Annotated in this window: 47 protein-coding genes and 2 pseudogenes (1 of these 49 running past the window's edge); 10 read left to right on the forward strand and 39 right to left on the reverse strand. The window is 28.3% G+C overall.

Annotated features, from left to right (window positions below; genetic code table 11):
- From BUA48_RS09595 to BUA48_RS09645, 11 genes and pseudogenes are all read right to left on the reverse strand, one after another.
- Positions 1 to 431: dTDP-glucose 4,6-dehydratase (locus tag BUA48_RS09595; RefSeq protein ID WP_143147701.1), on the reverse strand; the 431-nt coding region annotated here is incomplete at its 3' end.
- 66 nt (positions 432 to 497) lie between these two features.
- Positions 498 to 1,754 (reverse strand): O-antigen polymerase, encoded by a 1,257-nt coding sequence (locus tag BUA48_RS09600; RefSeq protein ID WP_072831851.1) that lies wholly within the window; start codon positions 1,752 to 1,754, stop codon positions 498 to 500.
- On the reverse strand, positions 1,751 to 2,779 hold the full coding sequence (locus BUA48_RS09605; RefSeq protein ID WP_072831852.1) for a glycosyltransferase family 2 protein: 1,029 nt from the start codon (positions 2,777 to 2,779) through the stop codon (positions 1,751 to 1,753). Before BUA48_RS09605 ends, BUA48_RS09600 begins: the two co-directional genes overlap by 4 nt.
- 38 nt (positions 2,780 to 2,817) lie before the next feature.
- Entirely contained in the window at positions 2,818 to 3,717 is a 900-nt protein-coding gene (locus tag BUA48_RS09610; RefSeq protein ID WP_072831853.1) for a glycosyltransferase family A protein, read from the reverse strand.
- Positions 3,718 to 4,169: 452 nt separating this feature from the next.
- Positions 4,170 to 5,144, reverse strand: a complete 975-nt coding sequence (locus BUA48_RS09615) for an SDR family oxidoreductase (RefSeq protein WP_072831854.1) — start codon at positions 5,142 to 5,144, stop codon at positions 4,170 to 4,172.
- A gap of 4 nt (positions 5,145 to 5,148) precedes the next feature.
- Positions 5,149 to 6,468: a nucleotide sugar dehydrogenase gene (locus BUA48_RS09620; RefSeq protein ID WP_072832011.1), complete on the reverse strand. Its 1,320-nt coding sequence runs from the start codon at positions 6,466 to 6,468 to the stop codon at positions 5,149 to 5,151.
- A 48-nt stretch (positions 6,469 to 6,516) separates the two neighbouring features.
- Positions 6,517 to 7,518 carry a glycosyltransferase family 2 protein gene (locus BUA48_RS09625; RefSeq protein ID WP_072831855.1) on the reverse strand — a complete coding sequence of 334 codons (1,002 nt, stop codon included), beginning with the start codon at positions 7,516 to 7,518 and terminating at the stop codon, positions 6,517 to 6,519.
- Between the two features lie 20 nt (positions 7,519 to 7,538).
- A complete protein-coding gene (locus tag BUA48_RS09630; protein ID WP_072831856.1) occupies positions 7,539 to 8,786 on the reverse strand; it encodes a TolB family protein in 1,248 nt (415 codons plus the stop codon).
- A gap of 24 nt (positions 8,787 to 8,810) precedes the next feature.
- Positions 8,811 to 9,500, reverse strand: a complete 690-nt coding sequence (locus BUA48_RS09635) for a sugar transferase (RefSeq protein ID WP_072831857.1) — start codon at positions 9,498 to 9,500, stop codon at positions 8,811 to 8,813.
- A 2-nt stretch (positions 9,501 to 9,502) separates the two neighbouring features.
- Positions 9,503 to 10,702 carry a DegT/DnrJ/EryC1/StrS family aminotransferase gene (locus tag BUA48_RS09640; RefSeq protein WP_072831858.1) on the reverse strand — a complete coding sequence of 400 codons (1,200 nt, stop codon included), beginning with the start codon at positions 10,700 to 10,702 and terminating at the stop codon, positions 9,503 to 9,505.
- A gap of 29 nt (positions 10,703 to 10,731) precedes the next feature.
- Positions 10,732 to 12,614: pseudogene (locus tag BUA48_RS09645) on the reverse strand (polysaccharide biosynthesis protein).
- 550 nt (positions 12,615 to 13,164) lie between these two features.
- Here BUA48_RS09645 and BUA48_RS09650 point away from each other — a divergent pair.
- The 4 genes from BUA48_RS09650 (at position 13,165) to BUA48_RS09665 (ending at position 17,548) form a co-directional block, all read left to right on the forward strand.
- Positions 13,165 to 13,833 carry a YveK family protein gene (locus BUA48_RS09650; protein WP_072831859.1) on the forward strand — a complete coding sequence of 223 codons (669 nt, stop codon included), beginning with the start codon at positions 13,165 to 13,167 and terminating at the stop codon, positions 13,831 to 13,833.
- A 14-nt stretch (positions 13,834 to 13,847) separates the two neighbouring features.
- Positions 13,848 to 14,552, forward strand: a complete 705-nt coding sequence (locus tag BUA48_RS09655; RefSeq protein WP_072831860.1) for a CpsD/CapB family tyrosine-protein kinase — start codon at positions 13,848 to 13,850, stop codon at positions 14,550 to 14,552.
- A gap of 444 nt (positions 14,553 to 14,996) precedes the next feature.
- Positions 14,997 to 15,710 carry a CpsD/CapB family tyrosine-protein kinase gene (locus BUA48_RS09660; RefSeq protein ID WP_072831861.1) on the forward strand — a complete coding sequence of 238 codons (714 nt, stop codon included), beginning with the start codon at positions 14,997 to 14,999 and terminating at the stop codon, positions 15,708 to 15,710.
- A gap of 479 nt (positions 15,711 to 16,189) precedes the next feature.
- Complete coding sequence (locus BUA48_RS09665; protein ID WP_423231110.1) at positions 16,190 to 17,548, forward strand: YjiH family protein; 1,359 nt, start codon at positions 16,190 to 16,192, stop codon at positions 17,546 to 17,548.
- Between the two features lie 244 nt (positions 17,549 to 17,792).
- Here the strand turns inward: BUA48_RS09665 and feoB are convergent, their stop codons facing one another.
- The 7 genes from feoB to BUA48_RS09700 all read right to left on the reverse strand — a co-directional run bounded on the left by feoB (position 17,793) and on the right by BUA48_RS09700 (position 24,870).
- Positions 17,793 to 19,802, reverse strand: a complete 2,010-nt coding sequence (gene feoB / locus BUA48_RS09670; protein ID WP_072831863.1) for a ferrous iron transport protein B — start codon at positions 19,800 to 19,802, stop codon at positions 17,793 to 17,795.
- A 59-nt stretch (positions 19,803 to 19,861) separates the two neighbouring features.
- The gene (locus BUA48_RS09675) at positions 19,862 to 20,083 is read right to left on the reverse strand and encodes a FeoA family protein (RefSeq protein WP_242944331.1); all 222 of its coding nucleotides are present in this window, start codon (positions 20,081 to 20,083) and stop codon (positions 19,862 to 19,864) included.
- Positions 20,084 to 20,227: 144 nt separating this feature from the next.
- Complete coding sequence (locus BUA48_RS09680) at positions 20,228 to 20,446, reverse strand: FeoA family protein (RefSeq protein WP_072831864.1); 219 nt, start codon at positions 20,444 to 20,446, stop codon at positions 20,228 to 20,230.
- Positions 20,447 to 20,756: 310 nt separating this feature from the next.
- Positions 20,757 to 21,020 carry a FeoC-like transcriptional regulator gene (locus BUA48_RS09685; protein ID WP_072831865.1) on the reverse strand — a complete coding sequence of 88 codons (264 nt, stop codon included), beginning with the start codon at positions 21,018 to 21,020 and terminating at the stop codon, positions 20,757 to 20,759.
- Between the two features lie 403 nt (positions 21,021 to 21,423).
- Positions 21,424 to 22,290, reverse strand: a complete 867-nt coding sequence (locus tag BUA48_RS09690) for a tRNA 2-thiocytidine biosynthesis TtcA family protein (protein WP_072831866.1) — start codon at positions 22,288 to 22,290, stop codon at positions 21,424 to 21,426.
- A 350-nt stretch (positions 22,291 to 22,640) separates the two neighbouring features.
- Positions 22,641 to 23,618 carry a GDSL-type esterase/lipase family protein gene (locus BUA48_RS09695; RefSeq protein ID WP_072831867.1) on the reverse strand — a complete coding sequence of 326 codons (978 nt, stop codon included), beginning with the start codon at positions 23,616 to 23,618 and terminating at the stop codon, positions 22,641 to 22,643.
- A 385-nt stretch (positions 23,619 to 24,003) separates the two neighbouring features.
- Positions 24,004 to 24,870 (reverse strand): M15 family metallopeptidase, encoded by an 867-nt coding sequence (locus tag BUA48_RS09700; protein ID WP_084666227.1) that lies wholly within the window; start codon positions 24,868 to 24,870, stop codon positions 24,004 to 24,006.
- 966 nt (positions 24,871 to 25,836) lie between these two features.
- Between BUA48_RS09700 and BUA48_RS09705 the strand changes: the two genes are divergently transcribed.
- Entirely contained in the window at positions 25,837 to 27,987 is a 2,151-nt protein-coding gene (locus BUA48_RS09705; RefSeq protein WP_072831868.1) for a YhgE/Pip domain-containing protein, read from the forward strand.
- 510 nt (positions 27,988 to 28,497) lie between these two features.
- On the opposite strand, the gene BUA48_RS09710 is transcribed toward BUA48_RS09705, so the two are convergent.
- Entirely contained in the window at positions 28,498 to 30,813 is a 2,316-nt protein-coding gene (locus BUA48_RS09710; RefSeq protein ID WP_084666229.1) for a bifunctional diguanylate cyclase/phosphodiesterase, read from the reverse strand.
- 1,192 nt (positions 30,814 to 32,005) lie between these two features.
- On the opposite strand from BUA48_RS09710, the gene BUA48_RS09715 reads away from it, so the two are divergent.
- Positions 32,006 to 32,533 (forward strand): YcxB family protein, encoded by a 528-nt coding sequence (locus tag BUA48_RS09715; protein WP_072831869.1) that lies wholly within the window; start codon positions 32,006 to 32,008, stop codon positions 32,531 to 32,533.
- Positions 32,534 to 32,684: 151 nt separating this feature from the next.
- Here BUA48_RS09715 and BUA48_RS09720 read toward each other — a convergent pair whose 3' ends face one another.
- From BUA48_RS09720 to BUA48_RS09735, 4 genes are all read right to left on the reverse strand, one after another.
- The gene (locus BUA48_RS09720; RefSeq protein WP_072831870.1) at positions 32,685 to 33,542 is read right to left on the reverse strand and encodes a DegV family protein; all 858 of its coding nucleotides are present in this window, start codon (positions 33,540 to 33,542) and stop codon (positions 32,685 to 32,687) included.
- Between the two features lie 204 nt (positions 33,543 to 33,746).
- Positions 33,747 to 34,718, reverse strand: a complete 972-nt coding sequence (locus BUA48_RS09725; RefSeq protein WP_072831871.1) for an aromatic acid exporter family protein — start codon at positions 34,716 to 34,718, stop codon at positions 33,747 to 33,749.
- Positions 34,719 to 35,012: 294 nt separating this feature from the next.
- Positions 35,013 to 36,002: a polysaccharide deacetylase family protein gene (locus tag BUA48_RS09730; protein WP_072831872.1), complete on the reverse strand. Its 990-nt coding sequence runs from the start codon at positions 36,000 to 36,002 to the stop codon at positions 35,013 to 35,015.
- Positions 36,003 to 37,204: 1,202 nt separating this feature from the next.
- Positions 37,205 to 38,167 (reverse strand): calcium/sodium antiporter, encoded by a 963-nt coding sequence (locus tag BUA48_RS09735; protein ID WP_072831873.1) that lies wholly within the window; start codon positions 38,165 to 38,167, stop codon positions 37,205 to 37,207.
- A 349-nt stretch (positions 38,168 to 38,516) separates the two neighbouring features.
- Here BUA48_RS09735 and BUA48_RS09740 point away from each other — a divergent pair, with 349 nt between their 5' ends.
- Entirely contained in the window at positions 38,517 to 39,494 is a 978-nt protein-coding gene (locus BUA48_RS09740; protein WP_072831874.1) for a polysaccharide deacetylase family protein, read from the forward strand.
- A 302-nt stretch (positions 39,495 to 39,796) separates the two neighbouring features.
- Here BUA48_RS09740 and BUA48_RS09745 read toward each other — a convergent pair whose 3' ends face one another.
- Entirely contained in the window at positions 39,797 to 41,623 is a 1,827-nt protein-coding gene (locus BUA48_RS09745; protein WP_072831875.1) for an ABC transporter ATP-binding protein, read from the reverse strand.
- Between the two features lie 16 nt (positions 41,624 to 41,639).
- Positions 41,640 to 43,373 (reverse strand): ABC transporter ATP-binding protein, encoded by a 1,734-nt coding sequence (locus tag BUA48_RS09750; protein ID WP_072831876.1) that lies wholly within the window; start codon positions 43,371 to 43,373, stop codon positions 41,640 to 41,642.
- A gap of 510 nt (positions 43,374 to 43,883) precedes the next feature.
- Here BUA48_RS09750 and BUA48_RS15590 point away from each other — a divergent pair.
- Positions 43,884 to 44,045 carry a hypothetical protein gene (locus BUA48_RS15590; RefSeq protein ID WP_178138970.1) on the forward strand — a complete coding sequence of 54 codons (162 nt, stop codon included), beginning with the start codon at positions 43,884 to 43,886 and terminating at the stop codon, positions 44,043 to 44,045.
- A gap of 185 nt (positions 44,046 to 44,230) precedes the next feature.
- Here the strand turns inward: BUA48_RS15590 and BUA48_RS09755 are convergent, their stop codons facing one another.
- Entirely contained in the window at positions 44,231 to 44,518 is a 288-nt protein-coding gene (locus tag BUA48_RS09755; RefSeq protein WP_072831877.1) for a hypothetical protein, read from the reverse strand.
- Between the two features lie 340 nt (positions 44,519 to 44,858).
- On the opposite strand from BUA48_RS09755, the gene BUA48_RS15915 reads away from it, so the two are divergent.
- Both BUA48_RS15915 and BUA48_RS16050 read left to right on the forward strand, forming a co-directional pair.
- Positions 44,859 to 44,987: a hypothetical protein gene (locus tag BUA48_RS15915; RefSeq protein WP_278336837.1), complete on the forward strand. Its 129-nt coding sequence runs from the start codon at positions 44,859 to 44,861 to the stop codon at positions 44,985 to 44,987.
- A gap of 480 nt (positions 44,988 to 45,467) precedes the next feature.
- A complete protein-coding gene (locus tag BUA48_RS16050; protein WP_479723200.1) occupies positions 45,468 to 45,620 on the forward strand; it encodes a transposase in 153 nt (50 codons plus the stop codon).
- A 21-nt stretch (positions 45,621 to 45,641) separates the two neighbouring features.
- On the opposite strand, the pseudogene tnpA reads toward BUA48_RS16050, so the two are convergent.
- The 13 genes and pseudogenes from tnpA to BUA48_RS09810 all read right to left on the reverse strand — a co-directional run.
- A pseudogene (gene tnpA, locus BUA48_RS09760) lies at positions 45,642 to 46,040 on the reverse strand (IS200/IS605 family transposase); the annotation flags it as partial.
- A 226-nt stretch (positions 46,041 to 46,266) separates the two neighbouring features.
- A complete protein-coding gene (locus tag BUA48_RS15595) occupies positions 46,267 to 46,422 on the reverse strand; it encodes a hypothetical protein (RefSeq protein ID WP_178138971.1) in 156 nt (51 codons plus the stop codon).
- A 15-nt stretch (positions 46,423 to 46,437) separates the two neighbouring features.
- Positions 46,438 to 48,063 (reverse strand): ABC transporter ATP-binding protein, encoded by a 1,626-nt coding sequence (locus BUA48_RS09765; RefSeq protein ID WP_072831878.1) that lies wholly within the window; start codon positions 48,061 to 48,063, stop codon positions 46,438 to 46,440.
- Positions 48,064 to 48,078: 15 nt separating this feature from the next.
- On the reverse strand, positions 48,079 to 49,299 hold the full coding sequence (locus BUA48_RS09770) for a hypothetical protein (protein WP_072831879.1): 1,221 nt from the start codon (positions 49,297 to 49,299) through the stop codon (positions 48,079 to 48,081).
- 17 nt (positions 49,300 to 49,316) lie between these two features.
- Positions 49,317 to 50,690, reverse strand: coding sequence for a radical SAM protein (locus BUA48_RS09775; protein WP_084666231.1), 1,374 nt, complete (start codon positions 50,688 to 50,690; stop codon positions 49,317 to 49,319).
- A gap of 1,916 nt (positions 50,691 to 52,606) precedes the next feature.
- On the reverse strand, positions 52,607 to 52,777 hold the full coding sequence (locus BUA48_RS15600; protein ID WP_178138972.1) for a hypothetical protein: 171 nt from the start codon (positions 52,775 to 52,777) through the stop codon (positions 52,607 to 52,609).
- A 487-nt stretch (positions 52,778 to 53,264) separates the two neighbouring features.
- Entirely contained in the window at positions 53,265 to 53,510 is a 246-nt protein-coding gene (locus tag BUA48_RS15805; RefSeq protein WP_341465247.1) for a transposase, read from the reverse strand.
- On the reverse strand, positions 53,401 to 53,949 hold the full coding sequence (locus tag BUA48_RS15810; protein WP_072831881.1) for a hypothetical protein: 549 nt from the start codon (positions 53,947 to 53,949) through the stop codon (positions 53,401 to 53,403). The genes BUA48_RS15805 and BUA48_RS15810 overlap by 110 nt, the downstream gene beginning before the upstream one ends.
- Before the next feature lie 1,713 nt (positions 53,950 to 55,662).
- A complete protein-coding gene (locus BUA48_RS15920) occupies positions 55,663 to 55,794 on the reverse strand; it encodes a hypothetical protein (RefSeq protein WP_278336838.1) in 132 nt (43 codons plus the stop codon).
- Positions 55,785 to 56,093, reverse strand: coding sequence for a hypothetical protein (locus tag BUA48_RS09795; RefSeq protein WP_072831882.1), 309 nt, complete (start codon positions 56,091 to 56,093; stop codon positions 55,785 to 55,787). The genes BUA48_RS15920 and BUA48_RS09795 overlap by 10 nt, the downstream gene beginning before the upstream one ends.
- Positions 56,080 to 56,880, reverse strand: coding sequence for an ImmA/IrrE family metallo-endopeptidase (locus BUA48_RS09800; protein ID WP_072831883.1), 801 nt, complete (start codon positions 56,878 to 56,880; stop codon positions 56,080 to 56,082). Before BUA48_RS09800 ends, BUA48_RS09795 begins: the two co-directional genes overlap by 14 nt.
- Positions 56,881 to 56,895: 15 nt before the next feature.
- Positions 56,896 to 57,294, reverse strand: coding sequence for a hypothetical protein (locus tag BUA48_RS09805; protein WP_072831884.1), 399 nt, complete (start codon positions 57,292 to 57,294; stop codon positions 56,896 to 56,898).
- A gap of 310 nt (positions 57,295 to 57,604) precedes the next feature.
- Positions 57,605 to 57,671 carry the 3' end of a M20 family metallopeptidase gene (locus BUA48_RS09810; RefSeq protein ID WP_072831885.1) on the reverse strand. Its footprint extends 1,334 nt past the window's final position, so only the last 67 of its 1,401 coding nucleotides appear in the window; its start codon lies beyond the right edge, outside the window — the gene reads right to left on this strand; it ends in the stop codon at positions 57,605 to 57,607.

Here is a 57,671-nt window from a genome sequence, read left to right on the forward strand (position 1 = left end):
GTCTCACCTAATGAACCATATACTTCATCTGTTGAAACATGTAAAAACTTAACGCCCTCTTTCCAAGTACCATTAGCTTCCCATGCAGCTTTTGCACAATTTAACATGTTAACTGTACCTAACACATTTGTTTTAGCAAAGACTTCTGGATCCTTTATGCTTCTGTCAACATGAGACTCTGCTGCAAAGTTTACTACATAATCTATATCATATTTCTCAAATAAATCTGTAACTAATCCTGAATCACATATATCTCCTTGAACAAATATATGATTTTCATTATTCTCTACTGACTTTAAATTTTCTAAGTTTCCTGCATATGTTAAAGCATCTAGATTTATAATCTTTATGTCTTCATACTTATTTAACATATATAATACAAAGTTAGAACCGATAAATCCTGCTCCACCCGTAACTAAATAAGTTTTCATAAACTATTCTCCTTTATATTTAAGTTACCTATATATAATGATTTTGAAAATATTATTATATATTTTCTACTTTCTTTGATAAACTATAAACTTTCCAAAGAAAATAGAAAAAAATAATATTATCCACATATTAATACTTCTCATATACCAAATAAAAAATGACATTATTGTACAAAATGTTACTATGGTAACAATTACATATGATAAAATATCTTTTTTATCCATTAATTTTGTAAATATATTTCCTGAAACTATTCCTAGAAAATAACTAACAGCACAAGCTCCAGGAATAGAAAAATCAATTATTAATTCCATTATATAAGTACCTACATTACTTGAAATTGGTATATGATAAAATGGTAGTGTCCACATTAGCTCTACATTAAACCCCAACTTAGAAAATTGCTTGTATATAGGCAAAAAAGTGTTGGCTCCAAAGCTATAAAATGGATTATTTAAATATTCATTTAAAACTCCTATTGGTGAAGTAGCGTATGTATAAAGTTTATAAATACTATGATTAGTACTTGTTAATTTATTCATAAGCGGAGATACATAAGGTGATATAGATGTTATATTAGCTCTTTCTTTATTTATAATACTAAATAATAAAATAAATACTATTATAAATATTATAATGTATATTTTATTCTTATTATTTAACTTAAGCTGCTTAGTATATTCTCTCTCCCCTATAAACATAGGAATTGTTAAAAATAAAAAACCCATTATTATATTATTTCTTCCACCAAAGCTTAGCGAGTTTAAAATAGCAAGAATAATAGGTAGGAATAAAAACTTTCTTACTCCATATTTTCTGATATATACTCCAGTGTACATAAGTGCAATAAAAATGAATGGTCCAAAATATGATATGTATATATTTTCTCCCGTACCATTTACTCTATTATTGTATATATCACCTATAGATGAAAATAATCCATTTATACCATATACTTTTATTAGAGATACTATATTAGGTATAATAGATATTGCAGATATTAAGCTACTTATCATAATAACTTTAAAAATCTTATTTTTAATTATATTCTCATCTAGTAGAGTATTATTTTTTTTATGAACCTTAATATTATATATTAATACGCCCATAAAATTTCCAATAGAAAATAAACCCTGCATTAAAAATATAATACTCCAGGTTTTTATAGATAACTTATAGTAATATATAAATTTAAGTTCATATAGTATGCTAATTATAGACCATACTATACAATATATTGATACAGGATTAATATTTTTTTTAAAGATTTTTCTACTAAAAACAAATAATAAAATATTAAAAAAAATATAGATATATATCATTGTTGTCTCCTTATTTTTTTATAACTTCTTAATAGATAATCTAGAAGTCTATACTTTCCTTGTAACATTAGTAATGTAGTTATATTATATTTTGTACTACATTCTATCCTCAATATTTCTTTAGTATTTATATCAATATTAAATTGATTAAGTCTTTTTACTTCTTCTAAGTAATTAACTCTCTCTCTAAAACTCATCGTATTTCTATTATCAAATATAATATTAACTATAAATGAAATATATTCTACCAAGTACTTATACCATATAGATTTATCAATACCTAAACTATCAACAATACTTTTTTCAGCGTCCACTATTAATATGCTTGATTCAGCCTTATTTATATTAAACTTCACAACCGTACTATGACTTACTCTTCTGTAATGTATATAATATGCTTTACTATTACATACCAATTTATTTACATTCTTAAATAACTCATAATTAAACTTATTATCTTCACCACCAAATTTAATTCTTTCATCAAATATAATATTATTTTTTTGTATTAATGATTTTTTTACAATCATATTCCATACAAAAGTAAATACTCCACGTCTTCTTAAAGCATCATAATTACTAATCAAATAACCTTTATCATATACACCATCACTCAAATGATATTTATATACTTCTTCAGTAGTAAAAGTATCATCTATTTTTAAATATCTTACAGAAAATTTTACAACATCTGCATTTTCTTCTTTAATTAATTTAATATTATCTTCTAGCAATGTTGGTAAAAACCTATCATCATTATCTGCAAAAACAATATATTCTCCAATAGAGTTACTTAATCCTGTATTTCTTGCTCCGCTAATACCCATATTTTTCTGATGTATTACCTTCACTCTTTTATCTTTATTCATATATTGATTGCAAATTTGTGCACTGTTATCAGTTGAACCGTCATCAACTAGAATTAACTCAAAATTTAAATATGTCTGAGCTAATATACTTTCTATTGCATCTTCAAGATACTTTTCCGAATTATATACTGGCATGATAATGCTTACGTCAACCATGTTCTTCTCCCATTTTAAACTTTATTTAATATTAATTGCTACTTAGAAGTAATCGAATTTCTGTTTCGCTCTTTAAACCTACGTAACACACTTAAATATGCATTTATGTTAATACCTATTTTCATAATATACTTAATCACTATTTTATAGTTTCTTTCTCTAATAGCTACAAGAATAATCTCAAAATAGTGAGCTGAATATATTTGTCTTTGCACCTTTTTATCATAGATTTCAAAGTGCCTCTGAGTTTTTTTAAAAAACTCCTCTTTTATACTAATAATATTTTGAGTTGTAGGCCTATTTTCTTCTAACTCAGTATTTATTCTAACCATATATTCTGGTAAAAGCTTAATATTATACTTTAAAAGGAAATCTAGGAATAATTGAATATCTTGATGTCTAATTAAAGACTCATCAAAATATCCACTTTCATCAATACAGCTTTTTTTAAGTAGAACCGTTGGTGTACATATTGCCACCGATCTTTCTAGAACCTTTTTATGCAAGTCATTTGTCTCATAAACCGAACATTTTCTTATTGGAACTCCATTTTTATAGTATTTATATAAGGTGGAAACTCCTGAACAATTTATATCATTTAGGAAAACATCCATCTGCCTTTCTAACTTTGTATATTCCCATTCATCATCATCATCTAAAAATGCTATGAATTCTCCATTTGATGACTTTATACCAACATTTCTTGCTGCTGCTCCATTAATATGTTTTAATTGTTTTATATATCTTAGTCTTTTATCAAAAATATCCTTTAATCTTTTTTCTACTAGCATACTTTCTTCACTATTCGGATCATTATCATCAATTACAAGAATCTCAATATTTTTGTAAGTCTGATTTATAACGCTGTTAATAGCTCTTATTAAAGTATCACTTCTTTTATATGTAGGAATTATACAAGAAATCATTCCTTTTACCATAACTAACCTCCAATTAAATTATCGACTTCTATTAAACTGCTTAAATCTTATACCCATATATTAATAATCATAAGATTACTTAGTTCATACTATAAAACAAAGCTAATAAGGGTATACCCATGAAATTATTTAGTTAAATATTCTAATTTACATTAATATATTTTTTGTCTTTCACAAATTTATGATGTCTTTTATTAGACTGTAAACTTATTTTAAATTTATGTAACTTTTCTATATAAACTATTTTTATATAAAATTAATTATTACGATTTATTCAAGTAATATATTTTTACCTCTAAATCATAATTGCTTTAGTTCTAAACTAAAGCAATTATGATTTAGAAATATTTAAATATAAATATTTCTAAAAACTTATATCTTTTATTTAGTAAAACATTCCTAAAGCTTCAATCTTATTTAAAGTTACTTTACTTATTAGATTACTTTATACATTATAAGTTATTTTTGTACCATTCTATAGTTTCTTTGAATCCATTCTCAAAGTTCCAAGTCGGATTATATCCTAATAAGTTTTTAGTTTCATCTATATCAGCAAGACTATGCTTAATATCACCCTTTCGAGCATTTGAATACTTCGGTTTAAAACTCACATTGAGCTCCTTACACATAGACTCCAACACTTGATTTATAGTAAATTTTTCACCGTATGCAACATTATATGCCCTACCAAAACTTTTCTCATCAGATAGACAAGCCTTTAAGTTAGCTTCTATAACATTTTCTATATAAGTAAAATCTCTACTTTGAGTTCCATCTCCATATATTATGGCATCTCTATTTTCAATTAATGCTTTTACGAACTTAGGAATAACAGCTGCATAATTCCCATTAGGATTTTGATACCTTCCAAATACATTAAAGTATCGTAATCCTATAGTTGGTAAATTGTAGATTTTATAAAACAAATCTGCATAATATTCATTTATTTTTTTAGTCATAGCATATGGTGATAAAACAGATCCCTCTTGTCCTACTTTTTTAGGCAAAGTTTCATTATCTCCATACACAGATGAGGACGATGCATAGACAAATCTCTTAACATTATTTTCTCTTGCAGCTTCTAGCATATTTAATGTACCGTCTACATTTACTTTATTATATTTAATTGGCATCTCCATAGATCTTGGTACCGAACCCCAAGCTGCTTGATGTAAAATATAATCTACTCCTCTACAAGCCTCTCTACAGACTTCAATGTCTTCAATTGTTCCATTAATAAACTCAAAATCATATTTTTCTTTTAATCTATCTATATTACTAACTAGTCCATTTGAAAAATCATCTAAACCAATAACCTTATATCCCATTTCACATAATGTCTCTACTAAGTTACTCCCTATAAATCCAGCAGCTCCTGTAACTAGAAATTTACTATTATCATCAAACTTAATATTACTATACCCCACTGTTCTATAACCTCCAATAATTATAACCTAGTTTAATTATAATATCCTTATTTAATATCGATTTAACATCAACTATAATTTTTTTACCATTCTCTTCATTTCTGAATAACTTGTCTATTTCCTTTATGGACATCTCTTTAAATTCTTTATGGGAAACTGCTAATATAACAACATCCATATCACTAATTTCATTTATGTCACATATATCTACTTCATACTCCCTAATAGCTTCTTCCTTATCAGCCACTGGATCTACTATAATAGGATTTATACCGTATTCCTTAAGTTCATCTACTATATCAATTATTTTAGTATTACGTGTATCAGGACAATTCTCTTTGAAAGTAAATCCTAAAATACATACTCTCGAACTGTTTACTACCTTTTGAGACTTAATTATGCTCTTTACAGTATTTTCAGCAATATATTTTCCCATATTATCATTAATTCTTCTTCCTGAAAGAATTATTTGAGAATGATATCCTAATTGTTCCGCCTTATATGTAAGATAGTACGGATCTACTCCAATACAATGTCCGCCTACCAATCCCGGTTCAAACCCCAAAAAGTTCCACTTAGTTTTTGCTGCATCTAATACTGCTTTAGTATCTATATCCATTTTGTTAAATATTATAGATAGTTCATTCATAAATGCAATATTTATATCTCTTTGTGAATTTTCAATAACCTTAGCTGCTTCAGCTACTTTAATACTATCTGCTTTATACACTCCTGCATCTACTACCAATTCGTAAACCTTTGCTATTATATCCAGTGTTTCTGTATCCATACCAGATACAACTTTTACTATCGTCTCCAATCTATGAACTTTATCTCCAGGATTAATACGTTCTGGTGAATATCCAACCTTAAAGTCTCTACCACATTTAAGTCCTGACTCTTTTTCTAATATAGGTACACAAACCTCTTCCGTTACTCCAGGAAAAACAGTTGATTCGTACACTACTATTGATCCTTTAGTAAGATTTCTACCTAGTGTTTTGCTTGCAGCTTTAACTGGATACAAGTCTGGAGACTTATCTTCGTTTATAGGTGTAGGAACTGCTACTATGTGAAACTTAGCTTCTTTTAACTTTTCCTCACTACAAGTAAACTCAACACTACAATTTTTAATTTCATTATTACCAACTTCCTTAGTTGGATCAATACCCTTAATGTACATATCTACCTTTTCTTTGTTTACATCAAATCCTATAACTTTTGCTTTTTTAGAAAAGGCCACCGCTATAGGCATTCCAACATATCCCAAACCAATTAAAGATATTTTTTCTTTTCTTTTCACTATTTCTTCATATAAATTCATATTCTTCACTCCATCTCTACTCATAAACTTTAATATATTTATCATTTATTATTTTTTTCTTATAAGTTCAAATAAACCTCTTATAGACCCCAAACCATATGATATATGTAGGCTAATAAACATAATTGGCATTAATACTATATCCAGTAATCTATTGGTTTTATAAATTGAAAATATTATTCCTAATATAAAATGCAGAATTATTATAAAAATTAATATATACCTCATAATTTTAATTTTAATTCCTAACATTAATAATAGAATAATATTTAATACAAACATAAGCGGTATTATATGTCTTAAATTCAAAGTTTTAAATCCATTTCTTAAAACTTTCATATTCCATTTTCCATTTTGCCATGCTTGATTTAAAAATCCCTTAACTGAATCTCTAGATATGTACGTTGACTTAATACTAGGATTTAAATAAAACTTATATCCAGCCTCTTTAATTCTCCTATGCATATCATTATCTTGATTTCTCTTTAAGTTCTCATCAAAATATCCAACTTTATCAAATATAGATTTTCTATATAATCCAAAAGCAACCGTATCCACATATTCAGCCTTCTGAGAATATCTAAATTTTGAATTACCTACTCCAAACGGCGAAGACAACACCATAGCAATTCTTTTCCCCATTCCAGTATAACACTCAGTATTTAAGCTACCACCTACACATGCAACATCATTCATATTTAGCATTGTATCAACACTGTTTTTTATAAAATCTTTGTCCGCGTATCCATGTGCATCTATTCTAACAACATATTCTCCCTTTGCAGATTTTATAGCCATATTCCACCCAGATGCTAAACTTCTTTTAGGATTTTTATAATATCTTATTTCTACACCGCTATTATTTTTTTCTATCAATTTTTCTATTATATAATTACTATTATCATCCGACTCACCATCAATTAAAATAATTTCATATTTATCCTTAAAATAACTTTGTTCTATAAACGATTTAAAGCACCTTTCTATGTACTTCTCTTCATTTCTAAAAACAATTATAGCTGTTACAAATGGATATTTACTATACTCCATTGTTCTCTCCCCTTCTTTATTTAATCAAATACCTTTAATACATACACTTGTCTTAATTTATTTATTGCTCCATCAAAACAAATATATCTTCCATCAGGACTAAATCTAGGATGTAAGTCACATCTATTTTCATTGTTATACCTTAATGAAGAATAAACTTCAGCTATCTCTTTAACATTCTCACCGTCCGCACTACATAAATATAAGTTCTGCTTACATTTAAAGTTAGGATATGTATCAGTAATAACATATTTATTATCAGGTGAATACGATGGATGACCATCTCGATTCAATATACCTTCCGCAAAGATCTCTCTTTTTTGAGTTTGATCAGTTAATAAATAATACTTATTCCCATGAGAATGAGTATGAGCCCAAGCCAGTATTTCTCTATTATTCTTCCAATTACAATGAGAAATCATATCTTCATCCATTAAATTATATACATTTTCACCATCAATATCCACTGTCAATAGTCTAGTATATTTCTTTCCATTTTTAATCCACCTATGTAAAACCATAAATCTTTTACCTTCTGGATTGATCATTATATGGTTAACTTTATGTATTGCACCATTCATTTCTTCCCTTGATTCAAAATCCATAAGTTGTTTATACGTAAGTAGTCCTTTAACCTCTCCTGTATTAATATTCATTCTCCAAATACATGTTGAATTTGGACACTTTTCATCCACAGTATCTTTATTTGTATTAGAGTATCCATATCCAGGTCTAAGATTATGTAACCTAGAAAAATCTAAACTTAATGCATATTCGCCATTTTTATCTACAGAATATACAGCAATAGGTAACACTTTTTCTGTTCCAGTTTCTATATCCAATATAACACTACAAAATTCTCCATTCCTGAAATCATTATATATAATTTTTTTATTCATTTCAGGTCCAAGCCATTGAAGCATACATCCCTGTTGTACATTCCATGCATATGTGCTTCCTATAATAGTCTCTTCATTTTTTTCTAAATCCTTCAAAATTATTAAAGCTTGCTTACTTGGCGCAACTTCTCTATTGGCATTCTCAGTTCTAAGATAAATCATTTTTGTACATTCCTTATTCCATGGTGACTTATCATAATAACCAAATAAATGTTCATACCTAGAATCGCTTATGCATATTATATTACTATTTTCTGTTTTCTTATCGCTTAAACTCCACCCTATAACCTGATATATACCTTTAGCAAATTTCCTTATTTCAGGAAACCTTCTTAAACTTTCATTAATTTTGTTAATTATATTCCCCATTCTTTAAATCCTCTTTTTTTATATTTACCTAATAAAAACCTCTATTGCTGTTTTTAACATAATCTTATAATCTTCTATAAATGTAAAATTTTCTATATAGTTAATATTGTAATACATCTTTTTACTTAAAACATTTTCAATGTAAACTTTATCTATATTTTCATTAAATTTACCAAGAATTTCATCTTCATCTTTAAACATTATACTAGCTTTAGATGTAATTCCAGCTACCATAAGTAACGTCGCTAACATCTCAGGCTTATACTCTTTTACATATTTAGGTACTTCTGGTCTCGTTCCAACGAAACTCATATCACCTTGTAATACATTAATCAACTGTGGAATTTCATCAAGCCTAGTTTTTCTAATTAGGCGTCCTATCTTAGTTATTCTAGGATCATCCCCTACAGTTACTTGTGTTCCTATTTTTTCAGCATTTACTACCATAGTTCTAAATTTAAATATCCTAAATCTTCTACCATACTGAGTTACTCTAGTTTGTCTAAAAAATACAGGACCTTCAGAAGTTAATTTTATTACAATTGCCAATACAAGTATTAATGGTGATAAAATCACTATTAATACTATAGCTAGAACAATATCAAAAAGTCGCTTTAAAAATAATTGACCTTTTTTCTTTTCTAAAATATCATAGTATTTTTTGACTTCTTCATTTTTCATAAAATTTGGAAGTTCACTCCACTTTTTTAGCACTCTTATTTCCCCCTAATAACTTCTTTTAGGGTTGCACATATATACTTAACTTCCTCATTACTTAGCAATGTATGTAATGGAAGTGTAATTTCATTTTTGTACATATTAAATGCATTAGGATAATCTTTTATATCTAATCCCATTGATTTATAAGCACTCATCATTGGAAGTGGCTTATAATGTACATTAGTTGCAACTCCAGCCTCTGCCATTTTGATTATAACCTTATTTCTATCTTCCTCATTCTTACCTAACAACCTAACAAGATAAAGATGTCCACTAGATGCTGAATTTTCAGTATAGTGTTTTAATATGTGAAGATTTTCTTCTTTAAGTAGTTCATCATATAACTCTATAATTTCTCTACGCCTTTTTAAAATCTCACTATATCTACTAAACTGACCTAATCCTATAGCTGCCATTATATCTGTCATATTACATTTATAAGCTGGTAACTTAATATCATATTCCCAACTTCCTATTTGAGTTTTAGCTAAGGCATCTTTAGATTGTCCATGAAGTGAAAGTAACATATACTGCTTGTAAATTTCTTCATTATCTACTCCGCTTATATCCCTCCATGTTGCAGCTCCCCCCTCTGCTGTTGTTAGGTTCTTAACTGCATGGAAAGAAAAGCTTGTAAAGTCTGCTATTTCACCAGCCATTTTCCCATTTCTATTAGCTCCTATGGCATGAGCCGAATCTGCAATAACTATAATTCTATTAAATGCTTCTTGTATTTTATTATTAGCCTTAAATAATTCTCTTTTACTTTTAACTATTTCAAAAATCTTATCATAATCACATATAACACCCGCTAAGTCTACTGCAATAATAGCTTTTGTTCTAGGTGTTATTGCTTCTGACAACTTTTCATAATCCATTTCATAAGAATCAGCAGCTGTATCTACTAAAACTGGAGTAGCTCCTACATGACATATTACGCTACATGAAGCTGTATATGTGTATGCACTTGTTATTACTTCATCTCCTGGTCCTACTCCTAATACTCTAAGTGTCATCTCCATAGCAGCAGTTGCTGAATTTAAACATACAGCCCTTGATGTATTACAATATTGTGCTATTTTCTTTTCAAATTCCTTTGTTTTAGGACCTGTTGTTATCCACCCTGATTTTAAAACCTCTACTACATTATCAATTTCAACCTGCGTAATATCTGGTGGTGAAAAATTTATCTTCATATAATCTCCTCCATAGCTTTAATGTCTTTTTATTCCTTTGTAGCTGCTACCATATCATGTGCTGCTCTTTTATAGGTAGGTACTACTTCTTGCAATACGTCTCTTATATCTATCATATTTTTGCTATCTATAGCCACCTTTAGATTATCGAATTTCATTTTTAACTTTTCTAAATCATAGTGCATTGGTTTTGCTATAAATATCTTTTCGTTTGCTGTATTAGTTAAGCCCTCTTCGCTCATTAAAAGCTCTTCATAAAGCTTTTCTCCTGGTCTTAAGCCTGTTACCTTTATTTCTATATCCTCATGGGGTTCTAATCCGGATAACTTGATTAAGTTAATTGCTAAATCATATATACGAACTGGTTTTCCCATATCTAGTACGAAGATTTCTCCTCCCTTTGCATATGCTCCTGCTTGAAGTACTAATTGAGCTGCCTCTGGTATAGTCATAAAGTATCTTATTATATTTTTGTTTGTTACTGTAACTGGTCCACCCTTTGCTATTTGTCTTTTAAATAGTGGTATTACGGAACCATTGCTTCCTAATACGTTTCCGAAACGTACTGCAACAAATTCTGTTTTACTTTTTTCTGCCATAGCTTGTACTATCATTTCACACATTCTCTTAGTTGCACCCATTACATTTGTTGGGTTAACTGCTTTATCTGTAGAAATAAGCACAAATTTTTCTGCTTCATATCTATCTGCACATTCTGCTACCTTAAGTGTCCCAAAGGTATTATTTTTAATTGCTTCTCCTGGACTATCTTCCATTAAAGGTACGTGCTTATGAGCAGCTGCATGGAATACTAATTGTGGTCTAAATTCATCAAAGATTACATCTAATCTTTTTTCATCTCTAACTGAAGCTATAGCAACCTTTAGATTTTTGAATTTATCCTTTAGCTCATTTTGTAGATCATATGCATTATTTTCGTATATATCTAGTATTAATAATTCCGATGGTTTAAACTTAACTATTTGTCTACAAAGTTCTGAGCCTATGGAGCCTCCTCCACCTGTTACAAGTACTCTTTTACCTTCTATGTAAGCTTTAATTTCCTTATCATTTAATTTAATAGGATCTCTTCCTAGCAAATCCTCAATTTCAACATCTCTCATTTTCCCTATGGAAACCTTTTCGTCTATTATCTCCGAAATAGATGGTAGTATCTTAACCTTACATTTTGTATCACTACACTTTTCTACAATTTCACATCTTGTATCATTATTTAAGGAAGGTATTGCTACTATTATTTGCTCTATTTTATATCTATCCACAATCATTGGGATATCATTTCTATTCCCTAATACCTTACTCCCACCTATAATCATATTTCTCTTGGATTTGTCATCGTCTATAAAGCCTATGACTTTATACTTCTTGTTGCTTTGGTTTTTTATCTCTAGTGCAACTGTTTTGCCAGCATATCCTGCACCGTATATAAGGACTCTTTTAACCTTATTGTTTCTTGCTTCAATGTCTATTAATAACCGTCTATAAATTCTAAAGGATACTCTGAAACCAATTACGGCAATCATAACAAAGATTCCGCATAATAAATTGGTTTTCATCGATATGCTATAACTTAACGTTGATAGGATTAATAAAATTATTCCATTACTTAATATACATGCAGTTACTGCTCTTATAAATTCATCTATGCTAGCCTGTTAAATTCATCTATGCTAGCCTGTGTCCATAGGCTTCTATATAATCCAAAGCTCCAAAACATTATTGCATAAATCAATAATACTACGAACATTACTGAATTAGATGTAACGAGACTTCTGACTACTTCCCTATCTGAGCTCATAAAAAACACTCCCATAAAATAGCATAATTCTATGAGAATTAAATCTATACTCAGAAGTAAAGCACCATTTAAGAATCGTCGCTTATTTCCCATTCGATTCACCCCTTCAAAATGTCATTTACTTTATTTTTTTATTTATTTTTCATTTTTATTAGCTTTAAATTGAATTTTTTGTAATATTATTAAATTCTTTTTTGTGAATTTTAAGATTTTCAACAATATTCAAACTCATTTCCCACCCGTTTATTTTATCACTTCAATTTACATTTTACAACATTAAATATTATACTTTACCTTATTCTGCAATGCCTATATATATAATCAATAGTTTTATATTAATCCATTATTTTTCATAATTATACATATATTTTTCTTTATTTTACGTTTTTTTGTATGTTTTTTCAATAATTTTTTCCTTAATTTCTCGTTAATTTTTCTATTTTATTTCATTACCTTTAGTTTTCCTTACATTTAAATGAATATTTTAAAATTATATGTATTTTTATCCATTTACTTCTTTTTGCGATTATTCTGTTAATTGCTTTAAATTTCTCAACATTGCGACTTATTAGGTTTGACTTTTAGGGGGATTTTACCTTATAATTAGTTTTGTTTTAGTATTATTAAAAAAGGGGGGCAACTGATGGAACTAAGAGAATATTTACTAATATTGAAAAAACGTTTAATACTTATTACTTCATTACCCGTTGTTTTAGCAATAATTGCACTTATTGTAAGTGTGTTTTTCATAAATCCAGTTTACAAATCTGAGATTTCTGTATTATTAGGAAGCGAACCGGGTTCTACCTCTTCAAAGGGACAATCTGAATATAATGATGTTTTAATGTATCAAAAAATGACTAAGACTTATAGTGAATTAAGCAAAAGCAAAAGTGTGGCAGAGGATGTAATTTCAAATCTTAACTTGAGCAAATCACCTGAGCAAATTACTTCAATGATATCTGTTACGCCAAAGGCAGACACTGAGTTTTTAACAATAGCTGTTCAAGCAAATTCACCTAATGAAGCTACTGATATTGCAAACCAAACTGCAAAATCCTTAAAAAAGGTTTCTACTGAACTTAGAGGCAAGGATAACTTAATACTTGTAGATGAAGCTTCTAATCCTAAAAAGCCAATTAGTCCTAATATAGGTCTTAATGTAGTTCTAGCTGCCTTTGTTGGATTAATGATTGCTGTTGGTATAGCATTTTTACTTGAGTACATGGATACTACTATTAAATCTGAGGATGAACTTGAGAAATTACTTGAAACTTCTGTTATAGGTTCTATTCCTTATTTTGAAGACTAGGGGGAAGGCATATAATGGAAAAATTAGTTATGAGAGATGATCCATCTTCTTTAAGTGCAGAAGCTTTTAGAACCTTAAAAATAAACTTGGACTTTTTCAATGTAGATAATAACCTAAAGACCTTAGCTATAACATCTTCTAATCCTGGTGAGGGTAAGAGTACTGCAATTGCTAACTTAGCTATTGCCTTTGCTCAATCTGGCAAGCGTGTTATACTAATTGACTGTGATTTAAGAAGACCTTCAGTACATAAGAAATTTAAGATTTCTAATACTCACGGTATTACTGATATGATTGTTGATACGGAACTAAAACATGATTATATTCATAGTTCTAAGATTGACAACTTATTTATTTTACCATGTGGTACAAAACCACCTAATCCTGCTGAGCTACTTGCTTCTGAGAAAATGGACATGCTACTTGAAAAATTAAAGGGAATGTGTGATATAGTTCTTTTAGATATTCCACCAATTTTATCTGTAGCAGATTCTAGAATTATCTGTGGTAAAGTAGATGGGGTTATCTTACTTTGTGCTTATGGACAATCAGAAAAGGAGCTTATCCTTAAATCTAAACAAGAACTTGATAAGGTTAATGCAAAATTAATTGGAACTATTCTTGCTAAGGTTCCTGAATCACAAAGTCATTATAGTTATTATTACGATGATAACTTAAATGCTTCTAATCGTAAAAAGAATAAAAGACATAGTAGATAAATTATAAAAATAGGACTATCTCACTAATAATTTCTATGCATAATATTGTATTGCAAATTACTTGCACTGCTATATGAGCATAAGAATTATACTTAGTGACATAGTCCTTTTATTATTGCTAAATTTTCTTTATGGGTTAGATATTCTTTATGACTTAAGGATTTCTTTTATAATTCAAAGAGCTTTTTTAGTTAACTCACCTATGACAACTCCATTTTTCGCATTTCTATTGCATTTTTTATTTTAATTCTAATTTTATTTGTTATTTTATTAAATCTTATGTATTTTCTTTAACCTCATGTATTTTATGTTAATTCTTCTTAATACTCTTTGTCTTTCATTTAATTTTATTGTAAAATTAACTTATAATGCGGATTACATAATATCATTCTGAAGTGTATCATGACATAACACCTTTGTGTGATTTTAAGGGGGAAATATAAAATGAATAATTTAATTATAAAGGATAAGCCTCAATCTTTAAGTGCTGAAGCTTTTAGAACATTAAAAACCAATATTGACTTTTTTAACTTTGATAATAAGCTTAAAACCTTAGCTATTACCTCAGCTACTCCAGGTGAAGGAAAAAGTACCTCAATTGCTAACTTAGCTATTGCCTTTGCTCAAGCTGGTAAACGAGTTGTATTGGTTGACTGTGACTTTAGAAGACCTACTGTACACAAAACTTTTAACCTTTCTAATTCTAAAGGAATCACAGATATGCTTATTGCAAAATCACTAGACTTAGACTTTACAACCTTCAGTGGCACTGAGAATCTATATATTCTTCCTTGTGGTGTAAAACCTCCTAATCCAGCTGAGTTACTTTCTTCAAGAAAAATGGAATTACTTATAGAATCTTTAAAAGCCAAGTTTGATTTAGTGCTTTTAGACATACCACCTGTACTTCCTGTTGCTGACTCTAGGATTATTTGTGGTAAGGTAGATGGAGTTATTTTACTTTGCACCTATGGTAAAACTCAAAAGGAAGACATCTTAAGGTGTAAACATGAGTTAACTAAGATTAATGCTAAATTGATTGGTTCAGTGCTTAATAAAATCCCTGAAAGGGAACATAAATACGGTTATTATTACAATAATGAATCTGCTTCTAAAGGACTTCGCTTCAGAAAAAAACTTAAAAGAAAAAAGCATTAAACTTATATGGTTTCTTTATGGATAATTTCAAGTAAAGAATCAAATCTTATTCCTATATATATTCATTATTAAGTCTTAACTTATATAGAACTTTCTTTATATAACCTTATAAAGAGGTTTGAAACTTTTCTAATGCAGTTTATATTTAAATATCCTAAAGACAATTTTGAAAAGCTATTATACAAGTATATATATTTGTGTAGTAGCTATTTTTTCTTTCTTCTTTTAATTCTTTTGGTTAATTATTCATTAATTTATGGATAATCATAGGTTTTTTATAGTTTATTCAAATATTTATGCTTTATTTATGCATAAATATATTGATTTTTTCTTAAATCCGTGTAAAATATAAATGTAATCATAATTATTAAATTTAAATCATATTTATTCATATAGTATTCTTTATTGTGTGATATTTATTTGAAATTCCTATATATAATTTTAGTTTAGGGATTCTTTTGTTAAAGGAGGACATGCTTATGTTAACAGATGTGAAAAGCAAATTATCACCTGTTTCTATTTTAAAGTTTCTTGTTCCATCTATTCTAGGTGTTTTTATTTTTATGACTCCTGTTATGAGTAAGAATGGAATTACTATTCCAGTTGCTATTATGTCTAATGCTGTGCAAAGTATCTTTGCTGATATTTTACCTGCTGTTACTGTTGCACTTATTTGTATTTCAGCAATTGGTTCTATTATTACTAAATTGGTTAAACCTAAATTTATCACTGAGCATAAATTTTTAAATAATTTATTTAATGTTACTCCACTTTGGTTTGTTGTAAGACTTGTGGGTGCTGCTATTGGAGTTATGGTTTTATTTAAGGTTGGTCCTGAGTTTATTTGGTCTGAGAATACTGGTGGCATGGTTCTATTTGGATTACTTCCTATATTGTTTTCAGTTTTCTTATTTGCAGGATTGTTTTTACCACTGCTTTTAAACTTTGGACTTTTAGAGTTCTTTGGTACTTTATTAACTAAGGTTATGAGACCTATTTTTAAATTACCTGGCCGTTCTTCTGTTGACTGTATCGCATCTTGGCTTGGTGATGGTACTATTGGTGTTTTACTTACTAGTAAACAGTACGAAGATGGTTTCTACTCTCAAAGAGAAGCTTGTGTTATTGGGACAACTTTCTCCTTTGTATCAATTACTTTTAGTTTAGTAGTTATATCAACTGTTGGCTTAGGTCATATGTTTGTTCCTTTTTATATTACGACTTTAATAGCTGGTATTGTTGCTGCTATTATTGTTCCAAGAATTAGACCTTTAAGCAAGAAGCCTGATAGTTACTATGGTGGTAAGAAAAATCATGTGTCTGAGACTATTCCTGATGGTCACTCTAGCTTTAGCTGGGGATTAAATCAAGCTGTTATTAGAGCTGAGAAATCAAGTGATTTTAAATCTACTGCCTTTGAATCTATTCAGAATGTAATGGATATGTGGTTAGGGGTTATGCCTGTTGTAATGGCTGTTGGTGGTATTGCTTTAATGATTGCGGAGTATACTCCTATATTTAAAATATTAGGTCTTCCATTTATACCACTTTTAAATCTACTACAAATTCCCGAAGCCGTGGCTGCTTCTCAGACTTTAGTAGTTGGTTTTGCTGATATGTTATTACCTTCTGTTATTGCTGCTAATATAACTAGTGAAATGACTAGATTTATAATTGCTGCTGTATCAGTTACTCAGTTAATTTACTTATCTGAAGTTGGTGGATTATTATTAGGTTCTAAGATTCCAGTATCTCTTAAGGATATGATTATTATATTCTTAGAAAGAACTATTATAACTCTACCGGTAATCACCTTGATTGCTAATATAATATTTTAACTAATTAGCTAACAATCATTTTTATTTTTCCCGAGATAAATGTGATTTACAATATATCCTATAAGACTGAAAAGTCTAAGCAAAGAAGCTGTGCATTATATATGCACAGCTTTTTTATATGAAGTTAAATCTCTTTTTTATTGTAAAAGTAGGATTATTATTAAAGGCCTCATTACAGTTTTAAATTAAAAAGACATTTTAAAGTAGGGCTTTTAAATTGTTTGGGCGTTTATGGCGTTTATGGTTACTTGAAGCCTAATAATAATCCTACTTGATACACTATTATTGATAGCACTAAGGCTATTACAAAGGTATATACGGCTGAGAAGATTGTCCACTTCCATGAGTTTGTTTCTCTTTTAATTGCTCCTAATGCCGCTAAGCATGGAGTGTATAGTAATGACATTACCATGAATGAAACTGCTGCAAGTGGTGTAAATGCTCCTTGAATTGCAGTTATTAATGGTGCTCCTTCTTCAACTCCAGCATATATTAATCCCATTGTTGCTACTACGGATTCCTTTGCTATTATTCCTGTTATTAAAGCTATTCCTGCTTGCCATGTTCCAAAACCAGCTAGTACAAATAGCGGTGCTATTGTTCCTCCGATTATTCCTATTAAAGAACTTTCACTGTATTGTTCTGCTCCTAATGGGAATGTTCCTAAAGCCCAAAGTACTATCATCATTGGGAAGATAATAACTCCAGCTTTCTTAAAGAATGCACTAGCTTTTTCCCACATTAACATGCATACGTTTTTAATTGATGGAAGTTTGTAGCTTGGAAGCTCCATTACAAAGTAAGAAGGTTCTCCTTTGAATAAAGTTTTACTAAATATCTTACCTGCTATTAAAGCTACCACTATACCAGTTACGTATAAACTAAATAGTACAAGTCCTTGATGACTTTCAAAGAATGCATCAATAAATACTGCATATATAGGTAATCTTGCTCCACAGGATACAAATGGATTTATTAGTATTGCTATCATTCTATCCTTTTTATTTTCAAGAGTCCTTGTTGACATTATGCCTGGCACGTTACATCCTGCCCCTATAATCATAGAAACAAAAGTCTTACCGTGTAGCCCTAATGCTCTCATAAGCTTATCCATAACATAAGCTGCTCTTGCCATGTATCCACTGTCTTCTAAAAGACCTATTAAGAAATACATAACCATAATTAATGGTAAGAAGGATAATACTGCTCCGACTCCACCGAAGATACCGTCATTGATAAAGCTAACTAAAAGATCTGGAGCATTCATAGCTGTTAGTTTATCTGCAACTAGCACTCCAACACCAGCAATAGCATCTCCAAACCATTCTTGGATTCCCGCTCCAATTGTAAAGGTAAGTTGGTATAATGCAAACATCACCGCTGCGAATATAGGAATACCAAGGAATTTATTAGTTACTACCTTGTCTAGCTTGTCTGAAAAACTTTCTTCTCTATTAGCCTTCTTAACCATAGCCTTTTCAACTATATTAGAAATAAAGGTATATCTTTTATCTACTATTGATATTTCTGAATCAAAACCAGTCTTGTCCACTATTGTTTGTAAACTTCTCTCTAGCTTTGTATCAATTTCTTTAATGCCTAGATTTTTAACTTCTTCTTTTATATAATTATCATTTTCTAAAAGTTTAACTGCTGTCCATTCACATGGATAAGCAAGTTCCTTTGAGTGTCCCTTTAGACTTCTGCTTATATTATCAATTTCTGTGTTAAGCTCATCTCCATAATCCAAAACCTTTACTTCATGCTTAACTCTTACAGATAAAGCTACTTGTACTAAGTCCTCTATACCAATTTTCTTTGTAGCAACCGTTGAAACTACTGGTACATTTAATTCCTTTGATAGCTTGTTTATATCTATTTTTATTCCCTTGCTTTCTGCTTCATCCATCATGTTCAAGGCAATAACAACATTAGCTCCCATTTCTATAAGCTGCATTGTTAAATATAAATTTCTCTCTAAATTCGTAGCATCCACCACATTAATTACCACATCAGGTTTTTCTTTTATAATATAATCTCTCGCTACTATTTCATCCTCGGAATAAGCACCTAAGCTATAAGTTCCTGGTAAGTCTATAACTATATGTTCTTCCTTACCTACCTTTAAGATACCTTCCTTTTTTTCAACAGTTACCCCAGGCCAGTTCCCAACGTGTTGCCTAGCCTTTGTTAATATATTAAACATGCTAGTCTTACCACAGTTAGGATTACCAGCAAGCGCTATTCTTTTCATTATTACCCCTCCAACTTAAATTAATAATCATTATCAATATATGATTAAAAAAATTTACTCTATGCTACTACGATAATTTTTCTTGCTACTCCCATATCTAGTGCTAGTCTACTTTCTCCTATGCCTATGATTACAGAGCTACCATCATTTTTTACTACCTCAATTTTATTACCTGAAGCTAATCCCATTTCTCTTAGCTTCTTTCCTGTATTATCTCTAATTAAGATATTATCTATTGTTACAACTTCGCCTTCCTTAGCAAAATTAATTGGAATCAACATAATAGCTTCACCCCCTAAAAAGTGCTATATTCATCTCTACTCTAAAAAACACCGTGACTTTTATTTTACTCAAAGTCACTTAAACCTTATTAATCTACATAAGCTCATTTATAGGCAAATCTCTATTAATTTAATATGAAACTCTTAAATTAATATTCCCTGTGCTTCTTTTTTTCTTAGAGTAAGCTTGTACCCTCTTACCATAATCTCAATTGGATCTCCCATTGGCGCTTTTCCTATTATCTCAACCGTAACCCCTGGAGTTATTCCCATATCAAGTAATCTTCTTCTAACCGCACTATCCTTGTCCAAGTTTTTAACTACAACCTTATTTCCTACTTCTAACTTCTCTAATGAATTCATAACTACTGAATCCTCCCTTCACCCCTATTTCTACATATACTTAGCAGAAAACCTCTTTATAATAGCCTCATGTTCAAATCTTATTACTCTTATATTATTAATATCTATTTTTTAACTACTTTTAATTTGTATTTTATAGCTTAATACAATCGCAACTGTATTACTCCTTTATACACTATTAAATATTACTTATAGTTTTTCTAAGTATACTTATTTTCTTAAAACCTCTTAAAAATATATTAAAAACTTATAAAATAATGTTTTTATTAAAATACCTTAAAAACTAAAAATAATATCTTTCATAGCTTTCTTAGGACTTCTTCAAAGATTCTTTACCTTTTCCTGTTATTTCCCAGTTAATAGTTCCATTCAATACTTTTCCTGAACACCCACAGCCACAGCTCTTGCACATTTCTGATGTGCAGCTTCCCTGAACCTTTTGTATATATCCCATGGAAACTAATTTAAGCTTATATTCCTCTGCCAAGTACTCACTTATATTAAATTTCTTTGCTAGATTCTTACTTGAAAAATCTCCTGTTGCATCTATATAAATTAGTAATTCCTTAAGCATTTCCTCACCTCTTTTTGAGCCTTTTTAAAAACTCTACACTGATAATATAACTCAATTGATAATAGATGTCAATATGTTTTTGTAATAACTTTCCTTAAAAGCTTTCTTATTTTCTATAAATCCCATAGCATAAAGGATGCATAAAACTATCTTTAAAAAAAGTACTCCTTAAAAACATTACGGCTCCACATAAAAAAACTGTTATGCTAAGAATCCAAAGTATCTTTCATATTCTTCAAAGTGAAAAACTGAAAGATAGACTAGTATTTTTTCTTAGCATAACAGCCTTATTATAAATATATGTATCTTTTTAAATATCTTTTAAGTCTCGTTGTATAGAAGTTTGCTTTTCTTAAAAAACTGCTTATGTGGGTTATTCTCAGCCTAAATCTATTACTGTTTATTATTCTTCGTCGTAAAAATCTAAATATGAATATTTCTTGTCTCCCTTTTGCCATCCTAATATAGCATCCATACTTACATTTTGCGCTGCTTGGAATATTGACTTATCTACATCCTTAAAATTCTTTTTAAGTTCTGCTATCATATCCTTTATCTCATAACGTTTGTTTCCGATTTTTTCAGCTGCTACCATACATGCACAATTTAACGGCCATATTCCGCTACTTTCTGTAAACCTCTTAATATCATTTTCCTCAATGTAATAAAGTGGTCTTATAAGCTCTAAGCCTGTAAAGTTAGTTGACTTGAACTTAGGAAGCATTGTTTTAAAGTTTCCTGCATAAAGTACGTTCAACATAGTAGTCTCAATTACATCATTAAAGTGATGTCCTAGAGCTAACTTGTTGCAGCCTAGTTCTTCAGCCTTAGCATATAGTGCACCTCTTCTCATTCTTGCACACATATAACAAGGATATTCTCTAGCTATTTTATCTACTACTTCAAATATATCTGCATTAAATATATTAACCGGAATATTTAAATGCTTACAGTTATCCTCTAAAAGTTCTCTTACATTAGGATGATATCCTGGGTCCATTGCTATAAATTCCAATTCAAAGTTTACTTGTCCGTGACGTTTAAGCTCTTGAAATAGCTTTGCCATAAGTAAGCTATCCTTACCTCCTGATATAGCTACTGCTACCTTATCTCCCTCTTGAACAAGCTCATAATCCTTTATAGCTTTGATAAACTTAGACCAAATCTTTTTTCTATATTTCTTTATTATACTTCTTTCTATTTCCTCAAGAGTTTTTCTCTCCTCTGTAGGAATAAGAACCTTACATCCTTCTCCTGCTATACCACTCACTTTATTCACCTATCCTTATGTTAATTGTAGAAAGCTTTACTCTTAAGCTTCTCATCTTATTTTAAAATAATACTATATTTTATACTTACACACCTTAATAAAGCTTTAATACAATCACTAACCAAAGACACTAATTTAAAAGATTTTATTAGTTTGTTATAATAACAAGCCCTTAGTTTCTAAGACTTTAATCCTTTGCCTACTAATGCAACCTTATATAAGATTTTATCCTTTTGTCTAATAAAGATACTTTATATCTCTACAAATAGTGATTTATTGGTGTATTAGTAACTAAACTAATTAATTTCAATATTAGTATTATACCAAATAATAAAGGACTTAAACAGTGCCTACGCTACTGCAGCTCTTAATAACTCTAGCCATTTTATATAAAACTTAGGCTGTACGTGTATTCCATCATAGGCATATAAATCTTCAGTGCTGTTCTCAAATATAGTGTTAATGTCTATATAATATGCTCCTTGCTGAGAAGCCATAGTTTTAAGCTTCTTGTTAACCTCATCAATATTAGCTCTACTTAATAAAGGTTTATCCTTTGCAGTCTCTTCCTTAACATGTAATGCTGATTGTACATATATCTGTGTTGAAGGTGAAATAGCTCTTATATTTTTAATAGCTGTACTATAATCTTCAATAAACTTTTCTATTGATCCACCCATTAAAAGGTCATTAGCTCCAAATAATATAAACACCCTCTGTGGTGATGTTTTTAAAGCTTCCCCTTCTCTTCCCTTAAGCTTCTTCAAGGTAAAACCCATTTCAGCTAATACTCTGTTCTTAGGCATGTACTGATAATAGCCAATGCCCTCTGTTATTGAATCTCCAATAAAAGCTGAGGTATTCTCAAATTCCGTTTCGTCCATCATCTTAAGGTTTTGAGGTACTTCCTTTGCCTTATTTTCATTACTAGTACTTACAGTTCCATTATTAGGAGCATCTCCTTGCTTACTATCATTACCTACTTCACCTTGAGACTTATCCTTATCCGCTGCATTTGTATCTTCTTCAGACCTATTTTCCTTACTCTTATCTTCTTGCTGCTCATTATCCTTCGCCTTCATCTCTTCTTGCTTTTGAGATAAAAGATTTTTGTTATCTTCCTCTGGATTATTTTTATCTATAATCATTACAATAGAGGTTACACCAATAGCCATTACTAAAGCCAGTGAAACACCCATTCTATATATTTTTCTCTTTACTCTTTTTATCTTTAAAGTTCTTATATGCTCTTTATCTAAGGTTTTGAAATTCATCATATCGACCTTTTTCGCTTCTCTTCTAAGTATATTCTTTAATCCCCTAAGCACGTCTCTTCTCTCCCATCAATTACTCGCTTTACCTGTACCATACATTAAATACTCTATATAATTCATAATACATCATAACCATAAAAAAGTTTGCATAATAATCGAATTGTATATAATTTGTTACTTAATAACTTCTACATTTTTACTCATTAAGTGACATAAAGGTACCACTTGTAAAAAAGCCCCTTTAAGCCTTTCTTAAAAGTTAAAAATACACTTATTATCTTTTCTTTCTCTCTTAGTTACTCCCTAGTAATTTTTATATTTTTCTTTTATACACTATGGAACTTCTTCTCTTAAACCTAATTTTTTACTTCCTATCTCTTACCTAATTATTTCTATATATTTTCTCCATATTTAATAACTCTTACTTCTTTTCTACTATTTAATTTCCATGTTCTGTTGTTGCAACTCCTAGATATTCTTCTAAGCACTGATTATTATTATACATATCTTCTGATGCTTCCTTGCCTACATATCTAATATGCCAAGGCTCATACTGGTACCCCGTTATATTTTCTTTATCCTTTGGATATCTAACAACGAATCCATACTTATAGCAATTATGTGCTATCCATTCACCCTCTTTGCTATGAGCAAATTCCTCTATTAATCCATCCTTTATTCCAGCCTTATTAGTTATATCTAAAGCAAGTCCTGTTTGATGTTCGCTTGTTCCTGGCTTTGCAACGTATTTATTAGTATGCTCATATCCATAAGTCTGAAGATTAGACTTATATATACCTGTCTGAGCTTCATAGGATCTATATCCTGATGCACCATAGAAAGTTAAACCTTCCTTTCTAGCTTGTGTTATCATTACTTCTAAAGCATCTGCTGCTTCTGCTCTAAGTTGATTCTCATGACTTGTATATAAATTTACAAACTGAATGCATTTTACCACCTTTAAATCCTCTGGTACATAATTGCTTGGAAGTACGTTCTCCTTATTTGCAAGGAGCATCTCTTCTCTACGTTTTCTCATTAATTCCTCTTGCTCTTGTTGTTTCTGTAATTCTTCTTTAGATTTTTCATCCTTAGAATTATTATTTCCATAATCAACATTATTACTTTCACTATTATAATACTGATTATTATTTTCACCATTTTTGTCTATAATATTATCCCCGTCTCTATTTTTAAGTCCTATCGAAACCACAGTAATTGACCCTATCAATAATGCCGATAATGCTATTATCTGTACTCTTCTTTTCTTTCTTAATATTATTCTCTTCTTCACCTTATTAGCCATTGCTTCCCCCTAATGTTTTACCCTAAACTTAACATAAAATTACTGCTTATAAATTTATAGTTTTTGTATTATGTACCGAAATCACATTTATTTTTACAGCCTTAAAGAAGGTTAATATAGGCTATAATATTACAATTTGATTTTTCCATGTAAATTCATTCTTAACATATCAAAGTATCTCTATAAATTTTATCTTATAAATATTATTTTTTAATATAATTATTCTTTTGTGTAATTACTATGTTTCTATATATGATTAATCGCTTCATCATATTGTTATTCTACATAATTCTCTATGTTTCTTTCTATTATATATTTATTATACAACAAAAAAAACATTAAATCTCATAAGGCAAAAAGAATATTTGTTACATTTTTGTTTATTTTAACCCAATAAATGTTAGTATCAACTAAGAATATCTTCCCTTGCTTTTACATACCATATGTTTATCTATATATTAAATTAAGTAAGTCTTACTTATAATCCTAATTTTGATTCTAAAAGGAAAAGTTTTAACGCAAATTTAATAATTTTTCCTTAATATTATAAGGAAAAATTATTAAATAGATATTTGTTTGAAATTTATTACATAGGCTTAACAATTTTTAATAAATTTTCAACACAAAATCTTTAATATAGTTTTAATATAAAATTTAGTATAAAGTTTATATTAACTTTCAATTAATTTTTGGTATAACCAGTACAAATTATTTGATATTTTTTACTATATGTTATAGTATATTTATCTAGATAATATATTTAAGATTATGCCATGTGGTAATTACAACCATAACATCACGAAGTTACCAATTTAAGAGTCTATTATTTATTTTTAAAGTTACATGCACTTGCACAGGTTATGGGATATTATATTCATTGGACTTTAGACTCTAGACTTCAGGCTTTAATCTTTATATTTGGTATTTATATCTATTTTTAAATTTTATTTGAAAAAGGGTGAAGTTATGAAAAACATTTTTAAAATTTACAAACGGGATATAGTCAATATTAGTAAAAACTATATGGCTATAATAATTGCACTTGGTTTGTGTATCCTTCCTTCATTATATGCTTGGTTTAATATCAAGGCATCTTGGGACCCCTATTCAAATACAAAGGGAGTTTCTGTTGCTATAGTTAACCTAGATAAGGGTACCAACTTTAATGGTGAGGATTTACACTTAGGTGATGATATTGTTGATGAGTTAAAGAAGAATGACGCCATAGGGTGGAAATTCGTAGATGAAGCTCAGGGAGAATATGGACTAATACACAATGAATACTATGCTAGAATTGTTATTCCTGAGGATTTTTCTAAGAATATAACTTCATTTATATCAAATGAACCTGTTAAACCGCAGCTTTTATACACGGTTAATGAAAAACGTAATGCCGTTGCACCTAAGATAACTAAAAGTGGTGCTTCTGCTTTAAAGGAAACTGTAAGCGAGAACTTTATAAAGATGGTTAATGGAGTAATCTTCTCTACCTTCGATGAGATAGGAGTTGAACTTCAAAATCAAAGACCTAATTTAGATAAGCTTGCAACTGCTATAATTAAACTTGATGACAACATGGACAAAATAACTTCTACCGTTAATGAATTCTATGATGGTTCTATAACCTTAAATGAAGTTATAACTAAGTTTAATTCAGATGTTCCTTTAGTTGAGGATAGTCTTAACAGTGCAAATGATGTGCTTAATACTGCTGATAAATTCGTAGATAATGTGAATACCTCAGTAAATCAATTAGCACCAATGGTTAAGGATTCTCTTCAATTTGCTAGTAATATTGCTCATGAAGTACAAGACACCTTAAACAATAACTTTAATAATCTTCCTAATGGCGAAAGAGTTGTTGAGGTATTAACTAATGTTAAGTCTTATTTATCAGTGCTTCAAGGAAAAGTAGACTCTACAGCAAATTTACTTGATAAATTTAGCAAGCTAAATCCTGATCTTAAGCCTATTGCTGAGGATCTTAAAAAGTTAAGTGCTTCTATTAGCTCCTTAAATTCTTATGTGGATACAGCTATTAATAATGTTAATACTAACGGAACTATTTCCCAGGAAGTTCTTAATAACTTAAGAACTAAAGCTAATGAAGTAACTAAATTTATTGATGATAAGCTTGTTACCTTCGATACAGTTATTAAACCAGAATTTGATGCTGCTGTTGCTAAGGTGACATCTATATCTAATAATGCTAAAACTGTTATAGGCGATGCTCAGAAGTCTATGCCTGACATCAAAAAGCTTTTAAACCTTGGTATTAAGGGTTCTGATATAGCTGAAGAAACCTTAGGTACATTAAAGGCTAAGCTTCCAGAAATAAGACCTACATTACACAAGGTGGCTGATAAAACTAGAGAGTTACAAAGTACTGGTAAGTTAGATCAATTAATAGATTTATTAATAAATGATCCAGATGTAATTAAATCATTTATATCTACACCTGTTGAACTTACTGAAAGCAAGGTATATCCAGTTCCTAATTATGGTTCTGCAATGTCTCCTTTCTTTACATCTTTAAGTTTATGGGTTGGTGTATTAATTCTTAGTTCTATACTTACTGTTGAAGCAGCTCCTTTTAATGATGGAACAGTTACTAAACCTTATGAAGAATTCTTAGGTAAATACTTGCTTTTCTTCACTTTAGCTGTTATCCAAAGTTTAATAGTTACAATTGGAGATAAATATTTACTGGGATGTTATATAAGTAACTTTAGCTCCTTTGTAATAAGTGGTGTTATAATCTCTATAAGCTTCAGTATGATTGTGTATACTCTTGTTTCTCTTTTCGGAAATGTTGGTAAAGCAATCGGAGTCATAATCCTAGTATTACAAATATCAGCTTCAGGTGGTACCTTCCCAATAGAAGTTACACCACCATTCTTCCAAGCAATAAATCCATTCTTACCATTTACCTACGCAGTAGGTGCTATGAGAGAATGTGTTGCAGGAATATTTAGAGAGAATTTATTTTATGATTTAGGAATACTAGCTGCTTTATTCTTTGGGTTCTTATTTGTAGGATTGCTTCTTAAAAAGCCATTCCACAAAATAACTCATAAGTTAAATAAAAAGTTCCACGAAAGCGGAATCAGTGAGTAATACTTAAACTGCAAAATATAAAGTATTTAATTTAAACTGTAAGTTATGAAATATTAAATATTAGATTCAGACTATAAACAGTTAAACATTAAGTATTTAACTCAAGATATACTCTATTAAATATTAAATGTTTAGTTAAAGCTATAAGCTATTAAATATAAAAAGGCTATAAATTAGGAGTAAAGAATAGGATATGTAGATTTGTAACACCAAATCCACATATCCTATATAAACACTTAATTTTATAGCCTTTTTACTATATATTACTTATAGGTTCTTCTATCTTACTTATTACTTCTATGTTAGAGCATCTTTCATATTCTCTATTGATTCTTACTTATACACTTTTATTTTCTCTATCTTACTTATTACTTATTACTTATTACTTATTACTTATTACTTATTACTTATCTATTAGTACTATCTACTATATGCCATAATTTATTCTTACTCATACTCTTTTTATCTTTTTTTGATTATTTATTAGTATTCTTTTGCCTTTTACTTATCTTATTTAAAGTTAAGCTTTTCAAATTCTTCTGTTGGCATAGGTCTTGCAAAGTAATACCCTTGAGCCATATGACAATTTATATCCTTTAAGAAATCAACTTGACCCTCTGTTTCAACACCCTCTGCAACTACCTTCATATTTAGCTGTTTAGCCATTTCTACTATGCTAGTTACAACTATTTTATCCCTTTCCGTTGCATAAGATTTATTAAAGAAATCTCTATCTAACTTTAAGATATCCATTGTTACATCCTTTAATAGATTCAATGAAGAGTATCCCGAACCAAAGTCATCCATAGAAATAACAAAACCTATTTTCTTTAATTTATCTATAATATCATTGAAGATAGCTATGTTATCAAAAACGGCACTCTCCGTTATTTCTAATTCTATTAACCTAGCTGGCACATCATATTTCTTTATAATTTCTTCAAAGTTATCAATAAAATTAATATTATGAAGATGCAACCTAGACATATTTATAGATACCATAATAGGCTCTATGCCTCTATCTATCCATGACTTAATTATCTTACATACCTCTTCTAAAACATATTTATCCAGCTCTATTATGAAGCCATTTTTCTCGAAAATAGGTATGAAATCATTCGGTGGAACTAATCCTTTCTCAGGCGTAATCCATCTTATAAGAGCCTCTACACCTACAACCTTTCCACTTTGAAGATCATATTGTGGTTGGAAGTACGGTATAAACTCTTTATTCTTTAATGCTAAATGCATGGTGTTTTCTATTTCTCTTTCATTTAGGATTCTTTTCCTTATTTCATCATTAAAGAAACAATAGTAGCCATTACCATTATCCTTTAAGGTTTTAGCTGCAACATTAGCTCTATCAATCATTCGGTTAATTTCCATGGTAGTATCAACTATTTTATATATACCATAGTTAAGAGTAACCTTGTAACCATAAACAACTAAATCTTCAAAATTATCTACATCTCTATTTAATAACTCAATGAAATCCAGTATGTCCTGTTCTTCCTTATATTTCATTAAAACAAGGAATACATCTCCATTGACTCTACCAAAGATTTCATCACAGTCTAATTTACTATCTATAACATTTGATATATGAACTAGTACTTTATTTCCCTCATCATAACCAAAAACATCATTTATATATTTAAACTTATCAATATCTAATTGTATAATTGCGTATTTATCATCTTTATTTTTTCTTAGAAGCTTTAGTGTTTCTATTTTAAACTTATTAAGATTTCCAAAACCCGTAACCTTATCTTTAAAAGCTAAATATTCTATGGTCTTCTTATTCTTGTTTCTAAGTCTAATTATATATCCAAAGAATATTCCACCTATAATCATTATAAATGAACATAATGCAATGGTTAATTTTATAACTGAACTAGCTTTACTAAAAGCTACATTAGCTGGTACAACTGATATACTATACCACCCTTTCATATTATTTAAGGGTACATATCCCATAAACTTTTCATTTCCATCAATAGATTTTACTCTCTTAACCCCAGACTTTCCATAAAAGAAGTCCTCCCTAAGTACATTTAAAGTTTCACTTTCATGATACTGAATTACATCAAATATATTTTTATTAGTTTCGCTAACTATCTCTTCACTTCTATTATTCAGTATAATTTCGCCATCATTTCTTAAAACGTACACATATCCCTTTCCCTCAAAAAATGGTACATCTAGCTTTTTTTCCAAAGTATCAAGATGACTAGTTGCAGTAAGCACAGCCTTTACTTCCCCACTTATATATATAGGTACCGCATAAACAATAATCTTCTTATTATCTATTGTTGAATACATAACATCTGATATGCTACTTTTCCCTGCACTTGCATCCTTAAACATATTTTTATAACCTTCATAATCAATAACCATTCCATCACTCATATACGCCCTGTTATTCGGCAAAACAATGGACATTCTAGCAAAGGCATGTTTATCAGCTTCATTTTTCATAATGTTTAAAAGCTTATCACTATCTAATTTCTCCTCTTCAGCAATAGTGTTAGAAATAGCCTCCAAAACTTTAACATTACTATTTATTTCACTATCTAAAATGACAGCATTTTGATTAGAAACCTCTAAAAGATGAGATTGTGTTTCCTCATTTAACATATCCTTTATCATTGTGGTGTAAACAACACATGCTATTATCATCAGTACACTTACTGCCACTGCTAAAATAACGGAATATTTATTAAAATCTTTACTACTCACTGAATCTCGTTCCTTTTTATCAGCATCCCGCTCTTTAATTTCTTTTAAACTCAAGTTGCTTACCATTTTGCTTATTCTCTTTCCCATTTATAAGCTCCCCCTATGGTTTTGTAAACTTATCTCTGTTAGTTATATAACCTTATACTTTTATACTGTAATAACTGCTCAATTTTCACCTTTAATACATGTTTTAATAACCTTATTTTACAAAAGTAAGACCACCAAATTTAGCTTTCTCAGTTTACACTTCTAAAGTCAAATTTCAGTTTAAATTATAAATTAACCCCTAATATTAAAACCTATATACATAAGTAAACTTAACAGTTGTAATAATCCTAAATAAGCGATGCTTAAAACAAGCAACAGGAACTACTCTTAACTTGTTCCTCTACTGTCTTTGTGATTTTTTATACAACTTCAACGATAATTTTTTCACAACTTTCTGAATTGATTTTTTTTATTCACTTGATATATTACCACATTGCATAATGCGTGACAATATCCCCCTTTTATTTACAACTCTTTTTGTTTTCAGTCATATTTTTGTTTTTTTTTGTATTTTTGAATATTTTTTGATTAAATTAAATTAAATTTAAAAATTAATTTTCTTCAAAATTGTTTTAATATGTTTAATGACATGTTTTACTCTAAATTCTCTTTGCTTATCTTGTATTTTTTAATTTTATTAATATCTCTTTAAATAACTGTTTAATTTTAAAAATATTTTTTATTTAAAAATATTTTTTCTACTACTTTAGTCGTATATACTACTACTTAAGTGTATAATTTTTACCTACTCTATTTCTTGCATATGCAATTCATATGCAATTTATACCTTCATTTATATTTATTCACCTTTTGTTTTATGAAAAATCTATCTGCATTAATATAACCTCTTATTTAATATTCTACCTTACTATTAATCTTTGTATTACTCCTAAAAAGATTTATATCCCAATATAATAAAGAACCTTCATTCTTTTTAGATATAAGATTCATTATATATTAAATTCAATTATTAATATAAATATAGAATATTAATTAGGACTTATATATCTTAATTTTTCTTATGTATAAAAGCGAATTAATGTACTTTTGGTTAAGTTTTGTTAAGCTTTATGCTTAGTTTCTCATATTTTCCTTTTATTTTTCATAAGTATTATTATAGTGCTTTTATTTTTTATGTTTCGTATTCTATAAAATACCTGATATATATTAAAACTACTTTGTAATTCATTTATTCAATTACTTGTTATCTACCTTAAAGGGAGGCCGTAGGATGAAGGATACCACTATTTTAACGATGAACGTTAAGCTATGTAAAGATGATTTTGAAGCTTTTCTAAAATATACCTCTAGGAAATCAAAATTCATATGGCTTGGTGCTTTTACCATTTTTATTACTCTTATATGTATCAAACTCTTTAAACATAATAAGAATGATTCTTTAATCTTCTTAAGCATTATTTCTATGTTTATTGTGCTTGTACTTTGGTTTTTTCTTTTATTATTAATGGAAAAGAAAATGATACGTAAGCAATTAGCTACCTTTGATGGCAATTTAGCTCTTCAAGAAAATCAATCATATACCATAAACAATAAGGGTATAAATATAAAAACAGCTAATTCAACTCTTCATTTAAATTGGGAGTTTATATCCTATATTAAAGAGTATGGAGAAGGTTTTGTAATACACCTTCACAGAGATAGATTTTTTATTATTCCTAAAAAAAGCTTTAAAAACTTTAAGGACCTTGAAAACTTTAAAAGACTTTATAAAACTAAATGTAAAAAACAAAAAATTTAATTTAGGTAAATACTCATAAATTGCGCACAAGCAGCAATATGCTTTTAATATAAATCCCCCTAAGCTACAATGATTCAAAGGTAATTATTATAGGTAATCTCACAATAATCTCTTTAACTGTAACCTTAGGGGGAACCTTTAGCAGCGCTTATTATCTTAATGGTTCTTCTGTGTAATAAACTATTCCTATAGCTCCTGGTCCAACGTGTAAACCTATTACCGGGCCTATATCTACTATTTCAGGAGTTACATTTAATTTCTCTTTTATCTTATTTGCAAGTTCTGTAGCTTCATCATGACAATTTATATGATGTACAATTACTTCTCCTAATCCGTGCTTTTCTATATCTTGATACATCTTATCAAGCATTGCTGCTACAGCTTTGCTCTTAGTTCTAATTTTTGTTATTACAGTTGTTACACCATTTTCAACTGTTAGTATTGGAATTATTCTTAAGAAGCTTCCTATTAAGGCACTAGCCCCTCCAATTCTTCCACCCTTTTTAAGGTATTCTAAATTATCTGGTATGAATAAAAATCTACTTCTAGCTATGATTTTTTCTGCTTCTACTTTAACCTCTTCTAAGGACTTACCTTCCTTAGCTACTCTTGCTGCTACGATTGCTGCAAAACCTAGTTGCATACTGTTACTTCTTGAATCTAAGATCTCTATTTGTGCATCTGGAGTTTCCTCTAATATCATATTTTTTACTAAGTGAGCTGTAGAATATGTTCCGCTCATTTCAGAAGATATTAATACACATAAAATGCTATCTCCATTTTTTATAATGCTATTCATCTCATTGAACACTTCATCAACTGAAGGCTGTGAAGATACTGGTATTCCATACTCATTCATCTTCTTATAAAAATCTTCATTATTTATCTCTGACTCTTTAAAACTCTCATTTGGAAAGGTCACACTTAAGCATAATCTTCTTATATCCAATTCTTCTCTTACTTTATCTTTTATATAACTTGTACTATCTGTTAAAATCTTTACAGCCATACTGCTACCTCTCATTCCTTATTTTTCTTACTTTAAAACCTTACTTAAAAACACTCTTGAAATTTTACATATGAACTCTTTGCCATCTGTGAATTAATTTTCACTTGTAAAGGATGGCTAACTTCACATATTAAAGTCTAAAATTTCCATACCTAAAATTATGTATTATTATAATCATATCAAAGTCTAAAATATTTTTAAACTTTAATTATAATATTTATTGTTAGCTTTTTGTGAAAAATCATATTTCACCCTTAAAAAACTCTCTAAATCATTAAGATATTGAAAAAGTATTGCCCTATTTTCAAATTCCTCTCTTGTCTTTGGTAACTCCATAACCTTAAATTGTTCTCTTATTATCTTAAGTTCATCAATTAATCCTTCAGCAGTATTCTCTGTAAATAAATTATCAGATACCTTTTTTGAAAAGTTAGCTAATATATTTCCATGTTCATAAATCATAAATAAACCTATTATGTAGGTTCTCATTCTCTTTATAATTTGGAACTGTGTTCGTCTCATCTCCATATAAGCAACATAGTAAATACCATTTTCGCAAAACTTATTCTCAATATTCTCATAGGATAACTTAGTTGCTTCACTTATTTTAGCTTTTAATTCTCCAAAGTGCTTGGAGTGTAAATACTTTTCATCATGACTCTCTATAAAACTAGCCATGTTATTAAGTATTATCTTCATATCCTCTTCTATAATGGATATGCTTTCTTTAAGCTCCTTTTCCTTGCTTGGTATATAGATGTTCATTAACAAGGCTATTCCTACACCTATAACCACAAGTAAGCATTCATTTATAAATAATGGCCATGTAACTTCACCCTTAACAAGTAAATGCGTAACTAATACTGCCCCAGATGCTATACCTGCATCTACCTTCATCTCTACTGATAGTGGGATAAAAATTATAAGAAATAATCCAAAAACTAAGGAATTAAAACCTAATATATTAAATAGTAAAGTAGCTAATAAAAGAGCTACCACTGCACTTGTTACTCTTTGATAAGAGATATCCATGGACTTCTTTCTAGTACTTTGAAGAGTAAGTAATACTATTATTCCTGAAGCTGCTGAATACTCTAAGCCAAGTAACTGAGAAATCCAAATTGCTATAAAAGCACCTATACCCGTTTTTATTGTTCTAGAACCTATTAGACCCATAAGGCTCCCCCCTAAGTTTTTATAAATAATTCTATATACCTTTCAATATTAAAACTTCACTATGAATAGCTTAGTTAAATTCAATTATTTTACTATGCTATTGTAAAGCTAAGTGAGGTTTATTTAATACACTATATAGTTTTAAATTTAATCTTTCAATGATTTTTAAACAATCCTTATATTTTCAATTTTTTTATCGCTGTGGAAAATATGCTTTTTAGATACTTTCCACAGCTATATTTATATTATATCCACATTGTTGATAGTTTTAACATCTTCCTGTGAAAAACTTTTTTATACTATGACTTTGAACTGAAAACCCTGGTCCTTAAAATAATCTATTATCTCTGGTAACGCCTTTACTGTCTCCTCTTTTCCATAGGTATCATGCATAAGAACTATTACCTTACTTTTATCCTCAGCTGTCTTTTTAACCTCTTGAACTAGCTGGTTTCTGCTTTTGTTTGTTCCATCAGCATCACCACTTAAAGCATTCCACTCTATGCTATAAATACTGTTGTTTTTAAGATACCCTTTGAATTCATCTAAGCCATAGTATTTAGCTCTTTCTTTTGAGGCGAATCCCCCTGGCATTCTCATTATTCTGCAATTAAAATCATCACCTAAAACTTTTTTAAAAGTCTCATCATTTTTCTTTAACTGCTTCTTACAGTACTCTCCATTTAGATTTTTACCAGTGTTTATTTTGACTATGTCATGTATGTAAAAGTGATTTCCTATAGCGTGGCCTTCCTCATGAACCCTTTGCACTAAATCCTCAGTGGATTGACTAAGTTCTATCATCTCTCCACATTGAAAGAAAGTAGCCTTTACATCCTTCTCCTTAAGTATATCTAAAACCTTTGGAGTTATGGTTCTAGATGGCCCATCATCAAAGGTTAAGAATACTTGCTTTTCACCATCTGCTTCCTCTTCACCAGATAACCACTTCTCAACTATTTCTGCATCCACTGCATAGGATTCGTCTATAATCCCTAAAGCCTCTCTAAAACTAGTCTTCTTATTTTCACCTAAATTATCTTTACCTTGATCTCCTGAACTATTTTCACATTGATTTCCCTCATGATTTCCACACTGATCTCCTTCACTCTTTTCCTTATCCTCCAGTTTTTCATCTACCGAATCTAAACAGACTACTGAATATTCACTTCTGTTTGCAAAGGTATTTATGTAATCAGCATCCCCATTAATCATGGCATTGCCTGAAAGAGTTGTCATTAAAATTAATCCTTGGCTTATTAAAAACCTTAAACCTATATGCATTTCCTCATCTCCTAAAACTTATTATTCTCGTCCCACTTAGTTTGAGTGAAAACTCTTAATTAATACACTCTATATTAAGTTATATGCATGAAATTTTATCCAAGGGCTATATTTTTCGAAAAAAAAATAAAAGATTTGTATTTTATCACTTATCTTTGGGTGCCACTATATTAACTATTATTTAAAATCCTGGTTACCAAGTTACCTTTTTGGAAAAATGTATATTGATATATATTTTTTTATTGGACATGTGAGGTATATATTTTTTTTTGTAACCATATTTTTCGTAACTTTTTTTCGTAACCTTAGTAACTACCTCATTTGTATACTATATTTACGGTTACCTTATATAATATATTATATATAATTTATATTAATATATTATATATATATTAGGGCCTTAGTCCTTTAAATAAGCCATTTATCAAAGAAATCTTGCCGGTTACCAAAAGGTTACCAAAATCATGGAAAAGTTACCTTTTTGAACTGATTTTTAATGGAATATACTGTTTTTAAGTACTAAGTACTTTAGTTTTAGCACAAGTTCCTTTGAATTTTGAACTTAAAACAATAAAAAACTGATTTTCAAGGGCTAAATCACCTCAATTTCACCCTATAATTTAAAGGTGTTTTTAATGTCTTTTTACTTATTATCCTTACTTATGTAGTAAAAAACTACTTTATATTTTTTTAAAACACCTTAACTCTTATCCCTATTTTTTTGTGAAAACAACAAAAATAGTAACCACAAAACTAATTGTAGTTACTATTTTTCTTTAATATTATAAATATATTTTCAGTATCAAGACTATGTTTTTAAGTATTATCTCTATAATTTTACTATGTTACTTCAGTCTTATTTCAATATTATCACAATCTTATTGCTACATTGTGTCTATCTTATTGCTATATTATCACTATGTTGTTTCAGCATTATATCTATAACATTACAATTTATTTCTGTTTTATATCTATATTACTTCAGTATCCTGTCTGTATTACTCAGCATTAACACTATGTTATTTCAACATTAAACCGATAATACTGCATCCTACCTCAACATTGTATCAATATTATCACAATCTTATTTCTACATTGTGTCTATCTTATTGCTATATTACCACTATGTTGCTTCAACCTTATATCAATAAAGTTTCTATACTACTTCATAACCAAAGTAACTATCTCAATATTCTATCTAACTAGTTTCTCATTATTATGTAAACTGTATAAGCTATGTATAAAGCCACAAATAATATACCTTCCTTTTTGCTTAGAACCTTTTCTTGTGACTTTCTATTGAAGAATATAATTCCAATCATAAGTAAAGTGATTCCTATAAGGAATATAAAATCCATTGCTAAACTTGGTGATACTGCAATAGGATTGATTCCTGAAGATACCCCTAGGATAAGTAAAATATTAAAGGTATTTGATCCTAAAACATTTCCTAGTGCTATATCATTTTCCTTCTTCAATACAGCTACAACTGATGTTACTAATTCAGGAAGTGATGTTCCTATAGCAACTATTGTTAATCCTACAAGCTTCTCACTCATGCCTAAGGATAATGCTATTTCCTTTGCTGAATCTACTACTATTTGACCCCCAAATACTATACCTGCTACACCTACTATAGATATAATCACCTTTGGTAATACCTTTATATTAGCAGCCTCCTCGTCCACACATACCTCTGGATTATTTCTAGCACTTATGACTATATAAGCCATATAAGAAATACATAAAATTAAAAGTATAATTCCATCTCCTCTAGAGATAATGTCTTCACCAGCTCCTAATAATCCATCAAAAGCCATAACAAATAATATCAAGGTAATTATAAGATTTACTGCAAAATCCTTAACCACAGGTGCCTTTTTAATTATTAATGGTGCTAATATAGACGAAACACCTAAAACAACTAAGGTATTAAATATATTAGAACCTAGAACGTTTCCTATTGCTATTCCATTGTTCCCCTGTATTGAGGAAATTGTGCTAATTGCAAGCTCTGGAGCACTTGTTCCAAGTGAAACTATTGTAAGACCTACAACCATTGCTGGTATACCCATCTTCTTAGCAATAGCTGCTGCTCCATCTACAAAGAAATCTGCACCCTTTATTAAAAGCACAAATCCAACTATTAAAAGTATATAATTCATCTTCATTCTCCTTCGTAATGTTTTCCGTAAACATATATAATCCTATAATGTCTTTGCAAATATGCTCACAAATAAAATTTTATCTTATTAAGTTTATTCCTACAATGTTATATTTGCTTAAAGTATGTTAAATTTACTTAACATAACTTTAATTTCTAAATATATTCAGATTAACTAAAGCCATCAATCCCTAAATATACTCTTTTAAATTCTTAACGATTTTTATTTTTATATACATTTTCCTTAAAGAAATAAATTACCAATACCTCATTGTATATGCAAGGTTTTGTTGTATAATTATAGTAATTTATATATCTTGATTAATTCATGAAGGAGGTTATTAGCTGTTATGAAAAAAAGAAGTTTATCATTGTTATTAGTTTTAGTATTATCCTTAAGTTTTACAGCATGTAATAAAAATGATACACCTAAGGATGTAGAAAATAAGCCTAATGTAACAGACAAAGATAATAAGAAGGAACCTACTACCCCTCCTGCTACTCCTCCACCAGCTGGAGAAGTTGATAAGCCAACAGGAGACTCTTCTAATAATGAAGAGCCTCCTAAGACTGAAATTCCTAAGGAAGATGATAAAAATCCCTCTACTGAACCGAGTAATCTTAAGTATGACTTAGCTTCCTTAGATAAAACAAGATATTCATGGTACTTTTACCCTAATACACCTAGAGAAGCTGATAAATACAAAGAAAAGTACGATTTATATTATGAAGGAAATAAATCTAATAAAGAATTATATTTAACCTTTGATTGCGGATACGAAAATGGAATAACCCCTAAGATTCTAGATATCTTAAAAGAAAACAATATTAAAGCAGCATTTTTCATTACCTCAGCTTACCTTAAAAGTTCACCTGACTTAGTTAAAAGAATGATTGCTGAGGGACATATTGTTGGAAATCACAGCGAAGATCATCCTTCAATGGTAGATAAAGCTGTGGAGGGTAGAGATGCTAGTTATTATCAACTTGAATCATTGGACAAGAAGTTCCAAGCAGTTGTAGGTAAGCCAATAGATAGATTCTTTAGACCACCAATGGGTGAATTCAGTGAAGCATCCTTAGCTTTAACCAAGGAACTTGGTTATAAATCAATCTTTTGGGCTAATGCTTATAAGGATTATGATGTAAATAATCAACCTGATCCTGAGGAATCTAAAAAGCTACTAAAAGGTAGAACCGATAATGGAGATATTTTATTACTCCACGCAGTTTCTAAAACCAACTCCATTATTTTGCAGGACCTTATTAATGATTGGCGTGCAGAAGGATATGTTTTTAAATCCTTAGACCAATTACCTAAGTATTAATAAAAAGCTGCACCCTGCTATTATTAAATGACCTAAATCATTAAAATACTTAGCTACAGTGCAGCTTTACTCTTACTTTTTAGTTTTTCTCTACTATCTTAAATCTTTTAATTTTTTTCTATATTTTAAAGCTTTCCCACTATTCTATCTCTTTAAGACATCTTAATTGTTCTTTTTCACCTATTCTTTTATCTTTAAACTCTCTTCCTATCTTCTGTCTCTTTAAAACACTTACTTATTTTCTATTTTCAAACCTAGGATTCAAGCTCTTCTCTCTTACCCTTTACCTAAGCAATCCTTTATCAGCATATTTTATTTATTGTACATAGGTTGTAGTAAGTTCCTTGTTCTCTTACTAATTCTTCATGACTTCCACATTCTATTATTCTTCCATCATCTATTACCATTATCATGTCGGAATCCTTTATTGTACTTAGCCTGTGAGCTATAATAAAGCTTGTTCTACCCTTCATTAAGTTCAGCATTGCTTGTTGTATCTTAAGCTCTGTTCTTGTATCTACATTACTTGTTGCCTCATCTAGTATTAAGATAGGCGTGTCTGATAAAACAGCTCTTGCTATGGCTAGAAGCTGCTTCTGTCCTGCACTTAAACTACTTCCGCCTTCTAATATTTCCGTATCATATCCCTTTGGCAATCTAGCTATAAAACTATGGGCATTAGCTATTTTAGATGCTCTCATAATCTCTTCTTCAGTGGCATCAGGTTTTCCGTATTTTATATTATCCTTTATAGTCCCTGAAAATAAATAGGTATCTTGAAGCACTATGCCAAAGACTTTCCTTAAACTTTCCCTTGTATAATCTCTTATGTCTACACCATCTATTGTTATACTTCCCTTAGAAATTTCATAAAACCTTGAAAGCAAGTTAACTATAGTAGTTTTCCCTGAGCCTGTAGCACCTACAATGGCAACAGAGGTTCCTGGTCTTACTTTAAAGTTTATATCCTTAAGAACTTGATCTTTATCATTATATCCAAAGTAAATATCCTTAAACTCAACCTCTCCCCTTACTTCCTTAAGTTCCTTTGCACCTTCCTTATCTATTATCTCTTCCTCTTCATCTAATAATTCAAATACACGCTCTGCTCCAGCCACAGCTGATTGAAGAGTGTTAAATATATTAGCTATCTCATTTAAAGGTCTTACAAACTGTCTGCTATAACTTAAAAATGAAGCTATAACACCTAAGGTTATATAACCCTTAATAGCTAGTGTTCCCCCTACCATTGCCACCGTTGCAAAACTAAGGTTGTTTATAACATTCATTAAAGGCATTAACAGTCCTGACCATACCTGTGCCTTAAATCCAACATTTTTATAATCTTCATTTAACTTTTCAAATTCTGATATTATCTTTTCTTCATGATTAAAAGCTTTGATTACATCTAAACCTGAAATGCTCTCCTCTATTTGAGAATTCAATGCTCCTAAGGTATCCTGTTGTCCCTTAAAATACACCTTTGTTTTACTAGCTATAGTTCTAGTTAATATAAATATAAGTGGTACGGAAATCAAACTAGCAACCGTTAATAAAGGACTTAAAATTACCATCATAACAAAGGAACCAACTATTGATATGGCACTGTTCATAAGCTGTACTACTGATGAAGAAATTGTACTACTTAATATATCAATATCATTAGTAAGTCTACTCATTATGTCCCCATGAAAACTCCTATCAAAGTAAGACATAGGAAGTACTTGTAGCTTATCAAAGAATATTTTACGGATATTCTTTACTATTCTTTGAGCTATTCCAGCCATGGTTAAACCTTGTATTAAATTCATTGAAGCATCAATTATATAAATAAGCATTAAGATTCCTATTACCCAAAGTAGCTTGTTAAACTCTACAGCATTAGGCCCTACAGATAAAATATCCACAGCCTTACCTATTAAATAAGGCACAAGTAATAGTAAATTAACACTTAAAAATACTAATATAAAAACTACTATAAATAGTTTCTTCTCTTTTCCAAACATTCCCCAAAGCCGTTTAAGAGTCTTTCTTAAATTCTTTGGCTTTTGGTTTCCTCTCATAAATCTATTCCCGCCCAATTGTTTACCTGGTCCATTAAAAGCTCTACTTTTATTATTGTATTGCATAATCTCCCCTCCTTTCTTAGCTTGCTACAGTTTTAGATCCTACTTGAGATTTATAAATATCCTTATAAACATCACACTGCTTCATAAGTTCTTCATGTTTGCCCAAGCCAACTATTTCTCCCTCATCTAAAACTATAATCTCATCTGCATCCATAACTGAAGTTATTCTCTGGGCAATAATTACAGTTGTTAACCCCTGTGCATATTCCTTTAAATCAGCTCTTATTTGAAACTCTGTAGCTGTATCAACTGCTGAAGTTGAATCATCTAATATTAAAATCTCAGGCTTCTTTATAAGAGCCCTTGCAATAGATAATCTTTGCTTTTGACCACCAGATAAATTAGTACCACTTTGTCCAATTCTTGATTCATATCCATCCTTAAATTTACTTATAAATTCATGTGCTGATGATATTTTACATACCTCAATTATTTCTTCTTCTGTGGCATCTTCCTTACCCCATCTAACGTTATCCTTAATAGTTCCTGAAAATAATACAGACCTTTGAGGCACTACTGATAATTTACTTCTCAGTTCATTAATAGCTATGTCTCTTACATCAACTCCATCAAGTAATATACATCCCTCATTTACATCATAAAACCTAGCAGTTAAATTAACCAAGCTAGTCTTACCGCTTCCAGTTGAACCTATTATGCCAAGAGTCTCCCCCTTACCTACATGGAAGGAAATATTTCTAAGCACTGGCTCACCTTTAAGACCTGAATAAGAAAAGCTAACATTCTTAAACTCTAAGTCTCCACTTAAATCATGCTCTATTACTCTTTTAATATCCTCTTTTATAGTTGGACTTTCTGAAAAGACCTGAGCTATACGAGCTAATGAAGTCTTAGCTCTAACTAAATAAGTAAAGATCATAACTAAAGACATTAAAGAAAATAATAATTGAGTCATATAATTTGTAAAAGCTATTATCTTACCAACTTCCAAGGTACCTGAATTTATTCTAACTCCTCCAAACCATAAAATAAGCACAACACCAATATTAACAATTATAGTCACTGTTGGATTAAAAATAGACATGACTCTCATAGCTCTAATTGATTGATCTGTTAATCCAGAATTTACAGCATCAAACCTCTCCCTCTCATAATCAAATCTATTAAAAGCCTTAACTACCCTAACCCCTCTTAAATACTCCCTTGTGACCATATTCATCTTGTCTATAGCCTTCTGAACCCTATTAAATAGTGGATAACCCATCTTCAAACTAATTGATACTATTACAACTATTATAGGAACAATAGTTATAAGTATTAAAGACAACTTAAAATCCATTCTTATAGCCATAATAATAGCGCCAATCCCAATTAAAGGCGCTCTAACAAAGAATCGCATTAATCCGTAAGTAAATTGTTGAACATTACTCACATCATTAGTAAGCCTAGTTATAAGAGATGCCCTATCAAATTTATCTATATTCTCAAAGTCTAATCTCTGTATCTTCTTAAATAAATCCTCCCTAAGCTCAGCGCCAAAGTCCTGTGCAACCCTAGTTGCAACCACATTCCTCGTAACCGCAGCTATGGCACCAAACAAAGCAATGCCAAACATAATTGAGCCAAGCTTTAAAACATAATCCAAACGACCATTAGCTACCCCATCATCAACTAGTTTTGACATTATGGTAGGCTGCATAAGATCACTGGTTACTTCCAAGGTTATACAAAATATAGCCAAGAAAAATAACTTATAGTATTTCTTAATGTACTTCGTAAAAAAACTCATCTCCCCATCTCCTTATTCCATTAGTATAAAACAAATTATTTTTTACAACTTAATTTAAACTTCTAGTTCCTTTTGTCTTATTTCATTGATATTAATTAAGCTAATATAAACCTCTAAATCAAGTTGAAGTTTAGCTTTAATTATCTAGAATTCTTATGCTACATAAATTACATAAGCTAGACTTATGATTGTATATGTTACATAAATTGTACAAGTTAAGTTTACCTACCTTGTATAAATTTCAATAAAACCTCTGACAATCCTCCAAGGATATTTACCAGATAACTTAAATATACTCCACATTTTAACTAATACCTTTATTCTATTATATTTTTTTATGTTAAACTTTCATTCATGTTTTTGAGATAAATAAGTATATCTAGTACGAACACAATATTTATGATTACATAAATATATATACCTATAAATATAGGTATACTTTTTAAGTTATTAAATACATGGTATAATTTTGTAAAATTCCATAAAATTTAGAAGGTAAATTTAGATTATATGCTTAATGAAGAATATATTAAAATTGATAAAGAAAATAAAAAAGTTTTAGATAATTCTGATAACCTTCAAAAAATAGGAGAAAATTATAAGAATTTATATGAAATATCTAACCTTAAAACAAATAGAAATACTCCTCATAGCAATTTTCAATTACATTAAAGTTAATTTTAATTTTAATAATTTTAGTTAGTTTTATTCCTCTTGTAAGTACTTTTAATATAATTATTGCAGGTACATTTTTAATTCTATTGACTATGTTATATAATATTGAATGTTTAAAAAATGGTTGTAGTAAACTTAAAATATTTTTTCAAAATTTAGGCTTAATTTCTTTGTATCATATTTTATCTTTTTTGTACGTTTATTACATATATTAGCACAGTAGATAAACTAGAAAAATCTACTGCATTAGTTCTTGATTCAATTGATGCTAGCTTTATATTTGCTAATATAAAGCTGTTGCTATTATTTGTTCCTATAGCTATAGCCTCTTTTATTTCTTTTAAAAAAGGTAAGACTAACAATAATTTATTTCGTGTGTTTCTTTTAATAAATGTAATTTTATTTACTTTAACTGTAAAATAATTTCTATACTCTCCAACTGAAACCCACGAAGTTCCGCTAGAAAACATTTATAAGATAGTAGTTTTTAAGGAGAATATTCATATTTTAAAAACACCGCTGTAAAAGATATGTTTATGAAGATGATAGGACAAAATTAATTGCATGAATTATCTTGGATTTAAAATATTTCTTATATTAATCTGTAATTAGTTTAAGGTGCAGAGCTATATTTTTAAAAATTCGCATATAATCATAGCTATAGTTCCTATTGAAGTATTTCAAAATAACAATGCTAAAGAAATATTTTCAAATCTATTAAAAACAACTTCTTAAATTTACACTTTATCATACTATCTTATGTTTGTTTTTAAACTTCTTATATAAAACATAATTGAAGGAGACAGATAAATGAAATTAGAATTTACTACTTCTATGGATGACATTAAAGATGCATCGATAATCAGTAGTAAAACTAATCCAATTATAAAGAAAAAAAGAATTTTTTTTAATAGGTTTATTCTATATCAGTTATATTAATATATATTTTTTTAATTCTATATTATGAATCTAAAGTAATTTTATTCGAAAAAGACAACTTAAAAATAATTTTAATCCTTGCTATCATTTTGTTGGTATCAATACCATTATGGGATTTATATGTATTTGATAAATTATCAAATATGCTTACAAAAGAATGTCTATAAAATATGTAAAAAAACGAAATCATCTAATAGCTCCCCGTATTTTGATTTTAGACAATAATACATTAACATTAAAAATAATTGATGAAAAGTGCGAGTATGACATTGCTAATATTGAAAAAGTTCTAGAATATAAGGGTAAAATTTATATTCTAGAACTTATCTTCAATTATTGCTATAATTCCAGTTGATATATTTAAAAATGATACCGATAAAGAAATGTTTTTAAATCTATTAAAAGAGATTATTAGATATTATATAATAACCTCTCAGGCTGTAAACAAGAAAATATAATGGGTGATGAAAAATAATAAGTATAGATGATCTTGTACCAAATGATCATTTAAGCAGAAAAATAGATAAGTCTTTAGATTTAAGTTTTATATATAATAAATTTGAAGATTTATATAGACCATGCGGGAAAGAAACCATAGATCCAGTTGTGTTGATAAAAATTGTTATGATTTAATATACATTTGGAATCAGTACCACCCGTAAACGGGTCAATATATTCTTTTAAGCTCATCTGTTCATATGCTATATCTTCTTTCATTTAATTTTTTATATACTCCTCAATTGCCATTTTATTTTTATAAACTGTATTAACATAGTATGCCTTACACCAAAACAATCTATTTTCATACTTGTATTTTAAATTTGCATGTCTATTAAAAATTATTAAGGAACTTTTCTCATTAAGATATCTCATAAACTAAAAAACACTAAGTTTGAATGGTGTACTTATAAACATAGGTCTATTGATCTTTACAAGAATCGGCTTCTATTATTTCTAATCCTTTATGCTCTCAATCTTTCTTAATATTATCACAATCAATTACCTTATTTTCACACAAATTATTTATTGTCTATACTTTGGTGCAAAAACTATATGATATTTACAATTTCATTTACTATATGCTAAGTTCCTATTGTCCATTATACAACATACTTCCCTGAAATTATAGTTGAATGCGAAACCTACTATATTATAATTAGGATTTCTTTGCTTCTACTCATATCTAAGAGCTTTGTAGAAACACAAGTGTAATCTTTGGTATTCTTTATACAAAAGCTGCTGTACTAACTTTTTAGCACAACAGCTACTTATTTTTAATTTATTCTTTGAAAGTTTTATTTTTTCTATTTATATAACTATACCATATTATTAATAACATAGAAAATATATAATATAAAATTGGTATATCATAAATACTTGCAATAACTAAACTAATTGCTGAACCCAGCAATAAAATATTAGAAATAATTTTCATGTTTTCTTCACCTCCTTAATAACTATTAATTAAATCTAAGCTATATATATTATCAGCACAATCTATAATCTCTTTATCATGCGTTATTATAATAACTATTTTATCTTTTAATTCGGATAAAATTATATTCATAATAGAAGTTTTAGACGTTATGTCAATATTAGCAGTAGCTTCATCGAAAATATATACATCTGAATCTTTCAAAAGAGCCCTAGCTATAGCAATTTTTTGTATTTGCCCTCCAGAAAGATTTCTTCCTCCTTCTGCAATCATATATGATCGTCGTTGTATTTTATTAAATATAGAATCATCTAATAAAGAACATACGTATTCGAATCTCTCTTCATTTAAATTCTCATTTGCAAACTTAATATTCTCTTCTACCGTTCCTGCGAATAAAAATATTTTTTGTGAAACTATTCCTATCTTACTTCTAAGACTTTCAATATTAATACTTTTTAAATTCTTATTATTGATTATAATATCACCTTCATAGTTATCGTAAAAGCCTAATAATAATTTAATAACAGTACTCTTTCCACTTCCATTTTTTCCAGATATAACTGTTACCTCATTTTTTTTCATTTGCAAATCTAAGTTATTTATAACATTCTTATTTAAATATTTAAAATTCACAGATTTATATACAATGTTATTAATTTCTTCATTAATATTATAAACTCTAGATTCTTCTATTTCAACAGATCTTCCCATAAGTTCTGTAATTCTTTTTAGTGCAGAAATTGATGGTTGTATAGTTATTCCAAGAGTAGCGATTTGCTGAATAGGAGCATAAATAAACATTGCATATTGTGCCAATGCAAAATAATCCCCAACTGTTAAGTTCCCTTTTACAATTTCTATCCCTAGTAATAGAGCAATTATAGACGTATAGAAATTTACAATCATAGTCAGTGATTCACTACCAAATGACGAAACTTTAATCCTTTTTATTGTTTTTTTCTTAATTTTATCTATTTCTTTATTAATTTTAGAAGCACCTCTTACTTCATAATTATTTTGCTTTATTTCCATGATTCCCTGAAAACTTTCTTGAATTTTTCCATTTGCATCTGCTGTCTTTTCCATTATATCAGTTGATAAACTTTTTATTTTTTTCATTGATCTGTTAGTTATTATATAAAAAGGCACTGCAAAAACTATGACAGCAATTACTAAAATAGGACTTTGTCTAAGTATAAATACTAGTGATGCTACCCCTGTAACAAAGCTTATTATGAAAGAAAAAATGCTAGTAGAGAATATTCCTGAAAGCAGATCCACTTCACCTACTCTTGACAAAAAATATCCTAATCTATTATCATCAAAAAATGAAATCGGAAGCTTTAATATATGATTATATAAATCTTTTTTTATTTGAGATGTTAATCTTATAGATACCTTACCACTCAAAATATTACTAAACACATTTATTAATGATTTTAAAAAATAAATTAATAATAAACTAGTTGTATAAATAATAATTAATCTTATATTTCCACTTAAAATTCCCTTATCAAATATGTTTTTGCTTATTTGTGGTATCAATATTGTAATAAAACTAATTATTAATGTTAAAAATGCACTTAATAAAATTATATATTTTTCTTTTGAAAGATATTTAAAAAGGAATTTGATCATAATCCTTATCCTCCATTATTTAATTAGCTCACATAATGTTTTGCCACAAATATCTCCATTACTTAATCTTTTTTCCACTGCTCTGCAATCTGCACATGAATATTTATACTTACACTGTCTACAACTGGATATATTATCCGCGGTAAACTTCCAGTATTCTCCTATATTTTTATTTCCTTCAAATGAACTTAGTAAAGTTTTTAATTTTAAATTACTAACAACCTCATCTTTAAGACCCGGGCAAGGAATAATATCACCATCGCATGTAATAGCAATATTTCCGTTTAAACAATGATTATATGTTATAAACTCTTCAAAACCGTTATCTGGCACATATTGATTTTTCAAGTTAAGCAATTCTTTAGGATAAATATTTTCTTCAATGATAAAACTAATAGAAATATTATTTATTCCATGTGTTTTAAAAGTTTCAATAAGTTGTGGAATATATTTTTTTGAAAAATTGTCCACAACTAAATTAACGTTAATTTTGAGATTATTATTTAAGTCAAGTATATTATCTTTCAATTTATAAAGTTCTAAAAATAGATTGTTAATATTTGATTTACTTGCATCAAATACTAATATGGGATGTATATTCATTTTAATTAAATGCGGTATAAATTTATTAAATAAACTGGGATTAGATTTTATAAAAATATTTGAATTATAACCAACATTTTTGCGAAATAATTCTAAAAATTCAATTAATTTTTCATTTAATAAAAATGGATTTCCTCCATGCACAATATATTTTTTAAAATTTAATTTGGCTAATTGATTGAATAAGCTATTATAAAAATTAAAATCAATTTCTTCATCCGTTATATTTGGTAAACCACATGTTTCACAAACCTGATATTTATTCTTGTTACAATGTTCACAATATTTATCACAACCTATAGGCAATTCTATGAAACATGTACTCATAATAGGAGGATTTTCAGATTCTAATGTTATCAGTTTTCCTTGTCTATAATCTTCTATGTAATAACTAGCATCTGAGAAATATCCAATATTATTATTTTTTAGTTTAACAAGAAACGAATCAATATCAATTTTAATATGTTTTGTTTTCAATTCGTTAATAGAAGTATTTTCTGATATATCCTTTAAAATATCACTATGCTGTATATCAAAGGAGAATACCCTCCCATCTTTTAAGTTATATAATAAACTTCCGTTAAAACCCTTTACAATTTTACAATATTCGTTTTTCAAAAAATATTTACTCATTTATAGCCTCCAATAATTTACTCTATTATTTTATTAAATCCTTTTGCGTTTTCAACTATTGTCCATACCCTTGAAAATAATTTTTTTTGATAATCTATAGATTTTTTACACATATCTTCATTTTTTTTACTAAAACCACCATCTGCACTTAAAACATGACAATAACAAAAATCACATAATCTTTGTATACAGCAATTAGAACAGTCCTTCATAATTGATTGTTTATATTTAAATAGCATATCATTTATTTTATCATAACTTATCCAACTATCCACATCTCCTATAGAATGCATTTCACCAACTCTTTCACAACAGTGAATATTCCCCAAAGTATCTATTGCTAGCTTTGTTCCAGGAATGCATGCCCCAGTGTATTTCATAAATTCAGGTCTAATTTTTTTTAACTCTATATTGTTAATTCTATTTATAACACTAAAATATTCCAATCCAAAAATGTTAGTTAATAACATATCTTTTTCACCATTTATTAATTGTTTTGTGTATTCATTTCTTAATTCAGTTAATTCTTCCTTTTGCTTTTCTTTTTCTGATTTACTATATTGATCATACCAAGTTGTTCCTACAGACGATACTGGATTAACCTTTGCAATTATAGGCAGGTCTTCCTTGTTATTTTCTATAAACTCATTTAATCTTTTAAAACTTGTACCAGTATCAAATGTTATTATCATTGAGCAATAGTTTTTATAATATTCTGGTTCTAACTCTTTTATTCTCAACAGCTTCTTCATTATTATGTCATATGTACCTCCTGAGTTTGGAAATACTCGCAATCTATCATTTTCATGCTTATCCCCATTTAAACTTACGGATAAAGCAAATTTATTTTCGATTAAAAATTTAATTATATCATCATCTAGTAATACAGCATTAGTTGTAATATTAAATTTAACTTCATACGGATATATTTCTTTACATAATTCAACGGTTTTTAATATCACTTCTAAATTCATCAATGGTTCACCACCATAAAATCCTATTCTTGGTACTAAAAACGGATTATTACTTTTCACCTTTATAAATTCATCGAAATATTTTCTCACAGCCTTTTCCGCAACTTCAAATTTCATTTGTCTTTTACCATGATTCCTAGATACATCATAATTCTCTGAATAAATGCAATATTTACATCTTAAATTGCAATCTTCTGTTATCATTAAAATTAATTGCTGAAAACCATGCTTCATTAAATATCGTTCAATTTGATAGTTTGATGCATTGAAAAATTCTTCAGAATTAATCTCCTCATCCTTATAGCTTTCATCAATAGAATAGTTTTTAAAAGCTGTTTCGTAGAAATCTACATTTCCAGTTACATCATTATAAAAATACTTATTTTTATTATCAGTTTCAAATATAAATCCTCTCATTAAATAAACCCTCCATGTATGATATATGTATCATGATTAATAGAAAACCTACTACTATTCTTATTCTGATTACACAACCTAATTACTTTACTATAGTTATATATTTTACAGTATATAACACTTCAATTTTTGATATTTTCAATAATAACTTTTTATTAAACTCTCTCCTCTATACCCTAAACAACTTAGTATATATGTTGTAATAAAGTTCTTCTCAACATTTCTTACCCTTTCTAGACTAGGAAAAAATATATTATTAATAACTGATGATTCCCCCCCACATCCTCCCCTATTAGATTAAGTTCCGTACTATATGGTGGTAGAAACATTAATTCTAATCTAGCTTTATTTTCATCTCAAAATTGTTGTATTAGCTTATCATTATGCATTCCTGTATTTTCAAGAATAATTACTATTTTACCCATAGGATGCTACCTAAGAGTTATTTCTAAAAATTCTCCAAATACCTTTATTACATCATATCTTTCATGCCTTCACAATGAACTATACATGTTGGCATAGTTTAATATACCTATCAACTTAACCCCAGCATTTTACAGTAGGTGGATATCTTCTTTTGATTACCTATTATAAACTATGTCTTTTGAATAGCTTGATAACCCATAGGCATAGATTCATCTTCAAATAATATATGACCAATTTCTCCTTTAAGGTAATTTTTTAGTGCTTCAAAATTTTCTCGCTTTTTTATAAGATTTTTCATAACGTTGGTTAGTCTTGTATAACTTAAGTTATTTCTATACAAAACCTCGACTATACCTGTATGACACATAGTAAAATTAAATGCTTTAATAGCCTATTATCTTATTAATTCTATTGTCCAATTTTTCTTCATTCAAATCCAACTAGACCTAAAGTTCTGTTTATAACTATTTCTACAATCTTTTTAGTTTACTCACTATTTAATTTTGCTTTTACTCCAATACTGTTACCCATTTCTAATCCTAATAATCCATTAGTTTTATATGCTTGCCTATGTCCTATTTTTCAAGTTCATTAATTTTTTCATTATTGAACTCTTCATAGTACAGTAATAACACACTATATCTTTTATATAATCTTACATTTTTTGTTTCTTTTATAACTGCTTTTAATTCTTTTATTTCTCTCTAATTTCCATATTTCTTATTGAGCATTAATGCTTCCATAAATGCAATCTTTTCTTTTTACCAGAAATCACATTTTTATTATTTGGGATTTATATTTCATTTTTTATATCTAGAAATTTAAGTATATAAATTTAAAATGTTACAATTTATATACTTAAATCTTAACTTTGTAAGCCATTTAAGAAGTATTTATAAACATACTCATGGATAAATACGATAATCACGTAAAATATATTTTTATATTTAATTATTTTATGACATTATCAAAATTAATAATGTCATATTAGAAACTAATGTTTTAATATACTTTTTACTTAATATATCAACCATATATTAAATGTGATACTTTTTAGTATTCTTCTAAAGAGTCTACTAATATAAACCTCGCTTCCTAATAAAAATATACTTTATTTATTACTTATATGGGAAATCAAAGATGTTATTCTTTTAAAGAATGTTAACTTAAATATTCTTCTCATTAAAATTACTTTTTATAGATTATCGTAAATTTGATGTAACTATTTTATTTATATTCAAATATTATCTAATGATTTTTCTAGGTTACAAAATACCTGCCTTAATATAACCTTAAATAATCTCATTACTATATTTGATGATTCCATGATATCTGAATTCACCTTCTATATAAAAATTATTTATATGAGTTAAAAATATGTATTCTAATCTCATTAATTATTCAAGTAAAACTATTATTAAATAGTATATATTTTTCATATTTAAAAGAAAGTCAGAGAGTTCATAACTATCTGACTTTCCAATTTATAATTAGTGATCTAACATATTAGCAAAGTATAGTGATCCACTAACAACTGCTAAAGCAGTTGGTCCAGTTGCCGCTCCAGCTGCACATGCTAAAAAACAAGGCGCTGTACAAACTCCAGCACATATCCATCCATTGTAGTAAGGTGTTACCCCATTCATATTAATTTCATCCATAACCTTTTCTCCCCCCTCTATTAATTTAATATAAATTAATAATATTTGCTGATCAGCTAATTCTAGTTTAGTATATTCTTTGTAATTTTTCAACATTTTTTTCAAAAAGTTACAGTTTGTTAATTTTAATATCTATACTTAATCTGTTGTACTAGTTGATTTTTTCAAATGATATTATTAGGAAAAGCATCCACACAACAAACTCCTTCTTAATAACAATATTTTTGCTAATTTTTCCAAAAACTAAGTGTTTAATTTTAGAGATTGATCTCTTACTAAAATATAAAGAATTTATAAAGTAGCATATATTATGAACTAAGATCCTTAGGGTTAATCTAGTCATTAACCCTAGTTTAGATTTAGCAAGAACACTATTTATACTAAATTGCGAAGCAAGTTGAGAAAAAAGAGGTTTCAATTCTTCTCCCTGCTTTAGATAATAAATTACGAAACTTCTTAGAATATGGTGTTTTGCTATTTTTACGTTTTATGCAAATAGTACATTTGACTGTTCTTTAGCGATAGCTACCGCTAAATCATTACCTATATAGCATTTATCTCCAATAATACTGGTATTACTTAGAGAAGATGATAATTCAAATAGAGCATCCCTATCATCAATATTACTTATAGTAACTACAAAGTTGGTAATAAAATCTTCGGTTGTTACTAATACATGAAGCTTTATTCCAAAATAAGTTTCTTTCTTTGATGCACAATAGCGTATGTTGATATATCTTTAAAGCACTAGAAAAATACGCTCTACCAAATTTACGTACGGGAATAGGCATACTGTCTACAATTCTTACAGATGATTTAGCTAATTGAGATATCTCAACAAATTTACTTTGAATTTCTTTAATAAGTGTATATAAATTTCGTTTAGTTCTGTTAAATCTAGTTCTATCACCTATTTTAGGAAATAATTCTTTGAAATTCTTTTTCACAAAGTTAAACCAAGCATTTTCAGAGTCAATAGTTGCAATTTCACCAACTAAACTAATAGTAATAATTTCACTATCGGAAAGCTTACTTTTTGAAACATTTTTCCTATGTGTAATCTGTGAAGGATCAACTTCCTTATAAATATCATCAATAATTGTATAAGAAACTGTAAAAAAATCTTTTAAATCAGCAACGTTTTGGGTAGAATAATTAGTGAACTCTAACATATATGTCCCTCCTAGATGTTATTGTTAGTGCTTTACTTTAGGTTGGACATTTTTGCTAGAGTTTATTTCATGTAATTTTTACTAGCACAACGCGTATACTTAATAAATTTTATAATTATGACTTTACATAATTCGCACAATATAAATTTAAAGGTTATTTTACATTTATCAGTTAAATAAAGCTCAATATAACAAACTACATTTTTATAACATTATGTAAAAATATAGATATTCAGGAAAATATCTAAAAATAAACCGAGTTTATCCTTATTAATTAAGCAAAAATATTCTCAGCTTAGCAGTTGTTTCTATATTTATAACAAATATATCTGAAAATTTTATATTATACCGCTAAATACATATACAATTATAAAGAAATTTTCCTCAATCTAGAATATAGGGGTTTATTACAAATGAATTATGAATGTACAAATAAGTAACATTAGAACATTTTTATTAATTATATAAATATACCTTAAGCTATTACAAGTATTTTGATAATACTAACTTTAGCACTATAAATTTTAATTCACTTATAAAATTAACATAGAAACCTTAAAACTCTAAATAAACTTTTTAAACAAAAATTTACTAATCCAATACTCTTTTAATTGAATTGATTATAAGTAAATCAACATTATAATTTGTAAAATTTAGCATTTAAATGTAAAGTTAAGCAAGTTAGTCAAAAAATTTACATATACTATCTCTTTAAGTTTAATACTACTAATAATAACTACAGATAAAGAAAATTATTAAATTATAACTTTAAGAAAAAATATTTGCACTTTTATTTTTAATATAAAAAGCTTAATTAACATAAATAACGTTCTTAAAATTCTTAATTCGATAAATAAAAACGATCAGCACAGTAGGACTCTTCGAAACAGTGAAATGAACTATGAACGTTTATAAAAAACATTAGGTACTTTCTTGAAAATAAAAATGAATATATGTCTAATATCATAGAAATCTATTATAAACTTTTTTAAATCACTACAATACATAAATATTCATATATTTAACTATAAAATCTCAATAAAAATCCACAAAACTACACACTAAAACTTTTAGTCTATTAAGATTAATTTTTGAAACATACTCTTTTATCTAAAAATGTTATATAAATAGTTTAGTGGAAAAAATATAAAATTTCAATAGTAAACTTGAAATAAGTTTAAATCTATAATTTTTAATATTATTGATAAAATTGCTTCTTACACTTTTCTTATCAACTAATATACAACACAACTGTTGTAGTAAGGATGAGTTACCTATATTTAGAACATTTAAAGTAACTCTCAATAAAATATAATTAACACATATTAAAATATTTACAGGCTCCAAGACTTATTCTATCGATTCTCATAATGTTGTACTTATTGATTTAATTATATTCTTATGTACTTATTGAATAAATGAACTACTACTAACAAAATATTTTCAAAGGTTAAACTTAGGTCTTACGACTCTTATACATAAAAGATGATAACAAGATTTTAGATTCTATTTTAAGTAAATATCCAAGTCAATCCCCTTAAAAACTTATAATATATTTATACTTCAACCGTGTTATAACATCATAATACGTTGTTCTATGGACAAAATACATATTTTCATGACTGAGAATGTGTCTTTTGAAATTTTTATAGTAAGTAATATACTAAATTGCACTTTTCATAAAATAACCATAATATACCTCTTAATTTTTACTTAGAAATATATATTTAACCATTCCTCATAATCAGGTAAATTTTCTATAGGATTTTCTCTTAGAACATATCTATTTAGATAAGCATTCCTTTCTGCATCTAACTTAACAACCTCTTGAAAAATTATAAACAAAAACTATCCCTTCCATTTAGTAAATCTAAATATTTCTCCTCTGATATTGAACAAAATTTCACTTCTATCAACTCTGTTAATCCATTGATATATCTAGTTCTATATATGCTATCATTAACTTCTGTTTCTACCCATTGAGGTAATAATACTAAATCATAATTTCCAAAAAAATCTACTATACTTACCTCATTCTCAATCTTTAATAAAAACTCTATAGAATTATTATCTAATATACATATGTTTTGAATCTTATTATTAGATAGATCTATTCTCAACGTGTCAATATCATCTATCCTCATTAATAAAACTCTCCTTGATCTTTAATATATTATTGCTTATTTTCTTGAAATACTCCAAATTAGATTTGTGAAACTCAATCTCTGGATTTTCATCAATAGCCTTTTTTATTTTATTTTCAAGTGTTAAGACATCATATATATAAGTTGGCTTAACTAATTCTGTATCTAATCCAAGTCTTTCAAACTTATCCACTAAAGATTCATGCTGCTTATCAAAATTCTCTATTATCGCTGATTTTAATTTACTATTATCAAATTTCTTACAATCTTGATAGAGCTGAATTAATATTGCCTTATAAGGAGCTTTATAAACATCCATGCATCTAAATATTTTGTCTTCGAAATTTTCATCATCTAAACTAAAGTAGAAATCATAAACATCACCTAGCAACATCTTTGCTGCAAAATAGTCAGCATATCTTTCATTTAACTCCATATCAAAATTTACTTTATGAAGGCTTTCCTTTAAATCCTCATCAAAGAACATATGATATATCTCATGCCATGCAATGAAATATTGATATACCCTTGGTTGTGCAGTATTTATTACAGCAATCCTAAAATTCTCTTTAACTACAACTAAACCACCAAAATATATATCGTTAATAGGTATTTGTATCAATGATTCCTTTTTTAATATATTAAATGCTAACTTCTCCGAGCTAATTACCTTAGAATCATTATATCTAGAAAGTACAGTATCAACTTTAGATTGAATTTGCTTTTCTATTTGTAAATTAATATTAATAACCTCTTCCAAGTTATCACTGCTAATTATTTTAGACATTTACCTCACCCCACCTTATTTATATATCTCTGATAAATTAATAAGGTCGTCTAATATCATAAATAATTCTTTAGTATCAGTAGATCTTTTATAATCACTAGGTGCATTATCAGAATACATTGTTACTAAACTACAATTATTATTCAAGCTTTTATAGTTTAAAAGCTCTTCATACTTAATAATATTTGATTCTATAATTTTTTTCATATGAGTTATAAACGTAGTCTTATTATCTATATCACCTTTAATTATTTTATCTAATGTTGGTCTAGATACCTCTATAACCTTTGAAAAAGATGATTTTGTATAACCTCTATCTTTTATTATAGATAAAACATTTTTACCTACTACATTTCTTGATTCAAATAGTTTTTCTTGATTTTCATCTTCCAATATTTTATTAATAATACTCATTAAACTCACCTCTTTTTTACATCTTTAACTATATTATATGCCTAATATATAATAAAAGATACATTTTGAAAAAAATATTTTTACAATTCTTTGTTTGTATACGAATTATTTTTACAAATTAAAAGAAATAACTCCATATATTCTGCTCCACCCTTTATTCCGAATCATCTTTGTAAATCTATATTGTTAGTTATATTCTATTTTGAATTTATTGTATTGAATATTTGTTTATTTAAAAGTCTATAAATGTAAGCTTAAAATAATTAAGGGAGTTAGATATCTCAACCCAACTCCCTTAAATTTCTTATTACTATTCTATTTCTATGGTTTCCATAAGTGGTACATACTCAAAGTTCTTCATGTCCTTTTTATATTCT

The sequence above is a fragment of the Clostridium collagenovorans DSM 3089 genome, from assembly GCF_900130005.1.
In the GTDB taxonomy this organism is placed as follows: Bacteria; Bacillota; Clostridia; order Clostridiales; family Clostridiaceae; genus Clostridium_D; species Clostridium_D collagenovorans.

Excerpts from the sequence above, each read along its gene's own strand:
- BUA48_RS15600 (WP_178138972.1), bottom strand. The coding sequence starts at position 52,777 with ATGGATGAAATTAATATGAATGGGGTAACACCTTACTACAATGGATGG.
- BUA48_RS09765 (WP_072831878.1), bottom strand. The coding sequence starts at position 48,063 with ATGATCAAATTCCTTTTTAAATATCTTTCAAAAGAAAAATATATAATT.
- BUA48_RS09755 (WP_072831877.1), bottom strand. The coding sequence starts at position 44,518 with ATGTTTTCTAGCGGAACTTCGTGGGTTTCAGTTGGAGAGTATAGAAAT.
- BUA48_RS09730 (WP_072831872.1), bottom strand. The coding sequence starts at position 36,002 with ATGCATATAGGTTTAAGGTTTTTAATAAGCCAAGGATTAATTTTAATG.
- BUA48_RS09650 (WP_072831859.1), top strand. The coding sequence starts at position 13,165 with ATGGAACTAAGAGAATATTTACTAATATTGAAAAAACGTTTAATACTT.
- BUA48_RS09735 (WP_072831873.1), bottom strand. The coding sequence starts at position 38,167 with ATGAATTATATACTTTTAATAGTTGGATTTGTGCTTTTAATAAAGGGT.
- BUA48_RS09800 (WP_072831883.1), bottom strand. The coding sequence starts at position 56,880 with ATGTCTAAAATAATTAGCAGTGATAACTTGGAAGAGGTTATTAATATT.
- BUA48_RS09630 (WP_072831856.1), bottom strand. The coding sequence starts at position 8,786 with ATGGGGAATATAATTAACAAAATTAATGAAAGTTTAAGAAGGTTTCCT.
- BUA48_RS09720 (WP_072831870.1), bottom strand. The coding sequence starts at position 33,542 with ATGGCTGTAAAGATTTTAACAGATAGTACAAGTTATATAAAAGATAAA.
- BUA48_RS09715 (WP_072831869.1), top strand. The coding sequence starts at position 32,006 with ATGAAGGATACCACTATTTTAACGATGAACGTTAAGCTATGTAAAGAT.
- BUA48_RS09660 (WP_072831861.1), top strand. The coding sequence starts at position 14,997 with ATGAATAATTTAATTATAAAGGATAAGCCTCAATCTTTAAGTGCTGAA.
- BUA48_RS09710 (WP_084666229.1), bottom strand. The coding sequence starts at position 30,813 with ATGGGAAAGAGAATAAGCAAAATGGTAAGCAACTTGAGTTTAAAAGAA.
- BUA48_RS09600 (WP_072831851.1), bottom strand. The coding sequence starts at position 1,754 with ATGATATATATCTATATTTTTTTTAATATTTTATTATTTGTTTTTAGT.
- BUA48_RS09740 (WP_072831874.1), top strand. The coding sequence starts at position 38,517 with ATGAAAAAAAGAAGTTTATCATTGTTATTAGTTTTAGTATTATCCTTA.
- BUA48_RS15915 (WP_278336837.1), top strand. The coding sequence starts at position 44,859 with ATGAAATTAGAATTTACTACTTCTATGGATGACATTAAAGATGCATCG.
- BUA48_RS09725 (WP_072831871.1), bottom strand. The coding sequence starts at position 34,718 with ATGGGTCTAATAGGTTCTAGAACAATAAAAACGGGTATAGGTGCTTTT.
- BUA48_RS09750 (WP_072831876.1), bottom strand. The coding sequence starts at position 43,373 with ATGAGTTTTTTTACGAAGTACATTAAGAAATACTATAAGTTATTTTTC.
- BUA48_RS09795 (WP_072831882.1), bottom strand. The coding sequence starts at position 56,093 with ATGAGGATAGATGATATTGACACGTTGAGAATAGATCTATCTAATAAT.
- BUA48_RS15590 (WP_178138970.1), top strand. The coding sequence starts at position 43,884 with ATGCTTAATGAAGAATATATTAAAATTGATAAAGAAAATAAAAAAGTT.
- BUA48_RS09640 (WP_072831858.1), bottom strand. The coding sequence starts at position 10,702 with ATGAAGATAAATTTTTCACCACCAGATATTACGCAGGTTGAAATTGAT.
- BUA48_RS15595 (WP_178138971.1), bottom strand. The coding sequence starts at position 46,422 with ATGAAAATTATTTCTAATATTTTATTGCTGGGTTCAGCAATTAGTTTA.
- BUA48_RS09705 (WP_072831868.1), top strand. The coding sequence starts at position 25,837 with ATGAAAAACATTTTTAAAATTTACAAACGGGATATAGTCAATATTAGT.
- BUA48_RS09675 (WP_242944331.1), bottom strand. The coding sequence starts at position 20,083 with ATGTTGATTCCAATTAATTTTGCTAAGGAAGGCGAAGTTGTAACAATA.
- BUA48_RS09775 (WP_084666231.1), bottom strand. The coding sequence starts at position 50,690 with ATGAGAGGATTTATATTTGAAACTGATAATAAAAATAAGTATTTTTAT.
- BUA48_RS09680 (WP_072831864.1), bottom strand. The coding sequence starts at position 20,446 with ATGAATTCATTAGAGAAGTTAGAAGTAGGAAATAAGGTTGTAGTTAAA.
- BUA48_RS09700 (WP_084666227.1), bottom strand. The coding sequence starts at position 24,870 with ATGGCTAATAAGGTGAAGAAGAGAATAATATTAAGAAAGAAAAGAAGA.
- BUA48_RS09655 (WP_072831860.1), top strand. The coding sequence starts at position 13,848 with ATGGAAAAATTAGTTATGAGAGATGATCCATCTTCTTTAAGTGCAGAA.
- BUA48_RS09805 (WP_072831884.1), bottom strand. The coding sequence starts at position 57,294 with ATGAGTATTATTAATAAAATATTGGAAGATGAAAATCAAGAAAAACTA.
- BUA48_RS09665 (WP_423231110.1), top strand. The coding sequence starts at position 16,190 with ATGTTAACAGATGTGAAAAGCAAATTATCACCTGTTTCTATTTTAAAG.
- BUA48_RS09610 (WP_072831853.1), bottom strand. The coding sequence starts at position 3,717 with ATGGTAAAAGGAATGATTTCTTGTATAATTCCTACATATAAAAGAAGT.
- feoB (WP_072831863.1), bottom strand. The coding sequence starts at position 19,802 with ATGAAAAGAATAGCGCTTGCTGGTAATCCTAACTGTGGTAAGACTAGC.
- BUA48_RS09625 (WP_072831855.1), bottom strand. The coding sequence starts at position 7,518 with ATGGAGTATAGTAAATATCCATTTGTAACAGCTATAATTGTTTTTAGA.
- BUA48_RS15810 (WP_072831881.1), bottom strand. The coding sequence starts at position 53,949 with ATGTTAGAGTTCACTAATTATTCTACCCAAAACGTTGCTGATTTAAAA.
- BUA48_RS09770 (WP_072831879.1), bottom strand. The coding sequence starts at position 49,299 with ATGAGTAAATATTTTTTGAAAAACGAATATTGTAAAATTGTAAAGGGT.
- BUA48_RS09745 (WP_072831875.1), bottom strand. The coding sequence starts at position 41,623 with ATGCAATACAATAATAAAAGTAGAGCTTTTAATGGACCAGGTAAACAA.
- BUA48_RS09620 (WP_072832011.1), bottom strand. The coding sequence starts at position 6,468 with ATGAATTTATATGAAGAAATAGTGAAAAGAAAAGAAAAAATATCTTTA.
- BUA48_RS09605 (WP_072831852.1), bottom strand. The coding sequence starts at position 2,779 with ATGGTTGACGTAAGCATTATCATGCCAGTATATAATTCGGAAAAGTAT.
- BUA48_RS09685 (WP_072831865.1), bottom strand. The coding sequence starts at position 21,020 with ATGCTTAAGGAATTACTAATTTATATAGATGCAACAGGAGATTTTTCA.